The following is a 56907-nucleotide window of genomic DNA, read 5'->3' as shown; positions in this document are numbered from 1 at the left end:
ACCGCGGCGACCGGGTAGCCGCCCGTGACGGGGTGGTCGGCGAGGAAGAGCACCGGCTCACCGCCGGGCGGCACCTGGATCGACCCCCGGACGACCCCCTCCGAGGGCAGCTCGGCACCCTCGTGCGCGGCGTCACGACGCACCGCGTCCCCCTCGAGGCGCACGCCGATGCGGTCGCTGCGCGACGACACCCGCCAGAGCGGGTCGACGAGGGCGCCCGGCGAGGCGATCCAGTCCCGTCGCGGGCCGGGCGCGACGCGGAGGACGACCTCGCCGCCGGAGTCGCGGGGCTCGACGACCGGGACGGCGTCGAGCGTCGGCAGCGCGCGGACATCCTCCCCGACGGGGAGGACGTCCCCGACGGCGAGCGGCGCCGGGCCGAGACCGGAGAGCGTGTCCGTCGAGCGCGACCCGAGCTCGGCCGGGACGTCGAGGCCGCCCCGCACGGCGACGTAGGCCCGCAGTCCCGCGGTCGCCGTTCCGAGGGCGAGTTCGGCCCCGTCGCGGAGGTGGAGGAGTTCGCCCGGGGTGCGGGGCCGTCCGTCGACCGTGACCGGAACGGGCGCACCGGTGACGACGGCGAGGAGTGCGCCACGGGCCCGCAGACGGAGCCCGCCGAGGGTCACCTCGACCCCGGCCGCGTCGTCGGTGTTGCCGACGAGACGTTGGGCGAGCGCGTGGGAGGTGCGATCGGTCGCGCCGGACCGCCCGACGCCGAGGCGGGCGAGACCCGGTCGACCGAGGTCCTCGACGAGCGCGCGCGGACCGGTGGCGAGGATCTCTACGGCCCTCTCGCCGGTCCTCTCGGCGGCCCTCACGACCCGGCCCCCACGTCGACGAACCGGACGAGGGCGCCCGGCGAGAGGAGCGCGGGCGGTGTGCGGGTGCCGTCCCACATCGACGTCTCGGTGCGGCCGACGAGCTGCCACCCACCCGGCGACGGCCGCGGATAGACGGCGCTCGAGGTGCCGGCGAGGGCGACGGCACCGCTCGGCACGGCGGTGCGCGGCTCGTCGCGGCGGGGCACGTCGAGGCGGGGATCGCCGTCGGTGAGGTAGAAGAACCCGGGCGCGAACCCGCCGAACGCGGCCCGCCACGGCGTGCCGGTGTGGGCGGCGACGACCTCGGCCTCGCTGAGGCCGGTGTGGCGGGCGACGTCGGCGAGGTCGGGCCCGTCGTAGACGACGGGGATCTCGATCGTCGGCGCCTCGGCCCCGTCGAGGGCGTCGGGGTCGACGTCGAGACCGCGGACGGCCGCCTCGAGCGGCCCGAGGGGTGTGCCCGCCGGGACGGTGAGCATGAGCGTGCGTGCCGCCGGGAGGACGTCGACGACGGCGGCGAACCGCGCGTCCTCGTTCTCCTGGGCGGTGCGGACGGCCGCGTCGAGCGCGAGCACCGCGTCGAGGTCGTCGAGTTCGACGAGGAGGCCGGTGTCGGCGAGCCGGTGGACGGTGAGCGGTCCGGTGCTCACCGGGCGAACGCCTCGATCCCGACACCGGCGGCGACGAGGGCCTCCCGCACCGCCGCGGCCATGCGCACGGCGCCGGGGCTGTCGCCGTGGGTGCACAGCGAGTCGGCCTCGACGTGGATCGTCGACCCGTCGACGGCGGTGAGCGTGCCCGTCGTGACGAGCTGCACCATGCGCGCGGCGACGGCCTCCGCGTCGTGGAGCACCGCACCCTCGGTGCCGCGGGGGGCGAGGGTGCCGTCGGGCAGGTAGCCGCGGTCGGCGAACGCCTCGGTGGCGGTGCGCACCCCGGCCTCGGCGGCGAGGTCGAGGACGACCGCGCCGGGCAGGCCCAGGAGGACGAGCTCGGGGTCGAAGGTGCGCACGGCGTCGACGACGGCCATGGCCTGCGCCTCGTGGTGGACGATCGCGTTGTAGAGCGCGCCGTGCGGCTTGACGTACCGCAGGCGCGTGCCCGCGATACGGGCCATCGCGTCGAGCGCCCCCATCTGGTAGATGAGGTCGGCGGTGAGCTCGGCGGGTGCGACGTCGACGAACCGTCGCCCGAACCCCGCGAGGTCGCGGTAGGAGACGTGCGCCCCGATCGTCACACCGCGGGCGGCCGAGGCGGCGCACGTGCGGCGCGCGACCGAGGGATCACCCGCGTGGAATCCGCACGCGACGTTCGCGCTCGTGACGATGTCGAGCATCGCGTCGTCGTCGCCCATCGGCCAGATGCCGAAGGCCTCGCCGAGGTCGGAGTTGAGGTCGATCATGGGAGTGCTCATGCCGCCAGCTTCACCCAGAAGTCGCTCACGGCGACATACCCGAGCCACAGGGTGAGCAACCACGCGAGGATGCCCGCGACGGTGAGCCAGACCGGGTGCCGGTAGGCGCCGCCGAACAGGTCACGCCGGAAGAAGATCGCGACGAGGACGAGCGTGAACCCGAGCGGCAGGATGATGCCGTTGAAGAGGCCCGCGAAGACGAGCAGCGTCACCGGCGCCTGACCGAGCGTCACGTACGCGGCCGTGCACACGACGATGAACGCCACCGTGAGGAGGTTGCGGGTGCGCGGCGCCGTCGCCTGGGTCGTGAGGAACGACACCGACGTGTACGAGGCGCCGATGACCGACGTGATCGCCGCCGCCCAGAGGATGACACCGAAGACGCGGAGACCGATGTCACCCGCGGCGTGTTGGAACGCCGACGCGGCCGGGTTGGCCGGGTCGAGGGCGACGCCGGCGGTCGTCACACCGAGGATCGCGAAGAACAGGAGGGCCCGCATGAGGCCGGTGATGACGATGCCGGTGACGGAGCTGCGGGAGATCTGTCGGACGTTCTCCGGGCCGGTCGTTCCCGAGTCGAGGAGGCGGTGCGCGCCCGCGTAGGTGATGTATCCGCCGACGGTGCCGCCGACGAGCGTCGTGATCGCCGTGAGCATCGCGGGACCGGTGTTGCTCGGCGCGACGACGTTGCGGAGCGCCTCCCTCACGGGCGGGTTCGAGGTGGAGGCGACGAACGCGGTGAGGGCGATCATCACGAGGCCGAGGACGACGACGACGCGGTCGAGGGCGGCGCCCGCGGCGCGGGAGAGGAAGATCGCGATCGCGACGAGCGCCGAGATCACCCCACCCCGCCGGGGGTCGAGCCCGAGCAGGGCGTCGAGGCCGAGGCCGGTGCCGGCGACATTGCCGATGTTGAAGACGAGACCGCCCGCGACGACGAGCACGGTGAGCACCCATCCGGCACCGGGCAGGACGCTGTTCGCGAGTTCGTGGGCGCGCATGCCGGAGACGCCGACGACGCGCCACACGTTCATCTGGACGGCGATGTCGACGAGGATCGACACGACGATCGCGAACGCGAACGCAGCGCCGAGCTTGGCGGTGAACGTCGTCGTCTGCGTGATGAACCCGGGCCCGATGGCGCTCGTCGCCATGAGGAACATCGCGCCGAGCAGGGCGCTGCGGCGGGCGCGCCCGGCGGCGCGGGCGTCGGCCTCGCCCGCCGGGGAGGTGGAGGTGGACATCGGCGTTCTCCTCGGGGTCGTCCCGTCCCGTCGCGACGGGGCGTGGCGGTGTGGCGGGAGACGCGAGGCTACCCCCGGGAGGGGTCGTGTGGGTGTCCGGCGGCTCAGCGCGTGACGTGGGCGACGACGCGGTCGAGGGCCTCGCCGAGGGTGGGGGTGTCGCCCGCGAAGCTGAGCCGGACGAACCGGGTGCCGTCGGTGGGCCGCGGGTCGCGCGGGTCGGCGGGTGCGAAGTCGATGCCGGGGGTGAGCGCGACGCCCGTCGCGTCGAGGAGGTCCTCGCACCAGCGCGGGGAGTCGTCGGTGAGGTGGGAGACGTCGACGTAGGCGTAGAACGCGCCGTCGACGGGCGCGAGGCGGTGGACCCCCCACTCGGGTAGCCGGGCGACGACGAGGTCGCGGTTGCGGGCGTAGCGGGCGACGTGGGAGTCGAGCTCGCCGATCGCCTCGGGCGTGAACGCGGCGACGGCCGCCGCCTGCCCCACGGCGGGGGCGCAGATGTTGAGGTTGCCGAGGAGCAGTTCGACGGGCCGCACGTACACCTCGGGGAGCACCGCCCAGCCGACGCGCCACCCCGTCATCGAGAAGTACTTGCTGAACGACCCGACGACGACGGCGTCACCGCCGGACTCGAGCGCACTGTGGGCGGGTTCGTCGAACGTGATGCCGTGGTAGATCTCGTCGCTCACGAGGAGGGTGCCACGGTCGGCGCACCACCGCGTCATCGCGGCGAGCTCGTCGGCGGGTACGAGGGTGCCCGTGGGGTTGGCGGGCGAGGCGAGGATGAGCCCGGCGGGTGCGCCGTGCTCGCGGGCGTGCTCCTCGAGCATCGCCACCGTCGGCTGGAACCCCGTCTCCTCCCCGCAGTCGAGTTCGACGACCCGGCAGCCGAGGGCGCCGAGGGTGTTGCGGTAGGCCGGGTAGCCGGGGCGGGCCATGAGGACGGTGTCGCCGACCTCGAACGCGGCGAGGAACACGGCGGTGAACGCGCCGGAGGATCCCGTCGTCACGGCGACGCGGGCGGGGTCGACGGCGACGCCGTACGTGCGGGCGTAGTGCGCGGCGATCGTCTCGCGCAGCGTCGACAGGCCGAGCGCGTCGCTGTAGCCGAGGACCTCGCCCTCGATGGCGCGGGCGGCGGCCTCCCGCACGGCGCGCGGCGCGGGGGTCGAGGGCTGCCCCACGCACAGCGGGATGACGTCGCCGTGCGTCGCGGCCCGACGTCCCGCCGCCTTGAGGATCTCCATGACGTGGAACGGCTCGACCTGCCCACGGAGTGCGAGGCGGGGCGACATGCGGGGCGCGGGGATCTCCGTCATGACGCCATCCTGCCCCGAGGGACCCCCCGCCGCGGGGCCTTCGGCGGCTCCGACCCGCCGGTGGCGGGCGTCGGAGACACGGGGAGACGGCGGTGAGGCCTCGCCCGGATCCCGTGGGGGCCGGCGGGATCGGCGTCCGGGGTCGACCACCGGCCGAACGCGCAGGGCGAGGGCCGCGGAGCGTGCTGCCTCGTGGCCCCCTCCCTGCGGGATCAGAAGTTCACGTCACGGTGCCAGGACTCGGTGACGTAGGAGGTCTCCCAACCCATCGAGCGGTAGAGCCCGTCGGCGCCGGTCGGGGACTCGGCGTCGACCTCGAGGCCGACCCGGTTGCGGCCGCGCTTGGCCGTGTCGGCGACGACGGTGCGGAGCAGCCCCTTGGCGATGCCGCGGCCACGGGCGTCGCGGTGCACGCCGATGTACTCGATGTAGCTGCCGTAGGTGTGCCCCGCGTCCGGGGGGAGCATCGTGCAGACGACGGCGCCGGCGGGCCGCTCCACGCCGAACTCGTCGCGCACGGTCGCGAGCCACCACTGGTCCCAGGCGTGGCCGGGGTCCTCCATGAGGCGGTGGACGAACTCGGAGAACGTCTCGCGGTAGGCGTTGAAGTGGTCCTCGAAGGACGTCTCGAGCACCCAGTGGACGGCCTGGACGTCGACGGCGAGGGGATTGCCGTTGACGCGGCGTCGCACGCGGCGGATCGTCACGCCGTCCTGGAGTTCGGGGAAGGTCTTCTCGTCCTCCCCGACGGGGCGGGTCATGTTGAGCCAGCGGCGGGTGCAGGAGAACCCGGCGGCCTCGAGCCAGCGGCGCTGGCGGTCGTCGCCCTCGTAGGAGCCGGTGTCGAGCTGGGTCTCGTCGGCGCGGCGGAGGGTGTCGAACGACTTCGCGGCGTCCTCGCACCAGCGGAAGAGGATCGCGGCGAGGGGGTCGGCGACGGAGTCCTCGAGCTCGGGATCGATCGTCACGTGGAGGAGCGTGCGGCCGGCGGCGCGGTCGTGCGCGGAGGCCCACGCCCGCACCCGGTCCCTCTCGTCGGCGAGGACGACCTGGCGGCGGGTCCACGACCCGACGTCGGTGATCTCCGCCTGCACGGCGTCGACGTTCGGGGCACCCGAGCCGGTCGCGGCGCGGGTGACCGCGGCGCGGAGCAGCGCGAGGTCGGCGATGTCACGCTCGTCGGGGTCTCGGGAGGCCCAGCCGGAGGGGAGGCCTGCGGTCGGGAGGTCGAAGTACATGCCTCGACGATACGAGTCGCGGCGACCCCTGGGGTCGTTCGCCCCCGCGGAAGGAGACGGGCGGGTGTCGTCTCCTTCCGCGGGGCGGGGCGGCCCGCCGGGGTCAGGCGAACTCGGCCATGCCCTCCTCGAGCGCGGTGATGATCCAGGGCCGCAGGTCGGCGGGGGCGATGATCTCCTCGACCGAGCCGACGCGCAGGGCGCGGTCGACGGAGTGGATGGCGTCGAACTCGTCGGCCATCTCGCCGAGCTTCTCGCTGCGCACCCGGGCGGTGACGTCGGCGAGGTGGGCCCTGGCCCGCGCGGACGCCGCGCCCCGCCTGGCCGCCTTGGCGGCCTCGGACGCCTCGACGACGCGGGGGTCGGCCATCGTGCGCTTCTTGACCTCGCGTGCGAACACGGTGGCCGCGGCGGGCGCGCCACCGATGACGGAGGCGCGGGATCCCTCGACGGCGGCGACCCGCATGTGGTCGTTGAGCTGCCGCGAGAACACGACGAACGCACCACCGTGGTACCGGGAGACGACGACGAAGACGATCGGCCCGTCGAAGTTCGTCACGGCACGGCCGATCTCGGCGCCGTACTCGAGCTGCCAGTTCCTCATCGACTCCGGCGATCCGTCGAAGCCCGACAGGTTGGCGAGGACGACGAGCGGCCGGTTGCCGGAGGCGGCGTTGATCGCCCGGGCGGTCTTGCGGGACGCCTGGGGGAACAGCGTGCCGGAGGTCCACGCCGGCGGGCCGTCGCTCGGCACGAACCCGGTGCGGGGCACGGCGTGGGACTCGATACCGAGGAGGCACACGGGGATTCCCCCGATCGTCGCGTCCCACACGATCGAGGTGTCCGCGTCGCGCCAGTGCCGCCAGCGCTCGAGCGGATCGTCGTCGACGTCGGCGACGGCCCGCATCACCGACCGCATGTCGAACGGCATCTTGCGCTCCGGGTTCTCGTCGAACACCTCGGCCACGGTCGTGAACGGCGAGGTCGCGGTGAGGGCGTGCGGAGACTCCCGCACGTCGCGTCCGGGCGCGTCCATCGTGCGGTGGCGGCGCGGGAACCGTTCTCCCGAGACCACGTACGTGTAGTCGTAGTGGTGGAGGAGCACCTGGCAGGCCTCCTCGAAGCTCGGCGCCCAGTACTGCGCCTGCCCGTTGGGGCCCATGATGCGGTCGTAGCCGCCGATGCCGGAGTTGTCGTCGGCGGAGACCGCGCCGGAGAAGTCGAGGGCCTGCTTGCCGGTGAGGACCATCTGGCTCGCCGGGGTCATGACGAGGATGCCCTTCGTGTGCATGAGCATCGTCGCCTCGGCGTTCCAGTAGGGCTGGCCGCCGACGTTGATGCCGGTGACGACGATGTTGATCTCCCCGCCGCCCTGGGTGAACTCGATGATGCGGCGCAGGGTGTTGCTGATCCAGTCCATGTTCTCGGTGCCGGAGTCGAGCGCGATGCGTGCACCGGAGGACACGGCGTACCACTCGACGGGCAGCCGCCCCTCCGCCGCGAGCGTGAGGGCGGCGTTGATGCGGCGGCACTCGGGTTCGGCGAGGTTGCCGAGGCCCTGGGTGGGGTCGGAGAGGATCGCGATGCGCCGCATGCCCTCGGGGACGACGTCGGTGTACGTCGTGATCTCCCCGACGACGAGGTTGGCCGTGTTGCCGCCGGGTTCGCGGTCGACGGGGACGAGGCGGGTGCCGCTGTCGTCGAGGTCGTACTCGGTGAACGACCCGTGGGGGAACGGTGAGGACTCGTCGGTGCCGGGGGTGAGCATCCGGACGATCTCGTACGGGTAGGGGGCGCCGAACCGGGCGGCGGTGAGCACCTTCTGCCCGTAGCGGGTGAGGGTGGGGACGGGCTCGGTGCCGGGGTCGGCGAGGCGTGCGGTCATGCCGCGGCGGCCGAGGCCCTCGAGGTGGACGACCCGGTCGACGAGCCTCTCCGTACCGTCGGCGCCCGTGTGCGGCATCCGGACGTGGACGACGGCCTTCTCGAGGCCGACGCCGCGGGCGAGGGGTTCGTAGTCGCGGGCGAGGTCGACCCACTCGTCGGCGGGCACGGTCCACGGGGGACGGACGACGATGACGAGCCGGTTCGCGGCGGGTCGCTGCCGCGGCGGGAACGTCGCGAGCGCGGTGCGCATCGCGGCGAGGGCCTCGAGGCCGAGGCGCTGGAGGCGCGGGTAGGAGGCGCGCCCGCCCTCGTCGACGCGGGTGAGGTCGCGGGCCTCGACGAGCGCGAACAGCCGCCGGTCGGAGGGGTTCTCGCGGGCGACGCCGAGGAAGAGGTGGACGTCCTCCGGCGAGGGGAGGCGTTCGAGGTCGAAGTTCGAGAGGCGCCACAGGTCGAGGCGCTCGGCGATCATGGGGTGGAGGTTGCGGTAGACGCCGAGCTCCATCCACGCGCCGGTGCCGTCCTGCGTGAAGGACACGTGCTGGGTGCGGGTGTGCTCCTTGCCGACGCCGGCGCGGCTCGTCACCGTGAGGTCGACGCGGGCGATGCGGCGGCCGACGTCGGTGGCCTCGAGGGCGCCGCGGGCGGTCTCGGCGAGCTCGACGAGGTCGGGGATAGGGCTGCGCCGCCAGGAGAGGACGCCGACGACGACGTCGGTCTCCTCCGCGGCGGGCCCGGTGAGGAGGTCGCACTCCTCCAGATGGGCGTGCACCGGCCCGGCGAGGGCGGGGACGTCGAGGAGCGCCGAGTACGCGGTGACGACGTGGATGCGGCGTCCCTCGTGGACGTACTCGGCGGAGGCGAGGCGGGTGCCGTCGTACTCGCCGATCGTGAGGTGCTCGAGGTCGTGACGACGGTAGTAGCGCCGCAGGATCGCCTCGAGGAGGACGTCGCGGAGCGCGGTGTCCTCGCCGGTGCTGTCGATCCACGCCTGAAGGAGCTGCGCGCGCAGCGGGTGGGGGTGGGCGACGAGGACGTCGAGTACGTCGGCCCGCTCCGCCGGGGTGAGGGCGCCGGCGGCGCGGAGGCGGTCGAGGGCCGCGTCGACGGGGCGGCGGGCCTCCTCGACCATCGCTTCCAGGGTCGGCTCCTCGTACAACGCGAACACGGTGTCGCGGGCGAGGGAGGCGACGGCGGGGGCGCGGCCCTCGCAGGCGAGGGCGAGCCGGTCGAGCCGGGCGCGCCCCTCGTCGCCGAGGACGGGGAGGACCTCGGCGGCGTGCCGGATCCTCCGGTCGAGGACGGCGGTGATCGCCCCGGAGAGGGCGGGCACGCGCGAGAACGAACGGAACATCCACAGCGTCGCGGCGTCGAGCTCCGGCCCGGGGGTGAGCCCGTCGACGCCGTAGCGGGTGAGGGCCCGGGCGAGGCGGGCGCGGAACCGCTCGGGCAGGCCGGCGCGGTCGGCGTCGAGCCACTGGAGGAACGCGAGGACGTACTCGCGGGTGTCGGCGGCCTCGACGAGATCCGCGCCCGGGGCGTCGAGGGTGGGCACGACCTCCCCCTCGGAGCGGGGCCGGTAGAGGGCGGCGAGGTCGGCGTAGAGGTCGAGGAGGGCGTCCTCCGCGGCGGCGAGGCGCGCATCCCCCGGCTCGACGGACTCGACGCACGCCCGCTGCTCGGCGAGGAGACGCGCGAGTGCGGCGGCGGAGAGGTCGTGGCCGAGGAGGTAGTCGCGGAGGCGGGCGTAGACGTCACCCGGCTCGGGCGCCGCGGCGGCGTCCGTGGCGGCGGGGACGAGGGAGAAGAGGTCGAGCGTCTCCCCGACAGGGGCGGCGGCGCGGCCCACGTCGTCGGCGCGGACCCGCAGGAGGGTCGCACCCCGTTCGATCTGCGTGTTCGGCAGGGCGTCGACGACCGTGACGACCCCGTCGTAGGGCGAGGTGATCGCCGAGAGCATCTTCATCGACTCGAGCGTCGCGACGGGGTCACCGGCACGCACCCGGTCGCCGACGGCGACGTGGAGGTCGGCGACGAGCGCCGGGCGGGGGGTGCGCACGGCCATCCCGTCGGCGCGGGTGACGACGTGGGCGACGCCGTCGACGTCGAGGTGGATCGCGGCGCCGTGCTCGGTGGCGACGACACGGTGGGTGCGTCCGGCGCACTCGAGGCGTCGCTCGTAGCGGCCGAGGACGTCGACGACGGCGTCGACCTCGACGCTCGACGCACCGGCCGGGGTGAGGGCGACGTGGTAGGTGCGGGGGCCGCGACGTTCGACGACGACCCCGATGTCGTGGCCGCCGTGGTCGAGCGTGAGGCGCGTGCCGACGACCGCAGGGTTCTCGGGACGGCCGCGGGCGGCGCTCGCGAGGAACTCGGCCCGCGCCGAGGCGAGATCGGCCTCGTAGGCCTCGATCGCCGCGGCGACGAGCGCGACCGGGTCGGCGGGCGGGACGAGGGCGTCGGCGCGGCGGCCGACCCACGTCGCGTCGACGGGCCCGGCGGCGAGGTCGGGGTGGCCCGTGAGGGCGAGGAGGCGCGGCCGGTCGGTGACGGCCCCGTCGAGGACGACGACCGTGCGGGCGAGGGCACGACGCAGCCGCGCGAGGGCCTCCCCGCGATCGACACCATGCGCACGGAGGGTCGCGATCGTCCCGTCGGCTGCGGTCGTCTCCCCGGCACGTGGGGCGGGTCCGACGTGGACGCCGGCGCCGCCGGGCAGGTCGACGTGCCGGAGCCGGGGGCCCTCGGCTCGGCGGGATCCACCGCCCTCGTCGTCGCGGGCGAGGAGGAGTGCGGTGAACGTGTGGCCGTCGGGGGTCGGCAGGGAATCGAGGGGTCGGTCGACCCCCGCGACGGAGGGGTCGAGCACGAGCCCGAGACGGGAGGCGGCGAGCGCGAGTGCCGTGGTCTCGTCGAGGCCCGGGTCGGGGCGGCCGAGGGGGTCGATGCCGGCCAGGGCGACGTCGCCGCCGTCGCGACCGTCACCGACGAGGAACCGGACGGTGGCGAGACCGCGGAACCCGGTGAGCTCGGCGACGCGGCGGGTGAGGTCGGCGAGACGCGACGCCGTCTCCTGCGAGGCCCCGACCGCGGGGTACTCGGTGAGGACGGCACGCCGCAGGTCACGGCCCTCGGCGTGAGGGGTGTGAGGGGTGTCGGCATCCGTGAGGGGAGCAGCGTCACGGTCGCCGGCTCGCGCGTCGTCGAGGAGGACGACGTCGCGCGGCGGGAGGGTTCGGATCTCGTCGGTGGAGACGAGGTCGACCTCGAGGAGACGGGCCCGCCCGACGAGCTCCGACGGAGCGGGCAGCCCGAGGTCGGCGGCGAGGGTGGGGCCGTCGAGGCGCCCCAGCGTGGCGGACGAGGGCCCGGCGAGCGGGAGCCCCGCCTCCTCGCACGCCCGGGTGAGGTCGGCGAGGGCGATCCCTGCGGGGGGCTGCCCGAGCCACACGCCGTCGATGCGGATGCGACGCAGAGACGTGACGACGTCACCGGCGGTGAGCGCCTCCCCCGCGTCGGGCCCGGGAGTGAGGCGCAGCGTCTCGTCGGCCTCGCGCCGGAACCACGGCGTCTCCCCCTCGTGGGCGAGAACGGTGACCAGCCCCGCCCCCGCGCCGTCCCGCGCGAGGTCGGCGAGGTGGCCGAGGACGCGGGCCGCGGGCTCACCGACGTCGAGGACGGCGAGTCGGAACGGGGCAGCAGCGGGGGGCGTCTGGGTCATGCGCCCGACACTATGAGCGGCCTCTCGGACCCGATAAGTGTCGATTCCTACGAAGACCGGGCGGATTCGTCGTGGGACATCGACGCCCGCCCGGCGCGCAGCGGTCACCACCTCCGCGAGCCGCCCCTCTCCCCGCCGACCGGACCCGACCGGACCCGAGCGGAGGGTGCAGGCCCGGGAATGACGACGCCCCGCCGCGCCACCGGAGATCCGGGGCGGGCGGGGCGTCGGGTGAGGCCCTGCGCGTCGGTCAGACGCGGGCGCGGCCGCGGCCGAAGACGAGCTTGAGGATGAAGAGGAGCACACAAGCGCCGACGAGCGCCGTGAGGAAGCTCATGATATAACCGGCGTTGCCGTCGGACATGCCCGGAGCAAGCTTGAGCAGCCAGCCGCCGATAACAGCACCGATGATGCCGACGATGATGTTCGCGGGCACACCCATCTGCGCGTCGGTGCCCATGAACTTGCTGGCGATCCAACCGGCGAGCCCGCCGATGATGATCCACGCGATCCAACCGAGGCTTGAGAATGCCATATCGTTCTCCTTCGTGTGTTTCTCTGGGGAGGGTCGGGAGTCGCCCGGCCGCTTCCCGCGTTCATAGGGCCCTTTACCCCTGAATTCACTATGTCATGCGTCCAATGGCGTTCGACGTCTGCACCGCTCACGCGGCGTGTGGGGGTTCCTGCGCGAGATCGTTCGGAGCGGTGGCAGGGTCGATGCGCGCACCCGAGAGGACGGCGGCCCGCGCGAGGGCGTTGCTCGCCATCGAGGAGACGACGAGCAGCGCGACGAGCGTGATGAGCAGCCGCACGAGGCCCCACGCCGAGAACCCTTGGTGGGCAGCGGTGCTCACGTACTCACCGAGGACGACGAGCGGCAGCCCGAACACGGTCACGGGCGAGAGGGCGTTGATGCGGGAGACGGCGTCGCGTACCCGCACCATCGTCACGGCGGTGAGGAGCACGGAGAGCGACCCGACGACGAGGAGGATCCCGGCGACGGTGTCGGCGACGAGGGTGAGGGTCATCAGCGTCGTCCTCTCGTGATGATGCGGGCCAGGGAGACGGTCGCGAGGACCCCGAGGAGGGCGCCCGCCATGATCGCGTCCTCGACGACGGCAGAGCCGAGGAGGACGCCGAGGGCGGCGAGGATGCCGACGACGGAGAAGTAGACGAGGTCGCTCACGACGGCGCGACTCGCGTCGTCGGGGGCCGTGCGCACACCGACGAGGCCGACGAGGACGGCGCCGGTGAGGAGCGCGACGCAGACGGCGAGGGTGAGGTCGACGATCATCGGGCCACCTCCGTGTCGTGGTTCGGGCCGCGGGTGACGCGCAGGAGGCGGGTCTCCATGTCGCGGAGGTCGTCGAGGATCTCCTCGCGGGTGCCGCCGAAGAGGGCGTGGACGAAGAGGGTGGGCGGGGTGTCGGCGGTGCCCGCGGCCGTGCCGACGACGAGGGTGCCGGGGGTGATCGTGATGGAACTCGCCATCGCGACGATCTCCCCGTCGGTGCGGCACCGCAGCGGGAGTTCGACGACGGCGGGCAGGGGGGCGGGGTCGCGGCGGAACGCGGCGAGGCACACCTGCCACGCGCCCTGGGCGACGGCGACGAGGATGTAGACGACGTAGGAGATCGTCGCGAGGATCCGGCCGATCATCGGAGCACCACCTGGACGTAGGGGGCGAGGTCGGTGAGTCCGGCCGCGGCGCGGGCCGTGACGGCGAGGAGGGGCTCGGCGGCGGCGAACATCGCGAGCGACAGCCCGACGAGGACGAGGCCCGGAAGGGCGACGGCGAGGCGGATGCGCACGTCACCGACGGGGGTGAGCTCGCCGCGACCGGTCTCGGGGTGGGGCGGGCGGTACCGGTCGAGCGGGCGGCCCCAGAACACCTCGTTCCACAGTCGCTGCAGGGCGAGCAGCGACACGACGGAGGCGAGGATCACGGCGGCGACGAACGCCCACCCGATTCCGGGGTGCTGCCCCGCGTTCGTCGAGGCGACGACGAGGCCGACCTTGCCCCACAGACCGGAGGTGGGCGGGAGGCCGACGAGGGAGAACAGGCCGAGGACGAACCCGGCGGCGACGAGCGGGTCGCGACGCGCGAGGCCTGAGAGTCGGTCGATGCGTCCGGTGCCGTAGGTGTGCTCGATCGCACCGGCGAGGAGGAGCAGCGCACCCATCGTGATGATGTGGTGGACGAGGTAGAAGAGGCCCGCCGAGAGCGACGCCGCGGTGAAGAGGACGAGGCCGACGAGGATGTGGCCGACGCCCGTGACCATCTGCCAGGCGAGGATGCCCCGCACGTGCGACTCCCCGAACGTCGCGAACGCGCCGAGGAGGATCGTCACGACGACGAGCACGGCGGCGATGCCGAGCCACGGCGCCTCGTGGATCCCGAACGTCGTGCCGTAGATGCGGTAGAGGGCGTAGAGGCCGACCTTCGTGTGGAGCGCGGAGAAGAGGGCCATGACCCCGGCGGAGGTCTCGGGGTAGGTCTGCGGGAGCCACCCGTGGACGGGGGCGAGGCCGGCCTTGACCGAGAGGGCGAGGAGGACGAGCGCGAGCGCGAGTCCGGCGCGTGGGTCGGCGGCGCCCGCCCCGGCGAGGGCGGCGAGGGTGACGGTGCCGGTCGTCGCGTACACGAACCCGACGCCGACGACGAGGATCGTGCTCGTGAGGAGGTTGACGAGGACGAACGTGCGGGCCGCCCCGAGGCGGCGCCACGAGCCGGCGCCGGCGAGGAGCGCGTACGACGGCAGGAGCATGACTTCGACCCACACGAAGAGGTTGAAGAGGTCGCCGGTGAGGAGGGCGCCGCTCACGCCCGCGAGGAGCATGAGGACGAGCGGGGGCAGGAGCCGCCGCCGGTCGACGCCGGCGATCGAAAGGAACACCGCGCACACCGTCGTCGTGAGCGAGGTGATCGTCACCATGAGCGCCGAGAGCGTGTCGGAGACGAACGGGATCGCGACGCCGGGGACGTAGCCGCCGATGCGGTCGGAGATCACGGGCGTGACGGTGTGGGTGGCGAGGAGGGCGAGGCCGCCGAGGGTGGAGAGGGCGGGGACCCCGATCATCACGGCCCGGCCGACGGCGCGGCTGCGGACGAGGACGAGGAGCCCGGCGCACAGCAGCGGGCCGGCGACGAAGAGCGGAAGGAACCGCGGGTCGAACGCCGGGACGGGCGCGGCGGCGGAGAAGAGGGTGGGGGTCATCGGTCGTGGTTCTCCCCCGTGGCGGGCATGCGATGGGTGTCGTCGTTGTGGCCGAGGACGGCGAGCATGAGCATGAACACCGTGACGGCCATCGAGATGACGATGGCGGTGAGCACGAACGCCTGCGGCAGCGGGTCGGCCGCGGTCGCGGGATCCATGCGGTCTGTGAGCGGCTCGCCGCGCCAGGCGCTCACGCCGCCGGTGAGGAGCATGAGGTTGGCGGCGTGGCTGACGAGGGTCATGCCGAAGACGGCCCGCACCATGCTGCGGGACAGCAGGAGGTAGGCGCCTCCGGCGACGAGGACGGCGACGGTCGCGGCGATGATCACGAGGTCCTCCCGGACGGGTCGGTCGTGGGTGTGCCGGTGGCGGCGGCGGTGGCGCGGGTGGCCGCCCGGGCGGGGTGGGCGCGGGCGGGTCGGCCGGCGTCGGCGGGTCGGTCGCCGTCGGCGATGAACGTCGTCCGGGCGCGGGCGCGGGACTCCTTGTGGCCGCCGCCGGAGCGGCGGGCCTCGGCGACCTCGGCGGCCTCGGCGTCGCTGACGATCTCACCCTCGGTCATCTCCTCGGCGCGCTCGTGGGTGCGTTCGGTGTCGGTGGACTCACCGGTGCCGAGGAGGTTGAACGCGGCCATGACGAGTCCGAGGACGGCCATGTAGACGCCCGCGTCGAAGATCATCGACGTCGTGAGGTGCACGCTGCCGACGTGCCCGTAGGAGGGCTGGAGGAAGCTGCCCGAGGCGAGGAGGTTGCCGATGCCGGTGGACACGGCGGTGACGATCCCGCCGCCGATGAGCGCGACGGGCAGGCGGGGCGGGCCGATCTGGCGGTCGCGGGACGTCGACAGGTAGACGAGGCCGACGATCGAGGAGCCGACGAGGGCCGCGATGAAGCCGCCGCCCGGCGCGCTGTGGCCGCGCCAGAAGAGCCCGAGGGAGGCGATCGCGAGGATCGGCACCATGATCCGCAGCATGAGCTGCAGCCCGATCGTGTTGGGCCACGCCTCGGTGATGGCGCGGTGGGCGGTGCTGCCGGGCTCGCGCAGGTCGAGCTCCGGGCGGGGCGCGTGACGCGTGTCGTACGTCGTGTCGGCGCTCGCCTCGGGGGCGCCGACGGCGGTGGCCGAGGTGACGGGGTGGGGGTCGAGCGCACGGTCACGCACGGTGGAGAGCACGGCGACGAGCGCGATGCCCGTCATGCCGAGGACGGAGAGTTCGCCGAGGGTGTCGAGCGCGCGGAACTCCACGAGGATGACGTTGACGACGTTGTGGCCGCCGCTGATCTCCGTCGTGTGGGAGAGGTAGTACTCCGCGAGGTCGGAGCGGCCGCGCCGCCCGGAGAACACCCAGGTGGCGACGCCCGCGGCGAGACCGACGGCGAGCGCGAAGATGCCCTTCGAGACCCGCGCCCGCGTCGTGATCGCGCCGAAGGTGAGGGGCAGCTTCTGCAGCACGAGCATGATGACGACGATCGTCAGCGCCTCGACGAGGAGCTGCGTGAGGGCGACGTCGGGAGCGCCGAGCCGCACCATCTGCAGCGTGATGAGGATGCCGACGGCCGAGAGGCCGATGACGGCGGCGAGCCGGGAGCGGGCGCTCACGACGAGGAGCACGCTCGCGGTGGCGAGGAGCAGGACGACCGCGTCGTAGGGCTGGGAGAGGCCGGGGGTCGACGGCGGCAACGGCGGGAGCGTGAGGGCGCCGCCGAGGACGAGGACCGCGAACGCGGCGAGGACCGGCGTGAGCTGACGCGCGGGGTGGTGACCGGCGACGGTGCGCGCGGTGAGGAGACCGACGCGACGCAGGCCACCGGTGATCGCGGCGATGGCCCCGGCGCCGTCGAACGGGAGGAGGGGACGCTCGAGCCGCGGCCACAGGCGGTGCCGCACGGCGATGACGAGGAGGCCGAGCGCGAAGACGACGAGCGTCGCGACGAGCGGGGCGGTGAGCCCGTGCCACAGCGCGAGGTGGACGTGGTGGTGCCCACCGGGCCGGGCGGCCTCCGCGGCGCGGAGCACGGGAGTGTCGAGGATCCACACGGCGAGGCCGAGGGGGATGCCGAGGAGGATCGGCAGCGACGCCGCGCCGAGGAAGATCGGGCCGGGGGTGTGGAGGTGGCGGTCCTCGCCGTCGTGGTCACGGGCGACGACGGCGAGGCCGGACTCGTCGCCGGGCCCGAGGTCACGGGTGCCGTCGACGAATCCGCCGAAGACGATCTTCACGCAGTAGCCGAAGGTGAGGACGCTCGCCGCGGCGCCCGCGACGAGGGCGGTCCACCCGGCGAGCTGCCCGCCGGGGGCGCCGTGGAGGGCGGTGAGGAGGCCCTCCTTGCTCACGAAACCGAGGAGCGGGGGCACACCCGCCATCGACGCCGCACCGATGACGGTGACGGTGAAGCTCAGCGGCATCGCGCGCCACAGGGAGGGCAGGCGGCGCATGTCGCGGGTACCGGCCGCGTGGTCGACGACGCCGACCATCATGAACAACCCCGACTTGAAGAGGGCGTGGGCGATGACGTGGAGCACGGCGGCGGCCACGGCGATCTCGGTGCCCACACCGATCGCGGCGACGACGAGCCCGAGCTGACTCACGGTCGAGTACGCCATGAGCTTCTTGAGGTCGGTCTGCTGAAGGGCGAAGAACGCCGCGAGCGCCGCGGTGAAGAGGCCGGTGACGATGAGGAGGACGTTCCACACGGGCGTCGCGTGGAACGCCGGGGAGAACCGGAGGAGCAGGAAGATGCCGGCCTTGACGACGGCCGCGGCGTGCAGATAGGCGCTCACGGGGGTCGAGGCGGACATCGCGTCGGGCAGCCACACGTGGAACGGGAACTGGGCCGACTTCGTGAACCCGGCGACGAGGACGAGCACGGCGACGGCGGCGGTGGAGGCGGGGTCGGTCGTCCACACCGGGTCGGCAAGGGCGGTGCTCATCGTCGTCGTGCCGGTGCGGGCGACGATCGTGCCGACGGCGACGAGCAGGGTGAGCCCGCCGACGAACGTGAGGAACATCGTGCGCAGCGAGGCGAGCTGACCGCCGCGGCCACCCTGCCCGACGAGGAGGAACGACGCGATCGACGTCGCCTCCCAGCACACGAAGAACCACACGAGGTCGTCGGCGAGGACGAGGCCCGTCATCGCGAGGGTGAACGTCGCCATGACGACGTAGAACGCCGTGTGCCGCAGGGGACGCCCGTCGGCGTCGGCGACGTCGAGGTAGCGCGTCGCATAGATGAGGACGACGGCGCCGACGAGGAGCGCGATCGCGGCGAAGACGATGCCGAGACCGTCGGCGCGCAGCGACATCGACGCGCCGAGCGAGGGTACCCACGGCACCGACCAGGCGGGCCGACCACCGGCGAGCACCTCACGCGCCGTGGGCACGAGCACCGCAGCGGCGGCGACGTAGATCGCCGCGAGGACGAACCCGGCATTGCGGTGAAGCACCCGGCACAGCAGCGGGGTGGCGGCGACCGCGAACAGCAGCAGCGCCAGAGAGAACGGCATCGAGGTCGTCGCGGTCATTCACGCACTCCCGGGGGTGGACGAGGGGGCGGGCTCGACCGGCACCGCCGGAGGCCGTCGTCGCCCCGGGAGAACCGCACCCGCACTGCTTCGCCGACCAGACTTCCCGGCACACCGGGAGTCCACGGTATCCGAGAGGGGGCCGCCGCCCTAACCCTACGGACCCACCCGTCGTGGCCGTGCGGCGGCCGATCCTGAGCGACTTGACCCGATCCGAACCGAGTCGAGTCCGCTTCGTGACCGCGTCGTCACGGGCCCGTGGTGCGGGTCGTCGAGACTCGACGTGTGCCTGACTCCCCCCGTCGTGCCGTCCTGCTGGCACTTCTCACCGTCGTCCTCGGACTCCTCGCCGTCGTCGCCGCCGGAGCGAGCGACGGACGCGTCCTCACGCCGTGGTGGATCCTCTGCACCGTGCTGTGCCTGATCGTGCCGCTCGGCGCGTGGAGCGCCCACGGCGCCCGCAGTCGCCTCGCCGCCCTCGGCGGGATCGCCCTCTCCTCGGCCCTGCTCGTCGGCGGGTTCGCGACCGCCCGGGGGAGCGCGTTCCTCGTCCTCGTCCTCGCGACGTTCGCGATCACCCCCGCCATGATGCTCACCCCCCGCCTGCGCGGCCACCGCGTCGTCGGCCTCGCGCTCTTCGGCGTCCCGCTCCTCCTCGTCGGCGCCGCCGGCCCCGCGACCCTCGGCGTCGTCGACCTCGACCTCGGCCTCGACGCCGCCGGGCCCGCCTCCGCACTCCTGCCCGTCGTCGGACCGGCCGCCCTCCTCGGCGGCGCGGCGACCCTCGTCGGCTGCGTCGTCGACCTCGCTTCCCGCCTGCGCACCTCCGTCTCCCCCGATACCGTCCGCGGCATCGCCGCCGTCATCGGTGGTCTCGCCCTCGTCCTCGTCGCCGCGGCGGGCGCCGTCGCCTCCGGCACGGTCTCGGGCACGGCCTCCCGCGTCGGCGCCGCCGTCGTCGTCCTCGCCATCGCGGCCGCCGCGGCCCTCACCCACGGCCTGCGCACCCTCGCGAGCACGCGGGAGGTGTCGGACGTCGGCGGTATCCTCACGGTGCTCGCCGTCCTCGCCGTGCTCGTCGGCGCGCTGCTCACCCCGGCCGGAGCCCTCGCCACCACCGTCACGCTCGTGGCGCTCCTCGCCCTCGCCGCGGTGCTCGGCGCCGTCGCCGGCCTCTGCGGAGCGGCTGCCCTCGTGCGCGCCCCGCGCACCCTCTCCCTGCCGCGTCTCGTCCGACCCGGCGCGTGGGCCGGGGTGCGGGCCCACCTCGTCCAGTCCTGACCGGACGCGAGCCCAGGACCCCGCACCGCGGGGCACGCAGCACCGCACCGCACCGCACCGCACCGCACCGCACCGCACCGCACCGCACCGCACGCGAAACACGAGGAGCACCACCCCAGTTCCCGTACCGAGACCACGTCACCGACACCGGAGCCCCCCATGAGCGTCCCCCACCCGCCCCGTCAGCGGCCCACCTCCACGTGGATCGACCCCCGCCACCTGCCGTATCCCCTCGTCGTCGCCGGGGCCTGGTCGGGGCGCCTCGTCCTCGTCCTCGCCGCGGCCGCGCTGCTCCTCTACGGCCTCGCCAAGATCAGCTTCATCGTCGTCCCGCTCGCGATCGCCCTGCTCTTCGCCGTGCTCCTCCACCCCCTGCACCGGTTCCTCCGCACGAAGGCCCACCTCCCCGACGGCCTCTCGGCAGGGCTCTCGCTCATCCTCCTCATCGCGCTCGTCACCGGCTCGGTGAGCCTCGCCGGCACCCAGATCGCCACCGGCGTCGAGGACATGCGCAGCAGCGTCTCCCAGGGCATCGACAGCTTCATCGCGTGGCTGTCCACGGGCCCGCTCCACCTCACGACGACCCAGCTGCAGGATTACGTCGACCGGGCCCGCGAGGCGCTGCAGAAGAACTCCTCGAACCTCACCTCGGGCGCCCTCGCCGCGAGCTCCTCCGCCGTCGACTTCCTCGCCGGCACCCTCATCGCCCTCTTCACGACGTTCTTCTTCCTCTACCAGGGCGAGAAGATCTACCGCTTCGTCCTCCACCTGCTCCCCGAGGCCGCCCAGGACCCGACCTTCCAGGCCCTCCGCCGCGGCTGGGTCAGCCTCGGCGCCTACGCCCGCACCCAGGTCATCGTCGCCGGCGTCGACGCCCTCGGCATCAGCCTCGGTGCGCTCGTCCTCGGCCTGCCGTTCGTCGTGCCCCTGTTCCTCCTCGTGTTCATCGCCTCGTTCGTGCCGATCGTCGGCGCGTTCGTCTCCGGCGCCGTCGCCGTCCTCATCGCGTTCGTCGTCAAGGGCCCCGTCGTCGCGCTCGTCATGCTCGGCGTCGTCCTCGTCGTCCAGCAGCTCGAGTCGCACGTCCTCCAGCCGTTCCTCATGGGCAAGGCCGTCGCGCTCCACCCGCTCGCGGTCGTCCTCGCCGTCGCCGTCGGCTCCTACCTCCTCGGCATCGTCGGCGCTCTGTTCGCCGTGCCGGTCCTCGCCGTCGTCAACTCCGCGACGCGCTACCTCGTCGGCGACGACCCGTTCCCCGAACTCGGCGACGGCCCCCTGCCCCCCACCGCCGGACAGGACGTCGACCACGAGCTCCCCGCCACCGTCGACGACGCGGACGCGCGGACCGACGCGCACACGAGCACGGGAACGGCCGCGACCGATCGCGAGGTCGGCGGCTCCCACACCGTCACGGACTGACACCGACCGACTTTCTCCCCCTCCACGTCGGGGCTCCTCCACCGCCCGGAGGGGCCCCGACGTGCGCAACCGGTTCGGCCGGCGGGTCTTTCGCCCCTAGCATGGTCGTCGTGGACTGGACCGACTACGACGCAGCTCTGTTCGACCTCGACGGCGTCCTCACGCCCACGGCCGTGGTGCACATGGCGGCGTGGGAGGAGATGTTCTCGACGTTCCTCTCCGCGCGGGGAGCCACCCCCTACACCGCGCACGACTACTTCGATCACGTCGACGGCAAGCCCCGCTACGACGGCGTGCGCGACCTCCTCGCCTCCCGCGGCATCACCCTCCCCGAGGGTGACCCGTCCGACACGGCCGACGCCGACACCGTGTGCGGGCTCGGCAACCGCAAGAACGACGCGTTCAACGCCGTCCTCGCGCGTGACGGCGTGCAGCCCTACCCGGGCTCGGTCGCGCTCGTGGAGGCCCTCGCGGCCCGCGGCACGAAGCTCGCCGTCGTCTCCTCCTCCAAGAACGCCCCCTCCGTGCTCGCCGCGGCGGGCCTCGACCGGTTCTTCCCCGTCGTCGTCGACGGCCGCGTCGCCGCCGCCGAGGGGCTCCCCGGCAAGCCCGCCCCCGACACCTTCCTCGCCGCCGCCGAGCGCGTCGGCGTCACCAAGGAGCGCGCCGTCGTCCTCGAGGACGCCACCTCCGGCGTCGCCGCCGGACACGCGGGCCGCTTCGGCCTCGTCGTCGGCGTCGACCGCGGCGCCGGTGCGGACGCCCTCACCGCTGCAGGTGCCGACGTCGTCGTCGCGGACCTGCAGGAGATCGTCCCGTGAAGCAGACCTACGACGGGATCGACCCTCTCGACCGCAACCGGTTCCCCATCGACCCCTGGCGGTTCGTCGAGCGCTTCCCCGACTTCTCCGACCTGGGCACCACCGAGACCCTCTTCGCCGTCGGCAACGGCTACCTCGGCATGCGGGCCAACCCCTCCGAGGGGCGCGAGGCGCACACGCACGGCACGTTCATCAACGGCTTCCACGAGACGTGGCCCATCCACCACGCCGAGCAGGCGTACGGGTTCGCCACCACCGGGCAGACGATGGTCAACGTCCCCGACAGCAAGGTGATGAAGCTCTACGTCGACGACGAGCCGCTCCTGCTCGCCATCGACGACCTCGAGGAGTACGAGCGCAGCATCGACTTCCGCGAGGGCGTCCTCCGCCGCGACGTCGTCTGGCGCACCCCCGCCGGCAAGCGCGTCCGCGTCCAGACGACCCGCATGGTGTCGTTCACGCAGCGTCACCTCGCCGTCTACACGATCAACGTGACGATGCTCGACGGCGACGCCCCCGTCGTCGTCTCCAGCCAGATCCTCAACCGCCAGGACGGGTTCGACGAGTACCACTCGAAGAGCGAGGCGATGGGCGAGGGGTTCGACCCGCGCCGCACGACCGCGTTCACCGAGCGCGTCCTCGAGCCGCAGGGGCACTGGAACTCCGAACGTCGGATGATCCTCGGCTACCGGTGCGCCTCCTCGGCGATGACCCTCGCCGTCGGCGCCGATCACGAGATCTTCACCGACAACGACTACGAGACCCTCATCGACACCCAGGCCGACCTGGGCAAGAGGGTCTTCCGCATCGACGCCAAACAGGGCAAGCCGATCTTCATCACGAAGGCCGTCGCCTACCACACCTCCCGACGCGTGCCCGTCCGCGAGCTCTTCGACCGCGTCCGCCGCACCCTCGACCGCGTCCGCCAGGACGGCGTGCAGCACTACCACGAGGAACAGGCCCGCTGGCTCGCCGACTACTGGAACCGCTGCGACGTCGAGATCGAGGGCCACGGCGACGTGCAGCAGGCCGTCCGCTGGAACCTCTTCCAACTCGCCCAGGCCACGGCCCGCACCGACCAGCTCGGCATCCCCGCCAAGGGCGTCACGGGCTCCGGGTACGAGGGCCACTACTTCTGGGACTCCGAGATCTACGTCGTCCCGTTCCTCGCCTACACCTCGCCGATCACGGCCCGCAACGTCCTCCGGTTCCGCGTCAACCTCCTCGACGCCGCCCGCGAACGCGCCCGCGTCCTCGCCCAGTCGGGAGCCCTCTTCCCGTGGCGCACGATCAACGGCGAGGAGGCGTCGGCCTACTACGCGGCCGGCACGGCGCAGTACCACATCGACGCCGACGTCGCGTTCGCCGTGGCCAAGTACATCGACGCCACCGGCGACACCTCGTTCCTCTCCCGGGACGGCATCGAGGTCCTCGTCGAGACGGCCCGCATGTGGGCCGACCTCGGGTTCTGGCAGACGAACGGCCACCCGTCGTTCAACATCCACGGCGTCACCGGACCCGACGAGTACACGACGGTCGTCAACAACAACCTCTTCACGAACGTCATGGCCCGGTTCAACCTCGAGCGGGCCGCCACCGTCCTCCGCGACTACGCCGAAAACGACCCGGACACGTACTCCCGCGTGTGCGCCCGGCTCCACCTCAACCCCACCGAGATCGACGAGTGGGAACGCTGCGCCGCCGGGATGGCGATCCCGTTCGACGACGAACTCGGCATCCACCCGCAGGACGAGCACTTCCTCGAGCGGGAGCTGTGGGACCTCGAGAACACCCCGCCGGAGAACTACCCGCTGCTCCTCCACTACCACCCGCTCGTCATCTACCGGTTCCAGGTGCTCAAGCAGGCCGACGTCGTCCTCGCCCTGTTCCTTCAGGGCGACCGGTTCACGGCCGAGGAGAAGCTCGCGAACTTCGAGTACTACGACCCGATCACGACGGGCGATTCCTCCCTGTCGGCGGTCGTGCAGTCGATCATCGCGGCCGAGGTCGGTCACAAGCAGGCGGCGCTCAAGTACTTCCGCGAGGGCCTCTACGTCGACCTCGCCGACCTCCACGGCAACACCCGCGACGGCGTCCACATCGCCTCCGCCGGCGGCGTGTGGAACGCGCTCGTCGACGGGTTCGCCGGCATGCGCGACTTCCACGGCGACCTCGTGTTCGACCCGCGCCTGCCCGACAGCTGGCCGCAGCTCCGCTTCCGCATCACGGTGCGCGGCACGCACCTGCTCGTCACCGTGCGGCAGGACGCGATCTCGTTCGAGGTCCTCGACGGCCCCGAGCGCGAGCTGTCGGTGCGGGGCACCTCCTACGTCGTGCGTTCCGGCGTGCCGCTCACCGTGCCCCTCGACGGGCAGGGCCCGCGCCTCACCTACGGGCTCTCGCAGCGCCGACCCGCCGAGCTGCGCCGCGGCGAGGGCGCCGTGCCCGACGTCTCCGGGCTCGGGATCCTCAACCCGCAGCTCGTCGCCGAGGACTGAGCCGACCCGTCCCGCCCCCGGTCGCCCGCGCGACGCCGGGCGGGTGCACGCGCCCGGCCGGGGTCGACGACACCGCTTCGTCACCCTGCCGTCGGCGAGGTGGGGTTGCGGGGTGAGGTCGCGGGGGCCCGGGGGCGCCCCCGTCACGTCATCGCGAGGCTCGCCGCCATCACACCCATGCCCGCGACGAGGCTGTAGACCGTCGCGTGGTGGTGCCCGAAGTCGTGGGCGGCGGGCAGGAGCTCGTCGAGCGAGACGAACACCATGATCCCCGCGACCGCCGCGAACGCGAACGCCATCGTCACCGGCCCGAGGAACGCGCTGAGCACGAGCAGGCCGACGAGCGCCCCCACCGGCTCCGCGAGACCCGCGACGAGCGAGTACCGGAACCCCACCCAGCGCGACCCCGTCGCGTAGGCGACCGGCACGGCCACGGCGATCCCCTCGGGGATGTTGTGGATCGCGACCGCCATGACGACGGGCACCGCGATCGACGACTCCTGCGTCGCGGCGAGGAACACAGCGAATCCCTCGGGGAAGTTGTGCAGGGCGATCGCGCCGGTGGTGAGGACGCCCGTGCGCATCATCCGCGCCCGCACCCGGTCGCCGCGTTCGTCGCCGCCGCCGTGCTCGTGCGGGTTGATCGACGACGGCACGAGCCGGTCGATGAGCGCGATGAGGCCGATGCCGCCGAAGAACCCGAGGATCGTCCACCACGATCCCGCGCCGCCGAAGTGCTCGACGAGGGTGTCCTGCGCGATCCCGAGCAGCTCGACGAACGACACGTAGAGCATCACCCCGGCGGAGAACCCGAGCGCCGCGGCGAGGAACCCCGGCGTCGGGCGACGCCGCGCGAACACGACCGCCCCACCCACCGCGGTCGCGAGACCGGCGAGCAGGGAAAGGACGAGGGCCGTGGGGATCCCGTGCATCGCTCAGATGAACTCGAGCGGGTCGAACTCCTCGATGGGGATGATGCGGATGCGTGGCAGCCTCGCGTCGAACGCCTCGACGTCGTACTCGAGGTCGAAGAACTCGAGCCCCTTCTCGACGAGCTCGCGGTAGCCGATGCTGCGGAACTCCTGGAAGGCGACGACCCCCGTGCGTCGGCCGTCGCAGAGGGCGCCGAGGTCGGGGAGGAAGTCTCCGTCGTGGCTCGCGAGCATGACGTCGGCCGGGCGGTCCTTGAGCGCCTGCAACGTGCGGGAGATCGCGATGTCGACGATCTTCTCGTCGGGCCGACCCGTGAGCGGCACCGGCCGGAACCCGATGCTCGTGAGCGCCTGGACGAACGCCATCGGCAGGTCGTGACGGGCGGCGAGGAAGAACAGGCCCACGACGGGCTGCCCCCACTCCTCACGCGCGAAGTTGAGTACCCGTTCCCACCTCGGACGCTCCTCCGGGCGGGGCCGCCGTTCGAGGATGCTCACGCCCAGCGTCGCGTCGAGGTTCTCCCCGTCGACGAGGAGATAGGTCGTGCGGTCGGCCTCGGTCATCTCTCATCCTTCCGTGACGCCCACGGTGGCGCCGACGTCAGCCTAGGACAGCAGGGGATGCGGGAGCCGTCGCCCTGCCGGGGTCCCGACCCGCGCGTCGCCGAGGGTTGCGTCACCGCACCCCGCCTCGATGCGCGACGATGTCGGACGACGAAAGGGAGGACATGACGCTCACACCTCGCGGCCTGGAAAAGGTCGAGACGCTCATCGCCAAGGGGACCTGTGTCCCCAACCCGTGGACGGTGACCATCGACGACGACGTGGACACCGACCGCATCAGCGGTGACGGCGTGACGATCCACCCCGGTTGCCGTATCCGCGGCGCGAAGACCGTGATCTCGGCCGGCGTCGAGCTCGGCCGGGAGGGCCCCGTGGCGGTCGAGGACTGCCGTCTCGGCCCGGGCGTCGCCCTCAAGGGCGGGTACGCCGCCAAGGCGACGTTCCTCGACGGCGCGAACCTCGGCCTCGGGCACCACGTGCGCGAGGGCTGCCTCCTCGAGGAGCAGTCGGGCGGCGCGCACACCGTCGGCCTCAAGCAGACGATCCTCTTCCCCTACGTGACGCTCGGGAGCATCATCAACTTCTGCGACGCGTTCATGGCGGGTGGCACGAGCCGCTCCGACCACAGCGAGGTCGGCTCGTCCTACATCCACTTCAACTTCACGCCCACCGGCGACAAGACGACCCCGTCGCTCTTCGGCGACGTGCCACGCGGAGTCACGCTGCGGGAGAAGCCGATCTTCCTCGGCGGGCAGGGCGGCTCCGTCGGGCCGGTGCAGGTCGGGTACGGCAGCGTCGTCGGTGCCGGGTCGGTGCTCCGCGGCGACGTCCCCGAGGAGGGCCATCTCGTCCTCGACGGCGCGCTCCGGCCGATGCGACGCCCCTACCAGGGCGAGTCGTACCGCCACCTCGCCCCCATGGTGCGCAAGAACCTCGGCTATCTCGCCCAGCTCGACGCCCTCGAGGCCTGGTATCGCCACGCCCGCGCCCCGTTCTTCGAGGCGCAGGAGCTCGGCACGCTCGTCCTCGAGGGGGCGCTCGAGACGATCGCGTCGGCCCGCAAGGAGCGGGCCTCGCGGCTCACGAAGCTCGCGGGCAAGCTCTCCGGCGCCTCCACCCTGCAGACGCGACTCACGGAGAAGGTGGGCGAGGTCGTCGCAGCCTTCGGGCAGGAGACCCCCGCCCCCGAGGCCTCCGTCCTGCGTCCGCTCACCGACGCCGCCTCCGCGGGCACCGGGTACCTCGCGGCCGTCCACGGTCTCGACGACGCGGCCGTCACCGGCGTGCAGCAGTGGCTCACCGGCGTCGTCGAGGGTTCCCTCGGGCGCGCGCACGACCTCCTGCCCGAGCTCACCGACTGACCCGCCACCGGTCCACCCCGCACGGGTGGTCCGAACGACGACCGAAACTCCACCGCCTGCTCGAGACCGGGCCGTTGACCTGCAGCGAGGCGTCCCCACTCCGGGGGCGGGTGAGTTCTGGTTGTCGTTCGAGGAGGTCGGGCCGACCCCACTCGGCAGCGGCTCTCCGCCGACGCCCCGTGCGTCACCTGGACATGTACGGAGCCCGGCAGGCGTGGGAACGCCTGCCGGGGACGCACGACGAACCCGGGTGCCTCACGCGGCGCCCGGGTTCGTGCGTCGTCGGGTCAGGCGCCGCTGAAGGCGGCGTCGCGGGTGCCGACCTTGCGGCCTACGGCGAGGTGACCGCCGAGGAAGCCGCCGACACCGGCGAGGGTCATGCCCCCCGAGGCCGAGGAGGCGGCCGAGCCCGTCTCGGCCGGAGCGGCGTGCCGCCCACGAGCCGAGCTGGAGGAGGGCGGCGCCGCCGTTGACGCCGGCGTGGACGACGCCGACTCGCTTCTCGCGGCGGGGAATCCCGGCGTACTCGGCCCATCCCGTGAGGGCGGCGGGCACGGCGCTCGCGACGCCGAGACCGGTGAGGAGTCGGGCCGCGTCGCGGGAGTCCTCGCCGCCGACGAGATCGAGGGCGAGTGCGCTCATCCACGTCCCCATGGGCATCTCGACGAGCAGCGGGTGTACGGCGTGACCGAGCCACCGGCCGGTGAGCAGACCCGCGACACCGTCGTTCGCGGTGAGCGTGCCGGCCAGGCCGTCGCCGAGGCGGGTGGCGCCGTCGAGGGCAGTGGCGTCCTCGAGGGCGAGCACCGCCGGGGAGAGCGGGCTCTCCGGCGAGGCCGCCGGGCGGGGCAGGGAGGTGGGGGAGATCGGGTCGGTCATCGTCGCGCCTTCCATGAGGACTTGGGGGATCTTCGCCACCCTGACACCGCGGGCCGGGCACCGCCACCGCTGAGGCACGGACCCGCCGCGAGCACCGGTCGTGACGGCCGACGTGACAGCGGTGGCGCGCCGGACCCGACACGGACGTGACCTCGGGGGCCACGACGGTGCTCGCGGCGGCAGGCGGCGCGGGCGGGGCGCCGGCCGTGACGACGGCCGTGACGACGGCCGTGACGACCGTGGCGGCTCCGGCGGCCGCATCGGAGGCGACGTCGGCGACCGCTCCGGCCGCGACGTCGTACGTGAGGGACTGGCACGTGATCCCGGAGACGGCTCCGGCCGCAGCGACGCACGCGACGTCGGACACGTCCGTCGTCCTCGTCCTCGGACGCCTGTCGCGTGCGGGATACGACGATCGGGCACCCGAGGGCGACACGTGTTCAGAACGGTCGTCCTGTTTTCCGGTTCGGAGGGGGATCATGGGCAAGAATGCGAGGTGTCGTGGAGGGACGGCATTCATGAACGCAACTGGGGAACAGGGGAATCACATGAACACGGGGACATCCATGCGTCGGGTCGGGGCCGTGACGCTCGCGGCGGCCACCGCCGCCACGACGTTCGCGGCGGCGCCTGCGCAGGCCGCGACGCAGACCCACCGGGGACACGGACCGAAGGTCGTCTCGCACCACCAGCACAAGCGCCCGTCGCACCGCCCGGCCGCGGGGTTCCGGCCGGTCCACCGCGCCGTGGCGGAGGTCGTCGCCATGACGTCGCCGGCGCGGGGTCAGGTGTGGTTTGTCGAGCGTGCCGGCAACGGCCGGGTCATGCTCGAGCGCAAGGCCGGCAACCGCTGGTCGACGACGCGACTGCCGATCCGCCTCGAGTCCGACGGCAGCGTCAAGATCCACGGCTCCGCCGCGAACGACGTGTGGCTCACCGCCGCCGGTCAGCTGTGGCACTTCGACGGCCGCCGCTGGTCGCGTACGGGCCTCCCGGGTGGGGCCCGCGCCACGACGGTGCACGACGTGCCCGGCCCCGACGTCTACGTCGGCCTCTCGGGCGGTCACGACACGACCGGCATCTTCCGCATGCGCCGCGGCCGCTGGACGTCCCTCGGGCGCCCGGCCGACCTCGACATCGACGCCAAGATCGGCCCGACCTACCGGCCGACCGACCTCACGCAGGCGGGGGGCCGCTGGTTCGCGACGTGGAACCCGATCGCCCACAACGCCACCTACAGCGAGGTCTCGTTCGTTCTCGAGCGGGGTGGCTGGGTCCAGCCGTTCCAGACGCTGTTCAAGGGTGCGGGCGAGTACAACGAGCTGGGAGCCTGGCTCGTCCCGTCCCGCGACGTGCAGGTCTCGCTGGGCAGATCCGCCCGCAGCCTCGGGTCGACTCGCGGCGGACTCTGCAAGGTGTGGATCAAGGGCACCGGTGAGCAGCAGTGCACCACGCGGTGGGCCGTCGGTTCTGCGGCGCTCTTGGCCAACGGCAACATCGTCGTCGGAGGCGACGATTACACGCCGACCGGCAAGCCCGTCGTGCAGGGCACCTTCGGCATCCGCACGAAGGCGGGTGCGGAGAAGCTCGTCGCGGGTGACCCCGGCGACAAGACCCTCGCCATGGCCGTCGAGCCCGGCACGTCGATGGTGTGGGCGGCGACGAAGAAGGGTGGCACGACGACCATTCAGGCTTGGAAGGGCTGACACCCCGCGCCTCGTCACGACGTCGACCGAGGGCCCGCATCCCACCGGGGGTGCGGGCCCTCGCCCGTCTCCCGCCGTTCCCGCCCGTCCCGGGCCGCTCCCACCCGGATGACGTCATCGATGACGTCGTCCGAGGGAGGTGGGGGCGGTCAGTAGGTGGGGGCGTCGGGGTCGACGTCGTGGATCCATTCGAGGATGCCGCCAGGGATGTGGGCGACACGCTCGTACCCGGCGTCGAGGAGGGCGTGCGCGGCGCGTTCGGAGCGCGCGCCGGCCTTGCAGAAGAGGACGATGTCGCGGTCGCGGGGCAGGTGGACCTCCCCGGCGAGGAGCGAACCGAGCGGGACGAGTTCGGCCCCCTCGACGACGACGATCGCGTGTTCGAGGGGTTCGCGCACGTCGACGACGAGGAGATCCTCCTCGCCACGACCGACGGCACGAGCCGCGAGACGCTCGGCGAGGACGCGCGCAGGGACCTCGGGGACGCGGGGGGCGACGTCCGCCTCCTCCGGCGCGGTCGGGGGCAGGCCGCACGAGGCGGCGTAGTCACGGGCGTGGGTGTGCAGGTCGGTGACGGGCACCCGGTCGGGGTCGGGGCGGATCGTGAGCTCCCGCCACGTCGCCGCGAGCGCGTCGTGGACGAGCAGACGTCCCACGAGGGTGCGGCCCGTGCCGGTGATCAGCTTGAGCGCCTCGGTGCCCATCGCGGCGCCGACCGCCGCGCACAGCACCCCCATGACCCCGGCCTCCGCGCACGAGGGCACGAGACGCGGGTCGGGCGGCTCGGGGAAGACGTCGCGGTACACGGGCCCGTGCCCCGCCCAGAACACCGACACCTGCCCGTCGAAGCGGAGGATCGATCCCCACACGCAGGGCTTGCCGGCGATCTCGCACGCGTCGGCGACGAGGTAGCGGGTGGCGAAGTTGTCGGCGCCGTCGAGGACGAGGTCGTAGTCGGCGACGAGGTCGAGGGCGTTCTCGGGGGTGAGACGCACCCGGTGCGGCACGACGGTGACGAGCGGGTTGACCTCCGCGACGGCGTCCCTCGCGGACTCGACCTTGGGACGGCCGACGTCGTCGGTGCCGTGGACGACCTGGCGTTGGAGGTTGGACTCCTCGACGACGTCGTCGTCGACGACCCCGATGGTGCCGACCCCGGCCGCGGCGAGGTAGAGCAGCGCGGGCGAGCCGAGACCACCGGCGCCGAGGACGAGCACGCGGGCGTTCTTGATGCGCCGTTGGCCGAGCTCTCCGATCTGCGGTAGGAGGAGGTGTCGGGCGTACCGACGCTTCTCGGCCTGGGTGAGCTCGAGTGCGGGGGCGACGAGCGGCGGCAGGGCCGCGGACTGCGCGCCGGACGCCGCCGTGGCTCCCGGCGAGGGGGCGGCGCTCACAGGTCGGCCCGGTCGGTCATCGGGGAGGAGGCGAGGGCGTGCTCGCGGCGCGGGATGCGTCCGGCGCGGCGGGCGAGGTACCCGGCCTCGACGGCGTGGGCGAACGCGGCGGCCATCGTCGCCGGGTCCTGCGCCCGGGTGACGGCGCTCGCGAGGAGCACGGCGTCGCAGCCGAGTTCCATCGCGAGCGCGGCCTCCGAGGCGGTGCCGATGCCCGCGTCGAGGACGATGGGCACGCCCGCACGCGACACGATGAGCTCGATGTTGTGCGGGTTGAGGATCCCCAGCCCGGTGCCGATGGGTGCGCCGAGCGGCATGACGGCCGCGGCGCCGAGCTCCTCGAGGCGGAGCGCGGTGACGGGGTCGTCGTTCGTGTACGCGAACACGGTGAAGCCGGCGGCGACGAGCTGCTCGGTGGCGTCGAGGAGTTCGACGACGTCGGGCAGGAGGGTGCGGTCGTCGGCGATGACCTCGAGCTTGACCCAGTTCGTCTCGAGGGCCTCCCGGCCGAGTTCGGCGGTGAGCACGGCCTCGCGAGCCGTGTAACACCCGGCGGTGTTGGGGAGGATCGCGATGTCGAGGCGGCGAAGCATCTCGAAGAGCGACCCCTGCGCCTGAGGGCTGTACCGCCGCAGCGCCACCGTGGTGAGCGCGGTGCGGGAGGCGACGAGGGCCTCCTGGAGACGGTCGAGGCTCGAGAGGCCGCCGGTGCCCATGAGGAGGCGCGACGACAGGCTCACCCCGTCGACGGCGAGGGGCGCGACGAGCGGGTCGGTGGTCGTGCCGGTCATGGCGGTCATCCTCCCTGCACCGCGGTGACGAGTTCGAAGGTGTCTCCGTCGGCGACCTCGGCGTAGGCCCACGCGCCGCGGGGGACGACGACGCCGTCCCGGGCGAGGGCGACGCCGAGACCCTGTCCGGTGGGGCCGCGGCCGTCGTCGCCGATCTCCTTGCCGGTCTCGAGCGCGACGAGGTCACGGCACGTCGCCCCCGCGGGGAGCGAGCGTGGCCGGTCGTTGACGGTGAGGGAGACCTCGCCGAGGTCGGTCATGGCGTGTCCTTTCCGGCGGTGGAGCGGGAGAAGCGGTGGGGGTCGGTGGGCGCGGCGAGCGCGAGGAGGTCGGCGTCGTCGGGCCGGTCCGCCCCCGCGAGGCGACGCAGGTGCGCGGCGACGAGGTCGGCGGTGAGCGGGGCGAGGAGGATCCCGTGGCGGAACAGGCCGGTCGCGACGAGCACCCCCGGCGCGACGGGCCCGACGAGCGGTGCGTTGTCCGGCGTGCCGGGGCGGGCGCGGGCGAGGACCTCCTCGACGGCGAACTCCCGCACGGCGGGCACGAGACGCACCGCGTCGACGAGGAGGTCGTGCACCCCACCGGCGAGGACGCGGCGTTCGTCGTCCTCCCGGGCGGTCGCGCCGAGGAGCACGCGGCCGTCGCCGCGAGGGATGAGGTAGACGGGGCGCCCCTCGACGAGGCCGCGCACGGTGTGGGTGAGGTGGGACGCGAGGTGCGGCGGGGCGATGAGTCGGATCACCTCGCCGTGGACCGGGCGGAGGACGCCGCGCAGGTCGGGGCCCCCAAGGTCATGTGTGAGGTCGTGCGTGAGATCGGCCGCGCCGAGCCCGGCCGCGACGACGACGGCGTCCCCGTCGAGGGTCTCCCCCGAGGCGGTGACGACGTGCGGGCGGCCACCGGCACGCACACGTGTGGCGGCGTCCTCGACGATCCTCACGCCTGCGCCGCGGAGTGCGGTGAGGAGGGCGGCGGCGAGGAGTCGGGGGTCGACCTGGTGGTCGTCGGGGGCGAGGAACGCGCAGGTGAGGCGGGGTCCGAGGAGCGGTTCGAGGCGGCGGGCCTCGCGGGTGGTGAGGGCCTCGATGCGCAGGCCGAGGCGGAGGCAGAGGGCGTGGAGGTCGGCCAGGTGACCGCGGTCGGCGGCGTCGGCGCCGCAGATGAGGGTGCCGGAGGTGACGTACCCCGTCGGGGTGCCCTCGGGCAGGTGGGCGGCGACGTCGGCGACGAACTCCGGGTAGCGCTGCGAGGAGGCGAGGAGGAGGGCGGTGAGGTCGTCCTCGCCGTGGAAGGCCTCGCCGACGGGGGTGAGCATGCCGCCCGCGGCGTGGGTGGCGCCGCCGGCGGGCGCCGGGTCGAGGAGCGTGACCTCGTGCCCGTCGCGGTGCAGCCGCCACGCGGTGGCGAGCCCGATGATGCCCGCGCCGACGACGATGATGCGCATCGTCCCTCCCTCCGACGGTGTGACGCGTATCGGGTTCGGGCGGTCGACGTCGACTCGTCCTCTCAGCCTCGGCGTGAGGCTCCCGCGGAACGCGACTAGCGTACCGAGGCATGACGACGACTTCGCAGGCCGTGCGTGAACGCCTCGCCGCCTCCCGCCTCTACCTCTGCACCGACACCCGCGCGGAGCGGGGCGACCTGCGCGGGTTCGTACGGGCCGCGTTCGCGGGCGGGGTGGACATCGTGCAGATCCGCGAGAAGGGCATCGAGGCCGCGCAGGAGCTCGCCGCGCTCGAGATCGTCGCCGAGGAGGCCCGCGCCGCAGAGGCGCTCGTCGCGGCGAACGACCGGGCCGACGTCGCCGCCCTCGCCGGGGTGGACGTGCTCCACGTCGGGCAGGACGACCTCACGCCCGCGCAGGTGCGGCGGTTCTGCCCGGACGCCGTAGTCGGGCTCTCGACGCACTCACCGGAGCAGCTCGCCGCGGCCCTCGCCGAGCCGGACGTCGACTACTTCTGCACGGGGCCGATCTGGGCGACGCCGACGAAGCCGGGCCGTCCGGGTGTCGGCCTCGACCTCGTCCGCGCCGCAGCAGAATCCGGCACGGAGACGCCGTGGTTCGCGATCGGTGGGGTCTCCCACGAGACGATCGGGGAGGTCGTCGACGCGGGCGCGACTCGTGTCGTCGTCGTCCGCGAGATCACCGAGTCCCACGACCCCGAGGCCGCCGCCCGCCGCCTCCGTCACGTCCTGCCGGACTGACGCGGCGCACGCCGACCGCGTCGTTCGCCGGTGCGGGCCATGCCGCCTCGGTGGTGCGGCCGCCCGGGCGAGGAGCAGCGCGAGGGCGAACGCGAGCAGCGTGACACCGCTGACGAGCACGACGCCGAGGGCCAGGAGGAGGAACGACGAGGGCGCGTCGACCGCGGCGGTCCCGCCGGTCACGGCCGGGGCGAGCGTGACGAGCGCAGCCGTGAGGCACAGCGACACCGCGCTCGCCGCGACGGGTGGAGCACACAAGGGGTCGACCTTCCCCGGTACGCCCAGGCCGCGGCCCGTGGAGCGGGCCGGGGCGTCGGCGCATCGATGGCCGAAGGACGCTCGGCGGTCGACCGGGATCGTTCGACGGGTCGGGGGTCGATTCAGTGGTCGATGTTCTTCTCGAGGACCTCGCCCGTAGCAGCGTCGACGACGACCTCGTGCTCCTTGTCGTTCGCGTCGACGATCTTGATGTCCCAGCCGACGACGTCGGAGCGGACGGCCTTGTGGTCGCGGTCGAGCTCGGCCGACTTCGGCACGCCGGGGACCGCCTTGAGCGCGGCCTCCATCGCCTGCTTCATGTCGACGGTCGCGGCGGCGATGTCCGCCTTGTCGTCCTTGTCGACGCTCTCGTCCTTCGTCTTCTCGACGGTCGTGCCGTCGGTGGCGAGCGTGATCTTCTGGGCCTTCTGGCCGTCGCTCACCGTGACCTCGGGGCTCGTGTCCTCGAAGTCGTACTCGACCGCCTTGCCACCCGCGAGGCTGCCCGTCGCGGTGGCGAGCGCGGTGTAGACGAGGTCGGTCGAGCCCGCGACGTCCTTCTTCACGGGGTTGTTCGTGCCCTGCGCGGACGCGGACTGCGACGGTGCGGGCTCGTTCGTCGCCGTGACGGTCGTCGTCTCGACCGGGGCCGGCTGCTGCTGCGCGGGCTGCTCGTCGTTCGAGCCACACCCGACGAGGGTGGCGCCGAGGACGGTGGCAGCGGCAGCGGCACGGAACGCGCGCCGACGGCCGAGGAACGGGGTCGCCGTGTCGGTACTCATGTCACGCCCTTTCCCCCGGCCTGCCCCCGACAAACTCGTCGATGCCGATGTCACAGGTGCTCTCACGCCGACGCCGCAGGTCAGCGCCCCGAACGCACGAGCCGGGCGATCGCGTCGGAGACCTCCCGGAGCTTGACCTCCTGCTCCTCCCCGCCCTCGCGGGCGGCGGCGACGACGCAGTGCGCCATGTGGTCCTCGAGCAGGCCGAGGGCGACGGACTGCAGCGCGCTCGTCGCCGCCGACACCTGCGTGAGGACGTCGATGCAGTACCGGTCGTCCTCGATCATCTTCGCGATGCCCCGCACCTGACCCTCGATGCGCTTGAGCCGGGCGAGATGGGCCGCCCTGTTCTCGTCGTAGCCGTGCGGGCCCGCGGGTTCGTTCTCGGCGGCCCCGGCGGCGGGCACCTCTGCCGACGCCTCGGGGGCACCGGGCACGTCGCTGGGCACGGCGAAAGGCACGGCGGGGGTGTCGTCGTCAGTGCTCATCGAGGGCTTCGTCCGCCGAGGGCGTGAGGGGGGAGAACGACCGTAGCCGGAGGCTGTTCGCGACGACGAACACCGAGCTGAACGCCATGGCCGCGCCCGCGATCATGGGGTTGAGCAGCCCGAACGCCGCGAGCGGCAGGGCGAGGACGTTGTAGGCGAACGCCCAGAAGAGGTTGACCTTGATCGTGCGGAGCGTCGCGCGGGAGAGGCGGATCGCGTCGGCGACGAGCCGGAGGTCGCCGCGGACGAGCGTGAGGTCGGCGGCCGCGATGGCCGCATCCGTGCCCGTGCCCATCGCGAGGCCGAGGTCGGCCTGCGCGAGCGCCGCGGCGTCGTTGACGCCGTCGCCGACCATCGCGACGACCCGGCCGTGCTCCTGGAGATCGCGGACGACGTCGACCTTGCCCTCGGGGAGGACACCGGCGACGACCTCGTCGATGCCGACCTCGGCGGCGACGGTGCGCGCGACGGTCTCGTTGTCGCCGGTGAGGAGCACGGGCGTGAGGCCGAGGTCGCGGACCATCGCCACCGCCTCCGCGCTCGTCTCCTTGACGGTGTCGGTGACGGTGAGCACCCCGCGGGCGCGGCCGTCCCAGCCGACGACGATCGCCGTGGCCCCGTCGTCGCGGGCACGGCGGAGGGCGGCGTCGACGTCGTCCGGCAGCACGTACCGCGCGTCGAAGAGGAGCTCGGATCGACCGGCGAGGACGTCAAGCTCACGCCCGTCGCGGACGATCCGGCCGCGCACCCCCTGACCGGGGACGTTCTCGAAGCCGTCGACGGGGAGGAGCCCCGAGGGGGAGGCCTCGAGCGCGGCGTCGGCGACGGCGCGGGCGATGGGGTGCTCCGAGGCGTGCTCGAGGCTGCCGGCGACGTGGAGGACGACGTCGGGACCCTCCCCCGCCACCGCGGAGACGCCCGCGAGCGCCATGCGGCCCGTCGTCACCGTGCCGGTCTTGTCGAGGACGACGGTGTCGACGCGGCGGGTCGACTCGAGCACCTCGGGGCCCTTGATGAGGATGCCGAGCTGGGCGCCACGGCCGGTGCCGACGAGCAGCGCCATCGGCGTGGCGAGGCCGAGCGCGCACGGGCACGCGATGATGAGGACGGCGACCGCGGAGGTGAACGCCGCCGCCGCGCCTCCGCCGGTGAGGAGCCAGGCGAGGAGCGTGACGAGCGCGAGGACGAGGACGATCGGCACGAACACGCCGGAGATGCGGTCGGCGAGCCGTTGCACGTCGGCCTTGCCCGACTGGGCGTCCTCGACCATCTTCGCCATGCGGGCGAGCTGGGTGTCGGCGCCGACGCGGGTCGCCCGGACGACGAGACGCCCACCGACGTTGACGGTCGCCCCCGTCACGGCGTCACCCTCGGTGACGTCGACGGGCACGGACTCCCCCGTGAGCATCGAGGCGTCGACGGCGGAAGCGCCGGACTCGACCACACCGTCGGTCGCGATCGTCTCGCCGGGGCGGACGACGAACCGGTCGTCGACGACGAGCGCCGAGACGGGGACGCGCTGCTCGCGTCCGTCACGGAGGACGACGGCCTCCTTGGCACCCATGTCGAAGAGGGCCCGCAGGGCGGCACCCGCGGCGCGACGCGACCGCGCCTCGAAGTAACGACCGCCGAGGAGGAACGTCGTCACCGCGACGGCCGCCTCGAGGTAGATGTTCGACGCGCCGCCGTGGCCGGGGTGGACGGTCATCTCGAAGCCGTGCCGCATGCCCGGCACCCCGGCGTCGCCGAGGAACAGGGCGTACAGCGACCAGCCGAACGCGGCGAGGGTGCCCATCGAGATGAGCGTGTCCATCGTCGTCGCGCCGTGACGCAGGTTGGTGAACGCGGCGCGGTGGAACGGCCACGCCCCCCACACGACGACGGGGGCGGCGAGGGTGAGCGAGAGCCACTGCCAGTACGTGAACTGCCACGCCGGCACCATCGCGAGGACGACGACGGGGATCGACAGCGCGGCGGACACCCACAACCGCTGCCGCAGTGAGGCGAGGTGGGCGTCCTCGGGGGCGGCCGAGTCCGCGGCCGGGTCCGCGGCCGCGGGCGTGTCCGCCGCCGGCGGCGGCGGCAGCGTGGCGCCGTACCCGGCGGCCTCGATCGTCTCGACGAGCGTCTCCGGCGTCACCGTCTCGGCCGGGTAGCTCACCTTCGCCTTCTCGGTGGCGTAGTTGACGCTCGCGGTGACCCCGTCGAGCTTGTTGAGCTTGCGCTGGATGCGGTTGGCGCACGAGGCACACGTCATGCCCGCGACGGCCAGCTCGATGTCCTGGAGCTCGGTCGGCGCACCGTCACCGGGGCGCGTCCCGGCCGTGGTGTCCGTCGTCATACGTCACGTCCTTGCCGGTCGAGAGGGAGCCCGCGAGAGCGGGCGGGGTGCGCCCGGGCCACGTCACAGGAGACGGGCCGGGCACGTGGGACGACGAGGCCCGGCCGTGACGACGGCCGGGCTCGACGGGCCACCCGGGGGTGGCGGGGAGATCCGATTCGGCGGGAGCGCCGCAGAGGCGGGGATGCGCGGGATCCCCGCGCGGCTCAGGAGAGCTGGTAGCCCGCCTCGGTGACCGCGGACTCGACGGCGGAGCGGTCGACGTCGCCCTCGCTCGTCACGTCGAGGCGGCCGCTCGCGAGGTCGACGTCGACGCCGGTGACGCCGGGAATCTCGCCGACCTCCTCCTTGACGGAGGCGACGCAGTGCTCGCAGGTCATGCCGGTGACGGTGTAGGTGGCGGTGGCCATCTCGACTCCTCGGGTGCTGGGGCGGTGGTCCGGGGGCGGATGCGCGACCGCGTCCGCCCCCGCCTTCTGCAACAGACTACCCCCCAGGGGTATTCCCTCCGGGGCCGGGAGCGGACTCCCGGATGACCCCAGGGCGCCCCTGCGGGGTGACCCCTCGGAGACGCCGACGGGCCCGCACACCGGTCGTGTGCGGGCCCGTCCGTCGATATGGTGCGCTCGGCGTCGATGGTGTCGTCGCCACAACCCCCGGGACGTCCTCGTGAGACGAGCGAAGGGCGCCGGCTCGGGCGCCTCGTGAGCGCCGTCCCCGTCTTTCTGATCACCAGAGAAGCACCTTTCCGCACACCGTGCAAACACTCCTGCGATAATTGATCAGAATGACCACGACGGCCCGATGACGACCGTCATCCGTGATCCATCTGACGGAGGAACCCCGTGCCCGACGACGTCACCCCCCACGGCGCTCGCCTCGACGAGATCGACCGGCGCCTCCTCGCCACCCTCGACGACGACCCCCGCGCGACCGTCCTCACCCTCGCCGACCGGGCGGGCCTCGCCCGCGGCACCGTGCAGTCCCGCCTCGAGCGGTATCAACGCGACGGGCTGCTCCGCGCGCACAGCACGCGCATCGATCCCGCCGCCCTCGGCCGCCCCCTCAGCGCGATGGTCTCCGCCGAGCTCGATCAGCACCACATCGACGACGCCTGCGCGGCCCTCGCCCGCATCCCCGAGGTCCTCGAGTGCTTCGCCCCGGCCGGCGAGACCGACCTCCTCTGCCGGGTCGTCGCCCGCGACCCCGACGACCTCTACCGGGTGAGCGAGGAGATCCGCCTCTGCCCCGGCATCCTCCGCACCCGCACGAGCGTCTACCTGCGGCGGGTCATCCCCTACCGCACCCGCCTCCTCCTCGAGGAGGGCCTCACGACGACGGCCCCCGCACCACGCCCTCGTCGAGGGGGCGCGGCGGCGGGGGCCGTGAGGAGCAGAGGTCAGCGCTCGTAGAACTCCTCGGTGTCGTCCTCGAACTCGACGACCTGCGGCACGACTGTGCTGCGGCGACGCGACGAGCCATGACGCTCGGGCTCGGGCTCGGGGGCGTCCTCGGGGTCGATGACGACGATCTCCTCGGTGTCGCCCGAGCGGCCGCGCCGTGGACGGGCGGGGGCGTCGTCGTCACCGTGGGAGCCGAATCGGTGCTGCACGCCGACGGGGTCGACGGTGCGGGTCACCGAGCGCGCGACGTAGAGCCACGTGAGAGCGAACCCCAGGACGAACGAGAGAACCATGAACCAGCCGATCATCGCCGCCCTCCCAGAGCCGTGGCGCCGCGGCGGAGGGAGGCGAAGCGCCCACCCCGCGCGCGAGGCGCGTCGTCGTCGAACTGCCCGTCCTCGTCGGAGGCGTGTCGGCCCCGGGCGGTGCGGGAACGGTCGTCATCGTCGTCGTGCTCGTCACGACGGCCGGCGCGATCGCGACCGCCGTGGTCGTCTCGCTCGTCATGATCCCCGGAGCGGGCGTCGAGGGCCTCCTCGATCGCCTCCTCCGGGCTCTCGGCGCGGATGAACTGGCGGGCGACGAGCCAGGCCACGAGTGCTCCCGCGGCGAAGGCCATCACGTACCAGAACCAGGTACTGAGAAAGGCGAAGAAGTCCACGGCGGTCCTCTCAGGAGGCGTTGATGTCGACGCGGCGGTTGGTGGCGCGGCCCTCGGGCGTCGTGTTGTCGGCGACGGGGTGGCTGGAGCCGTACCCCTTGGCGCTCACGAGGTCGGAGGAGAGCCCGGCCTGGACGAGCACCGAGCGCACGGAGTCGGCGCGGCGCTGCGAGAGCGTCGCGTTCGTCTCGGCCGAGCCGGTGTCGTCGGTGTGGCCCGCGACCTCGATGTGCGAGAACGGGCACTGCCCGAGCTTCTGCGAGATCGTCGTGAGCTGCTGCATCGAGGAGGGGTCGACCTCCGACCCGTTCACCCGGAACTTGACGGGCGTGGCCTTGAGCTCCTCGACGACCTGACTGCGCACCTGCTCGCACTCGGGGGAGAGCGGGGTGGTGGAGACGGGGCGGGAGCCCGGCAGGGTGAGGTGGTCGACGAGACGCACCCCGGGATAGGACTGGCCCGCGGCGAAGACGGTGTCCGTGCCGGTCTGCTGGTCGGGCGCCTCGCCGGTGAGGGTGAGGGAGCCGCGGTCGACGACGACGCCGAGGTCACCGATGCCCCGCCCGGCGGCGAGGATCGTGCCGATGCCGGCGACCGGCGGGGTGTCGGCCTTGTCGTCGACGGAGACCTTGTCGACGACCCGGTAGCCGTCGGACGCGGCGCGGACGCCGTCGAGGAGGGCCCGCTTGCTCGCGGAGTCGGGCACGGCGGCCTCGACGATGCGGCGCTTCTTCTCCGTCGTCACCGTGATGGGGTCGCCGACGGCGGCGACGGGTGAGGAGGTCGCGCCGGGAGCGGGCCGGGCGTCGTCGTGCCTCTTCGCCGAGGGCGCACCCCCGAGCCAGAGCCCGACGAGGGCGAGGAGCAGCGGGATGAGCAGCGCGGCGGGGATGAGCCACCCTCCCGGCCGACGCCGATACCTCCCCGTGACGGTGAGGGGACCCTCCGCCTCGTGCGATCCCGTGCGTGATCCCGTGTTCGCCGGAGGTCGTCCTTCGGAACTGGACACCCGTACTCCTTTCCTCTGCTCCCCGCACCCTATGTGGTGTCGACGCCGACGGTCGCCTCGAACGACGAGCCGGGCGGACGCCGGGGCGGGGCCCGGGGACGCGGGGTCGGCGGCGCCCGGACGCCTCCGGGGCGAGCGGCGTGGGGCAGGCGGGGTCACGGCCGTGCCGGGGGCTCACGCCGCGGGCCGTGGACACTACCGCGAGGTAGGGGGTTCCGCCCTGACGTGACCTGGGTCACTCTGGGGAGATGTTCACTCTCGACGACCTCGACCTCACCGACGACCTCGCCTTCTTCCGTGAGCACGGTTCGCGCTTCCTCCCCGGCGACCCCCTCGAGGCCGCCCGGGACGCCCGACCCGGAGACCACGCCGACGACGTCCCCGGCGACGGCGTGACGCTCCCGGAGGCGGACGCACGGTCCCGACCCGAGGACTACCTCATCGTCGGCTTCGGCTGACCCGCCCCCACCCCCTCCCGCGGGGCGGCGTGACCGACACCGGCCGCCACCCGACCCGGCATGGTGGCCGGTGTCGGACCCACGCCGCACCCGGGGCACGGCCGCACGTCTCGCGGCGGTGAGGCGTGGCCGCGCCTCACCGTGGAATTCGCCCGTCGCGTGAGGTCCGCCCGCCCGAGAAGCGGAGGGCACATGCGTACACGCGGCCGCGTCGCACTCCCCTCATGAAACTTTCGAAAAGTACCGTAAGAGCATGATTCGATCCCCTCTGTCCGCCCGTCCCCTCCTCGACACCGAGGGCGACGCCGCGCTCTTCGTCCCTCTCGGCCGAGCCCTGGACGACCTCGTCCGCGCGACCGACCGTGGACACACCGCACTTCTCCACGGCGCCCGGGGATCGGGGCGCACGACGATGCTCCGCGCCCTCCTGCGCCACCGGCGCACGCAGGAGGCCGGCCCGACGGTGTTCGTCCAGGCGGCGCGGGCCCGTGACCCCCTCGACGCCCTCACCGCCTGCCTCGACGCGGCACGAGAGACCCTCGACGAGCACGATGCGACGGACGTCGGATCCACCGAGGCACCTCCTGAGGCGCCCACCGTGACCTCGACGCTCCACGCGCTCGGTCGAGTCTGCGCGGGGCGGGCGGTGACCTTCCTCGTCGACAACCTCGACCCCCACGTCGCCCACCGCCTCTTCGGGCTCGGTCGCGACGAGCTGTGGGAACTCGAGGCGACCTTCGTCGTCACCGCGCTCGACGAGGACCTCCCCCTCGCTCTCGCGCCACCCGCCGACGCGTTCTTCGAGGTCCGGGTCGCGATCCCCGCCCCGACGCGGGAGGAGGCCGAGGCACTGCTCGCCCGTCGCCTCGGTCGGCCCGTCCCTCTCCCCTCCCCACCGTCGACGCCGCGCGCCGCGATCGACGCCGCCCGCCGCGACCCGGAGGATCCCGCCTCGGCCGACGCGCTGCGCCGACGACGGCTCGACGACGCCGCGGCGATCGGCCCCACGGCCCTCGGCATCGCCCATCTCCTCGACGAGGTCGGCGGAGTGAGCGCCGCCGACGCGATCGCCCGGGATCGCCTGGGGGTCAGCGCCGCTCGAGTGTCGCAAGTTCTCGCACAGATGTACGATGGAGGCATCGTCACCTTCGAGGACGTCCGCGACGGGGGGCCGGGACGTCCGAGGCGCCGATACCGCTGGGCCGAGCCCGACACCCCCGTCCCGTCCCAGGGGTGAGGGCATCCGGCGCCCCGCCCGGCCACCTCCGCACGACCACACCCACGCCCCACCGAACCACCGGCGCCGCACCCGCGACGTCGGCGGCGACACACCCGCGCCCGACGCCCCGAGGGGAGGATCCGTGAGCTACTCGCAACTGCGCCGTCTCGACCTGCGACGCGCCTTCAACCCCGCCCCCCGCCTCCACGAGCTCCACACGGTGTTCGTGCCGTTCGACAGCCTCACGGGCGAGCGCACCGTCGAGCACGCGACGCGGGTCGCCCTCACGCACCGTCGTCGCGTCGCCCTCATGGGCGCCACGGGCTCGGGCAAGTCGTCGATCATCGGCCACGTCCTCGCGACCGCGGGCGAGGGGGTCGTCGGACTGCGGGTGCCGGTGTCGCTCGAGGAGCCCGAGGTGGCCGTCGAGCCGGAGGCGTTCCTCGCCCACCTCCTCCGCCATGTGCGGGAGGAGGTCCTCGGCGCCCGCCCCGGCAGCCGCCGCGCCGTCGAGGCCACCCTCCCCTCCCCCGGTCGCGAGACGACCCGCACCTACACCGCCGAGGCGGGGTTCGCGGGCGTCAAGGGCGGACTGTCGTATGCCGTCCGGCAGGCCCTCGAGGAGCAGGTGGCGACGCAGACGCGGGCCGTGGAGGCGGTCGGCGAGCTCCTCGCGATCGTCGAGGACTACGGCGTCGTGCCGGTCGTCGTCCTCGACGACACCGACAAGTGGGTCCCCACGCCACTCGCCCCGCAGAACGCGCAGCTCCGCGGCCAGTTCTTCACGCGGATCCTCCGGGTGCTCGCGGAGCAGATCGACGCGACGGTCCTCCTCGCCGTGCACCCGAGCTACGTCGACGACGACGCGTTCCAGGCGGCGCGGGGGTTCCTCGAGCGGGTCGTCGAGCTGCCCACGCTGCCCGACGTCGACGCCGCGGGCCGTCTCGTCGCCCGACGGGTCGCGACGGCGCTCGACGTCCCGGAGCCCGACCTCGACCTCGGGCAGGTGGTCACCGACGAGGCGCTGCGGCTGCTCTTCGAGTACTACGCACCGTCGGCGAACATCCGACAGGGCCTCCTCACCCCGCTCAACGGGGCCCTCATCGAGGCCCTCGACGCCGACGCCGAGGTCGTCGACGCCCTCCACGTCCGTGCGGGCCTCGCCGCCCTCGCCGGAGCGACGTGGCCGTCGTGACCCCCGTGGCACCGGCCCCGCCTCCCGCATCGCGTGCAGGATGACGGCGTATCCGGCTATCTTGCACGCGCCTCAGAGACGGGAAGAGAGGGTGATCGGACGCTGCTGCGGCGACCCCACGGCGACCCCGAGTGGGCCGGGCCGGGACCCGTCCGGTGTCTCCCGTGGCGCTCTCGTGGACCTCGCAACCCCCGCCTACCGGACGATGCTCTCGTCTCAACCCGTATCACCTAGGTCATAGAAAGGGGTAGAAGACCGTCTCGACATGGCCGGCGACCCGTTCCACCCCCTTTCCGACCCGGCGGCCGTGCGTGGCAGGGCGACCCGGGGCGTCCTACGATGGTCGGATGGGTGGACCGAGCACAGCGCACTGGGTGAGTCGTCTGCCCGAGGGCCAGATCGAGCGCGTCGCCGGTGGCCCGACGACCGCCCGGGGCCTGCAGTACCACCGCCGTGGCCACGTCGACCGCATCGAGTGGCTCGACGACGACTCCCTCCGTGGGCACCTCCGCATCGTCGACCACACGACCTCGGAGGTGCGCGAGTTCCGCACGACGGTGACGCCCGCGACCGACGACTCCGGCACCCCGTCGTGGAACTCGACGTGCACGTGCCGCGTGAAGAACCACTGTGCCCACGCCGTCGGGGTGCTCGCCGGGGCCCGCGAGATGCTCCGTGGCCTGCCCGAGGAGGAGGACGACGACGGCTCACCCGAGTGGGAGCGGCGTCTCGCTCCCGTGACGGCGGCGGTCGTCACCCGCGACGAGGAGGCGCCGCAGTCGCCCGTCGTCGACCAGTCCGGCGTCAAGGACGCCCTCGCCCTCGAGTTCACCGCCCGCTCCGGCGCCCCCGTGACCATGCGGGTGCGGCGCCGCACCCCCGACGGCATCTGGACGGGCCAGGGCGCCAACTGGACCGACCTCCGCGAGCCCCATCGCCGCCTCTCGGAGCCGCAGCGTCTCGCGCTCGTCGCCCTCGATCGGGCCAACCCCGTCCGGCAGTCCCGCTTCGACACCCCGCAGGCGAGCCTCTCCCTCGAGAGCATGGGCGTCGAGGTGTGGTCGCTGCTCCAACGGATCGTCGCGAGCGGTGTCACCCTCCTCATGGCCGACGGGCGTGACCTCGTCCTCGCCGACGAGCTCATCGCCGCGATGCACCTCGACACGACGGAGTCCTCCGGGCTCGTCCTCCGCCCCGCGGCCTACCGTCTCGGCGCGGCCGACGAGGACGTCGAGGTGCCGGTGCCGGGCATCGTGCGTCCGGTCGGCGACCCCACGCACGGCATCACCGTCTCCGACGCGGGAACCGTGACGATGGGCCCGCTCGTCAGCGAACTCTCCCCGGGTGCACGGCAACTCCTTCTCGACCCGCGGCCCGTCCGCATCCCCGAGGGCGACCGGATCCGGTTCTTCACCACCCACCTGCCCGCCCTGCGCCGCACGATGCCGGTGCGCACGTCCGACACGGTGGTCGTCCCCGAGGTCGAGCCGCCCCGACTGCGGATGGTCGCGACGTACCGGGAGGGCCACACGACGTGGATCGACTGGTCGTGGCTCTACCCCGCAGGCGACGAGGTGCGCGTCGTGTCGCTCGCCGACCACGGCATCCCCGGGTTCCGGCAGCTCGAGGCGGAGCAGCGGGTCCTCGACCGACTCGCCCGCGGCCCCCTCGGCGAACGCCCCGGCCTCCTGCCGACGATCGCCGGACGACCGCGTCTCGCCTCGCCCGTCTCCCTCGTCGGCATGGGCGCGGCGACGTTCACGGAACACTGCCTGCCGTGGCTCGAACGCTGCGAGGACGTCGACGTCGTCGTCCACGGCGAGATCCCCGAGTACGGGCCGGCGATCGGCGACCCCGTCGTCCACGTCGCCCTCGACGAACGCACCGAGGAACGTGACTGGTTCGATCTCGACGTGGCGATCACCGTCGACGGGGAGAACGTGCCGTTGTCGGAGGTCGTCCGTGGCCTCGCGCGCGGGGACGAACGGCTCCTCCTCGCCTCGGGCACGTACTTCTCGCTCAAGACCCCGGCGCTCGACCGGCTCCGTGAGCTCGTCGAGGAGTCCCGCGCACTCGTCGACCGCGAGACGGGCAAGCTCCGCGTGTCCGTCTACCACGTCGCCCTCTTCGACCAGCTCGCCTCGCTCGGCGTCATCGACCGGCAGGCCGCCCGTTTCGCCGAGCGCGTCGGCGCCCTTCGGGCCGCCCTCACCCCGGACGCCGTCGCGTCCGCGGCCGTCGTCCCGTCGGGCCTGCAGGCCGAGCTCCGCCCCTACCAGGCGGAGGGTCTGCGCTGGGCCTCGACCCTGTGGGACGCCAAGCTGGGCGGGATCCTCGCCGACGACATGGGTCTCGGCAAGACGGTGCAGGTCATCGCCCTCCTCGAACGGGCGCGGGAGCGTGGCGACCTCGACGGGCCCGTTCTCGTCGTCGCCCCCACGAGCGTCGTCGGGGCCTGGGCCGAGCAGCTCGAACAGTTCGCGCCGCAGCTCCGCGCCGTCACCGTGAGCGAGACCGAGTCGCGGCGTCTTCGCGAGGGCGGCGACTCCCTCCCCGCCCTCGTCGCCGACGCCGACGTCGTCCTCACGAGCTACACCCTCCTGCGGCTCGGCGAGGAGTCCTACACCGACATCGCGTGGCGGGCGCTCATCCTCGACGAGGCGCAGTTCGTCAAGAACCATCGCGCGAAGACGTACCAGGTCGTGCGGCGCATGGAGCGTGACTTCACCCTCGCGATGACGGGCACCCCGCTCGAGAACTCGCTCATGGACCTGTGGTCACTGCTGTCGCTCACCGCGCCGATGCTGTACCCGCTGCCGCAGGACTTCTCCGTCGACTTCCGCACCCCCATCGAGGTGGGCGGCGACCGGGTGCGCCTCGCGGGGCTGCGGCGCACGATCACGCCGTTCGTGCTCCGGCGCACGAAGGAGGCCGTCGCCTCCGACCTGCCGCCCAAGCAGGAGCAGACCCTCGTCGTGCCGATGAACCCGGCCCATCGGCGGGTCTACGACCGGCACCTCCAACGCGAGCGGATGCGCGTCATGGGGCTCCTCGACGACCTGCCGAACAACCAGGTCGCGGTGCTGTCGGCCCTCACGACCCTGCGGCAGATGGCGCTCTCCCCCGCGATGCTCGACGATCAGTACGCCCAGATCGAGCCGAGCAAGGTCGAGGTCGTCGTCGAACATCTCACCGAACTCGCGAGCGGCGGCCACCGGGCGCTGGTGTTCAGCCAGTTCACCCGGTACCTCAAGCAGGTGCGCGACGCCCTCGAGAAGGCCGGTATCGCGACGGAGTACCTCGACGGCAGCACGCGCGACCGGCAGGAGCGGCTCCAGCGGTTCCGCTCGGGGGGCACGACGGCGTTCTGCATCTCCCTCAAGGCGGGCGGGTTCGGCATCACGCTCACCGAGGCCGACTACGTCTACGTCCTCGACCCGTGGTGGAACCCCGCCGCGGAGGCCCAGGCCATCGACCGCACCCACCGCATCGGGCAGGAGCGCCCGGTCATGGTGTACCGGCTCGTCGCGGCCGACTCCATCGAGGAGAAGGTCCGCGACCTGCAGCAACGCAAGCGCGACCTGTTCGCCCGCGTCGTCGACGACGGGGAGGCGTTCGGCTCGGCGCTCACCGCCGACGACCTGCGAGCGCTGCTGTCGTAGGGTTTCGCGATCCCTGTCGAGACCACCATCGCATTTCTGCTAGATCACCCTAGAGAACGTCATCGTCGGGTGCGGGACGCCCGGCACGGCCCGACGATGACACCGTCTCGGCCCGTCTTGCCGATCGGCGAGACGGGCCGAGACGAGGTGATCGAGGTGTCGATCAGGCGCCGTGCTCGGGGTCGTCCGCCTTGGTGGGGTGGACGGTGCCGTGCTCGTGCTCCGGCGGGGCGTAGATCGAGTACACCTTGAGCGGCTCGTCACCGATGTTCGTGACGTTGTGCCAGGAGCCTGCGGGGATGAAGATCGCGTCGTCGTCACCGGCGATCTGCTCGAAGCTCAGGTCGTCCTCGGCGGGGCCCATCTGGACCTTGCCGCGACCCTCCTCGACACGGAGGAACTGGTCGTGGTCGTCGTGGACCTCGAGGCCGATGTCGTCACCGGGCGCGATGGCCATGACGGTGAGCTGCAGGTTCTTGCCGGTCCACAGCGTCGTGCGGTAGTTCCTGTTGTCGAGGGTGGCCCTCTCGATGTTGACGACGTACGGCTTCGGGCCGTGGTCGGTCATGTCGACGGACATGCGTTCTCCTCCTCGGTGGGTCGACTCCGCGGTCGGGTGGCCGCGGGACGTGCGGGCGGGGGTGTCAGACGGTGTGCCCGGTGCTGCCACCGGCGACCTCATACCCCCACAGTTCGGCACTGAGGCCGACGGGCTTGCGGTGCCCCTCCCCGGCACCGTGGCCGTGACCTGCGGGCGCCTCGCCGCCGTGGGCGTGGCCCTCGGCGAAGTTCTTGGAGTTCACCCAGGCCTGGAACGACTCCTCATCCTTCCAGCGGGTGACGACGAGCCACACGCGGCGGCCCTCGTCGGTGGGCTTGAGGAGTTCGAACCCCTCGAACCCGGGCTGACCGTCGACGGCGCCGGCGCGGGCGGCGAACCGGTGCGCGAGCTCGTCACCGGAGTCGGCCGGGACGGTGATGGCGTTGATCTTGATGACGGACATGCCCTCATCCTCCCCCAGCGCACCCGCCCGGGGGAGGGGGGCACGCCGGGAAGGCGTAGTCGACGACGACGGGGGCGTGGTCGGAGAGGCGTTCCTCGTAGCTTGCCTCGCGGTCGACGACGGCGGAGGTGGCGGTGCGGGCGAGGCGAGGCGAGGCGAGGTGGTAGTCGATGCGCCATCCCACGTTCTTCGCGAACGACTGCCCCATCCAGCTCCACCACGAGTACGGGCCGTCCTCGTCGGGGTGGACGTGCCGGACGACGTCGACGAGGGACCGCGGGGAGAGGATCGAGGAGAACCACTCCCGCTCCTCCGGCAGGAACCCCTCCGACCGGCCGTTCGTGCGCCAGTTCTTGAGGTCCTGGCGGGTGTGGGCGACGTTGAAGTCGCCGACGACGAGGTACTCCCGGCCGCGGGACGCGGACGCCCGCCGCGCCGCCGTGAGGTGCCGCGCGAATCCGGCGAGGAAACGCATCTTGCGGTCGTACTTGGCCCCACCGTCGGGTTCGCCCCGCATGCGCCCGGGCACCTGCAGCTCGGCCGGCAGACCGCCCTTCGGCAGATAGAGCGACGCGATCGTCACCGGGGCGTCGGCGAGGTCGACCTCGACGTAGCGGCCCTCGGCCGCGAACCGACGCAGGTCACGCGACAACGGCCACGCGAGGTCGTGCCCCTCCTCCTCGAGGTGCGTCTCCCCCGACGCGCGCACGAGCACACCGGATCCCCATGCCCGTACGGCCGCCGGCCGCTCCCGCGTGAGGACGGCGACGCCGTTGCGGCCGTTGATCGTGCCCTGGTCGTAGGCGAGGTGGTAGTCGCCGAAGACCCCCTCGGGCAGCATCGGCGCCGGGCACCGCACCTCCTGCAGGGCGACGACGTCGCACCCCCGCCCCGCGAGCCACTCCTCGAACCCCCGCCGCTGCGCCGCCCGGATGCCGTTGACGTTGAAGCTCGCGACTCGCATGAGCCGCATCGTATCGGCGGCCCACACCGCTTCCGACCCCGCTCGATGTCTCGATAGCAATATCTGGCAACTTCACAAGACAGGCCGAGACGACGACATCGACACCTCGTCCGCCGGCGTTCCCCTCTCCCCTCTCCGGCCGATTCCCCAGACGGGGCGAGAGACGCCGGACGAACCGGCCCGGAAGCGTGCACGTCCGTCCGACCCCGGGAGACCGCTTGCGGCCGTAGGGTCACCCGCATGATGAGCCGTGCCGGTGCGATCGCCTCCGCGCTCGCCCTCCCCCTCGCCCTCCTCCCCGCGGTGGCCCAGGCCTCCCCCACCTCGCCGGACCACACCACCCCCAGTGGCGTCGTCGACGGCCGCACCCGCCCCGGTCACACCGCCCCCGAGCGCGGCCCCGTCGGCCATCGACTCCCCAAGACGGCGACGATGACCGGGTCGGGAGGCGCAGTCGCATCGGTCGACCCCGTCGCCAGCCAGGTCGCGATCGACGTGCTCGCCAAGGGCGGCACGGCCGCCGACGCCGCCGTCGCCGCCACCGCGGCCCTCAACGTCGTCGAGCCCTACGCCACGGGCATGGGCGGCGGCGGGTTCTTCGTCCACTACGACGCGCACACGAAGAAGGTCGAGACCCTCGACGGCCGCGAGACCGCACCCCGTTCGGTCACCCCCACGACGTTCGTCGAACCGGACGGCACCCCGATGGACTTCGACAAGGCCGTCAACTCGGGCCTGTCCGTCGGCGTCCCCGGCACCCCCGCCATGTGGCAGGAGATCCTCGACCGGTGGGGCCGCCGATCCCTCTCGGAGATGCTCGCCCCCGCCCAGCGCATCGCCGACCGGGGATTCGTCGTCGACGAGGCGTTCAGCACGGCCACCACCGAGAACGCCGAACGGTTCTCGAAGTTCCCCGCCACGGCGGCCGTCTTCCTCCCCGGCGGCAAGCCGGTGCAGCCGGGCCACGTGCTGCGCCAGCCCGACCTCGCGAGGACGTTCGGCATGCTGCGTCACGACGGCGTCGACGCGTTCTACCGCGGCCCCATCGGGAAGGCCGTCGTCGAGACGGTGCGCCGACCTGCCACCGCGCCCGGTGTGGCGGTGCCGCGCGGAGGGATGACGATGCGCGATCTGCGCACCTACCGGGTGCTGCCGAAGAAGCCCGTCGTCAGCTCCTACCGGGGCCTCGACGTGTACGGCATGCCCGCCCCGAGCGGAGGCGGGATCGCCGTCGCCGAGATCCTCGAACTCGTGGAGCAGAGCGAGAAGCGGACCGGTGTCCCCCTCTCACGCACCGACGACGTGCAGTACCTCCACCGGTTCGCGGAGGCGAGCGCGGCGGCCTTCGCCGACCGCAACCGGTGGGTCGCGGACGTCGTGGGCGTCCCCACGGACGAACTCGTGTCCGAGGCGTACGCTGCCGAGCGGGCCTGCGGGTTCGACGCGTCGAAGGCGGCCCCCCGTCCCGTCGCGGTCGGACAGCCGGACGGCACGTACGCCCCTTGCGGACCCATCGCCGCAGGGCGGCCGGGCACGGTCCACGACGGCGCGTCGACGACGCATCTCACCGTCGCCGACAAATGGGGCGACGTCGTCTCCTACACCTCGACGATCGAGCAGTTCGGCGGATCGGGGATGGTCGTCCCCGGCTACGGGTTCCTTCTCAACAACCAGCTCACGGACTTCGAGTTCGTCCCCCCGACGAAGGGCGTGCCGCACCCCAACCTGCCCGGCCCGGGCAAGCGCCCCCGGTCGTCGATCTCCCCGACGATCGTCCTGAAGGACGGCCGCCCGGTGCTCGCCGTCGGCGCGGCCGGCGGGGCCACGATCATCACGACGACCTCCCAGATCCTCCTCGGCTACCTCGACCGCGACCTCACCCTGGTCGGCGCCGTGAATGCGCCCCGACTGTCGTCGCGGAACACCGACGCCGGGGCCGAACCCCGGCTGTACGACTCTTCGACCGGTGAGGCCCTCCGGGGGATGGGTCAGCCGATGACGTCGGTCCCCGCCCTCGGGCGCGCCACGGCCATCGCGATGCCCGCGCGTGGCGTGTTCGTCGCCGCCGCCGAACGCACGCGCGGCGGCGGGGGCTCCGCGATGGTCGTCCGACCCCGGCACTGACGTCCCCTCTCCGTCCTCGCGGACGGACGCTCACCTCGACGCCCCGCCCCCGCCACCGGGGGCGGGGGCGGGGGCGTCGCCGTGTCTCCCCCCGGTGACCGCCATGCCACCGGTCGGTGACGTGACGTCGGGGGGGTACGAGCGAATCCTCGGGGGCATTGCCCTCGCTCCCCGCGGTCTTCCTGTCGATGAGTGGGGCGGCAACGGTGCCGCTCGAACGCCACCCCCTGATCGAAGGAATCCGCCATGCCCGGCACCCCCGTGTACGCAGTCACCGCCAAGGTGCACCCCGCCGTCGCCGACGCCCTCGGTGACGCCGAGGCCACACGCGCCCGCCTCGTCGTCGCCGCGAACAGCCAGGCCGAGGCCCTGTCCGCCCTCCAGGTCGCCGGCACGAACGTGTTCACGTCGACGTTCCGCCGCTACGGCGGCCCCGCCGTCGACGCCCGCGAGATCGAGACCGCCACCGCCGCACCGGGGTCGGTGTTCGCCTTCTCCGTCGACCACCCGGACGCGACGCCGGTGCGACTCGTGCGCCTCTGACATCATCCGCATCCAGCGCTCGGCCCTGCGCTGCGCGCCGTCACACCGTGCGGCGGGCAAGGGTGCCCTGCACCGCATCGAACGACGACCACAACCTTGGCCGACGTCACGAACCCCCGAGGTGAGGGGGCCGTGCATGTGTACCGAGACGCGTTCTGATCGTCGTTCGCGGCGGTCGCGACACCGCACCGCGAAGGCGCCTCGGCCGCCATGCCGAGCGGCGCGCCGAGCATCCGAGGGGCGGCACGCGCCCCCGCCGAGGGGCGGTGCCCGTTTCGTCCGCCGTCCGGCCGGGTAGCGGAGAGGCATGACGCACCCCGCAGTTGTCCAGACCGCAGAGAAGCTCGTCAACGACAAGGGTGGTTTCCCCGCCCAGCGGCAGACCCCTCCCGGACTCACCTCCGAGATGACCCCGCTGCCCGACCACGGCGAGGAGAGCTACGTCGGCTCCGGCAAGCTCGAGGGGTTCAAGGCGCTCATCACCGGCGGTGACTCCGGCATCGGTCGCGCCGTCGCCATCGCATACGCCCGCGAGGGCGCCGACGTCGCGATCTCCTACATGGCCGAGGAGCAGTCCGACGCCGAGGAGACGAAGAAGTGGATCGAGAAGGCCGGCCGCAAGGCGCTGCTCCTCCCCGGTGACATCCGCGAGGAGTCCGTCTGCACCGAGATCGTCGAGAAGACCGTCGAGGAGCTCGGCGGCCTCGACATTCTCGTCAACAACGCCGGATTCCAGATGGCGCGTCGTGACTCGATGCTCGACATCACGACCGAGGAGCTCGACCGCACGTTCAAGACGAACCTCTACGCCCTCTTCTGGATCACGAAGGCCGCGGTGCCGCACCTCAAGAGGGGCGCGAGCATCATCAACAGCGCCTCGGTGCAGGCCTACCAGCCGAGCCCTGGCCTCATGGACTACGCCGCGACGAAGGCCGCGATCACGAACTTCACCGTCAACCTCGCCGACGAGCTCGGCGAGAAGGGCGTCCGCGTCAACGCCGTCGCCCCCGGCCCGATCTGGACGCCGCTGCAGCCGTCGACGCAGCCGGAGGAGAAGATCGAGCAGTTCGGCGGCGAGACCGCCCTCGGGCGCGCCGGTCAGCCCGCCGAGTGCGCGGGCGCCTACGTGTTCCTCGCCTCCCCCGCCGACGCGAGCTACGTCTCCGCGTCGGTGCTCGGCGTCACGGGCGGCAAGGCCGTCTTCTGAGCCGACCCCGGCCCTCTCGCGACGGAGGCCGCACCCCTCGTCGGGGTGCGGCCTCCGTCGTCGTTCGTGCGTGCGTGCTTCCTGCACAGGTCAGAGGGTGTGCGCCTCGGACTTGGGGGCGTTGTAGTAGCGGTAGATGACCCACTGGTACATGCCGACCATGAGGCCACCACCGACGATGTTGCCGAGCGTGACGGGGATGAGGTTGGCGGTGAAGAACTGACTCCACGACAGGCCGGCGAACGTGGCCGGGTCGAGGTGCGCGGCCGACCAGAACGCGGCGTCGGCGCCGCTGTTGACCAAGAGGCCGAGCGGGATCATGAACATGTTCGCCACGGAGTGCTCGAACCCGGTCGCGACGAACAGGGCGATGGGCAGCGTGATGGCCGCGAGCTTGTCGACGGCCGTGCGGCCCGAGTAGGCGGCCCACACGGCGAGGCAGACGAGCAGGTTGCAGAGGATGCCGAGGACGAACGCCTCGACCCACCCGTGGTGCAGCTTGGCCGCGGTGGTCTTGAGCACGACCGCACCCCAACCACCGTCGGCGTTGCGCCACGTACCGGCGGCGTAGATGAGGCCGGCCATGAGCAGCGAGCCGAGGAAGTTCGCGACGTAGACGACACCCCAGTTGCGCAGGAGCTGCCCCCACGTGATGCGGCCCGACGCCTTCGCCATGAGCGTGAGCGTCGACGACGTGAACAGCTCGGCGCCGGTGAGGACGACGAGGCCGAGGCCCGTGGAGAACACGAGACCACCGAGGACCTTGGCAACGCCCCACGGCATCACCTGCGAGCCGACCTGACTCGTCACGAAGAACACGAACCCGAGCGCGATGTAGGCGCCGGCGGTGATGCCGAGGAGGAACGACTTGCCGGGGCGGCTCGTCGCCTTGGCGTAGGCCGCGTCCTCGGCGGCCTGGCACATCTGCGCCGGGTTGAGCAGTGAGAACGACGCCGCGGGCGCGGCGGGGGCGGGCGCCGGTGCGGCGGGGGACGTGGACGCCGACGAGGGCGTGGTCCTGCGGGCGTGGTCGGACGTCGACATGGGCAGACCTCGGGAGTCAGTCCGGAGCGAGCCGGGAGCGGATGGGGAAGACGGGCCGCTCCCCGCGCCCCCGCGCGGAGGTCGAACGACCTCGCCGCATCCCAGTATCACCGAACAGCAGGGCCCCCGACGATCGCCGAGCCGCGCGGGCCAGGCGCGACGCCCACCCGCCACCTCGGCATCCGGCGAACGCCGGCGCCGCGCCGCCGGGTTCGCCGAACGTGCGCGGCCGACACGGGGCCTGGATACGGTCGAAGCGGGGGCCGGAGGGCGGCTCCCGCGCACGCACGGACTTTCGAGCACTCCGTACACAAGGGGGTCGACGATGGCAGACACGACGTTCTCGGCGACGGTGGAACGGGTCGAGGGCCTGCACATGTAGGCGACGGTTCGCGGCATAAGCGTCACCTTCGACGAACCGCCGGAGATCGCGGCATCGACACGGGCATGAACTCGAGCGCACCTGCCCCGTGCACGACACGCTCACGAACCCGGCGGATCCTTCCTACGAGATCACCTGAACAGCGCGGGGTGACCTGAGCACCCTCGTCCCGGGTCGGGGCCCCGTGGCGACCCGTCCGCGCAGGGCCCGGACGCCCTTCTGCATCGTGCCGGACCACATTTTTCAGGCTGCGGTGCACGTCGGAGCGACGGATCTCGAATTTCTTTTCCTCCGGTAAAGCCGCAGGCCACAGGGGGTAGACCAGTCGCACGAGAGGCGTGGGGACGACCCCTGCGCGACGATGCGGTCGCCGATCCACCGAAACTCGCGTAGTGTGGGGCTCGTTGTTGAACGTGGTAGTGCAAAGCATGTCGGCAGTGACCTGAAAAGGTTGATTTCGTCTTCTGAGCCGTGACACGCATCTTCAGCACCCGCAGCCGCTCGAATCCGGGTGGCGCCACCTCAGAAAGAGAGATTTCGACATGGCTACTGGCACCGTGAAGTGGTTCAACGCCGACAAGGGCTTCGGCTTCATCGCCCCCGACGACGGCTCCGCCGACGTCTTCGCCCACTTCTCCGCGATCAACTCCTCGGGCTACCGCTCGCTGGACGAGGGCGCCAAGGTCGAGTTCGAGACCACGCAGGGCCAGAAGGGCCCGCAGGCGTCGAACATCACCGTCATCGGCTGATCGTCCGTCACACTTCCAGGCTCTGACGCCTGCTCAACAGTGGGCCGTACACCTTCGGGTGTGCGGCCCACTGTCATGCCTCCACCCGTCACGCCCCACCGCGCGGCGTGACGACGCACTTCGGCCCGGCCGGGGCCGTCGGAGTGCACCGAGGGGCACCCGCCGCTCTCTTGTACCGTGGGCCGCCCCGATGCCGATGTCACGCGCCGCCCGCCTGTGGGGGTGATGCCCTGCTTGCGTGTCGTCCCGAACAGTCGCCCCCACGAGGGGATGACTTTCGACGGCAGAGTGCCCCGGGCATGACGAAGGCCCCGACTCGATGAGTCAGGGCCTTCGTCGTGGTGTCGCCACCGGTGCGCGAGGGGGGAGTTGAACCCCCACGCCCTTTCGGGCACACGGACCTGAACCGTGCGCGTCTGCCTATTCCGCCACTCGCGCGCTGACCGATCCTCCCAGACGACGGGCCCAACCACCAAACCCGGATCCCGACCGGCCGGGGCGGGGCCGTATCGGAGGACGCTGCGACACTGTCCTCATGGCCCGATTCACGGTGCGTCTCACCGTCCCGATCGCCTCCCCGGAGGCGTGGCGGCGCGTGTGGGACCTCGACGCGCACACCCGGTTCATCCCCCTCACGACCCTGCGCGGCGACGGCACCGGCGACCGGGACCTGCGTGCCGGTTCGCGGTTCGTCGCCCGCACCGCGCTCGGCCCCCTCCATGTCGACGACGTCATGGAGGTCCGCCGCTTCGACGCGCCCGCCTCCCCGGCCTCGACCGGACGTGCCGCCCTCGTGAAGACCGGGCGCGTCGTCGGCGGCGACATCGACGTCACGGTCGCCCCCGCCCCGTCCTCGGCCGGACGCGCCTCTCGCACGCACGTCGAATGGCGGCAGGACATCACCCTGCGCGGAGTCCCCGCCGTCGCCGATCCCGTCGTCGCCGCCGTCGCGCGACTCGCCTACGGAACCGTCCTCCGCCGGCTCCTCCGCACCGCGCCCTGACCCCCGCCGCAGGGGCCCGGCCACGACCCCGGCAGCGATGTCCACACCCCTTCGGGGCAGCCGAAGACCGTGCGCGACACCGGATCCGCGCGTGCAAGAGGCTCACGTCCCGGCGACTTCCAGGCACGACCTATACCCTGGAACGGATCTGGGTGAGGAGGGGAGACGTCAT

General features: G+C 72.9%; 49 protein-coding genes and 1 tRNA gene (1 of these 50 only partly in view). 17 read left to right on the top strand and 33 right to left on the bottom strand.

Translation table 11 applies throughout. The features are described 5' to 3' along the window. The 14 genes from MOPEL_RS09440 to MOPEL_RS09375 all read right to left on the bottom strand — a co-directional run. A protein-coding gene (locus MOPEL_RS09440) for a 5-oxoprolinase subunit C family protein (RefSeq protein WP_009482668.1) crosses the window boundary here: on the bottom strand, positions 1-818 show its 5' portion. The gene continues 100 nt to the left of window position 1, outside the view; the window shows 818 of its 918 coding nt (coding positions 1-818); it begins with the start codon at positions 816-818; its stop codon lies beyond the left edge, outside the window. Beyond that, positions 815-1471: a 5-oxoprolinase subunit B family protein gene (locus MOPEL_RS09435; RefSeq protein ID WP_009482667.1), complete on the bottom strand. Its 657-nt coding sequence runs from the start codon at positions 1469-1471 to the stop codon at positions 815-817. The genes MOPEL_RS09440 and MOPEL_RS09435 overlap by 4 nt, the downstream gene beginning before the upstream one ends. Next, on the bottom strand, positions 1468-2235 hold the full coding sequence (locus MOPEL_RS09430) for a LamB/YcsF family protein (protein ID WP_040633806.1): 768 nt from the start codon (positions 2233-2235) through the stop codon (positions 1468-1470). Before MOPEL_RS09430 ends, MOPEL_RS09435 begins: the two co-directional genes overlap by 4 nt. After that, positions 2232-3479, bottom strand: a complete 1248-nt coding sequence (locus MOPEL_RS09425) for an NRAMP family divalent metal transporter (RefSeq protein WP_009482665.1) — start codon at positions 3477-3479, stop codon at positions 2232-2234. The genes MOPEL_RS09430 and MOPEL_RS09425 overlap by 4 nt, the downstream gene beginning before the upstream one ends. A gap of 104 nt (positions 3480-3583) precedes the next feature. Beyond that, complete coding sequence (locus tag MOPEL_RS09420) at positions 3584-4798, bottom strand: pyridoxal phosphate-dependent aminotransferase (protein WP_009482664.1); 1215 nt, start codon at positions 4796-4798, stop codon at positions 3584-3586. 212 nt (positions 4799-5010) lie between these two features. Further along, positions 5011-6036 carry a GNAT family N-acetyltransferase gene (locus tag MOPEL_RS09415; protein WP_009482663.1) on the bottom strand — a complete coding sequence of 342 codons (1026 nt, stop codon included), beginning with the start codon at positions 6034-6036 and terminating at the stop codon, positions 5011-5013. A 103-nt stretch (positions 6037-6139) separates the two neighbouring features. Next, complete coding sequence (locus MOPEL_RS09410) at positions 6140-11647, bottom strand: carboxyl transferase domain-containing protein (protein ID WP_009482662.1); 5508 nt, start codon at positions 11645-11647, stop codon at positions 6140-6142. Positions 11648-11897: 250 nt separating this feature from the next. Beyond that, complete coding sequence (locus tag MOPEL_RS09405) at positions 11898-12182, bottom strand: GlsB/YeaQ/YmgE family stress response membrane protein (RefSeq protein WP_009482661.1); 285 nt, start codon at positions 12180-12182, stop codon at positions 11898-11900. A gap of 127 nt (positions 12183-12309) precedes the next feature. Then, positions 12310-12675 carry a cation:proton antiporter gene (locus MOPEL_RS09400; protein WP_009482660.1) on the bottom strand — a complete coding sequence of 122 codons (366 nt, stop codon included), beginning with the start codon at positions 12673-12675 and terminating at the stop codon, positions 12310-12312. After that, positions 12675-12941, bottom strand: a complete 267-nt coding sequence (locus MOPEL_RS09395; protein ID WP_009482659.1) for a monovalent cation/H+ antiporter complex subunit F — start codon at positions 12939-12941, stop codon at positions 12675-12677. Before MOPEL_RS09395 ends, MOPEL_RS09400 begins: the two co-directional genes overlap by 1 nt. Continuing rightward, positions 12938-13306 (bottom strand): Na+/H+ antiporter subunit E, encoded by a 369-nt coding sequence (locus MOPEL_RS09390; RefSeq protein ID WP_009482658.1) that lies wholly within the window; start codon positions 13304-13306, stop codon positions 12938-12940. The genes MOPEL_RS09395 and MOPEL_RS09390 overlap by 4 nt, the downstream gene beginning before the upstream one ends. Further along, on the bottom strand, positions 13303-14865 hold the full coding sequence (locus tag MOPEL_RS09385) for a monovalent cation/H+ antiporter subunit D family protein (protein WP_009482657.1): 1563 nt from the start codon (positions 14863-14865) through the stop codon (positions 13303-13305). Before MOPEL_RS09385 ends, MOPEL_RS09390 begins: the two co-directional genes overlap by 4 nt. Then, positions 14862-15194 carry a Na+/H+ antiporter subunit C gene (locus MOPEL_RS09380; RefSeq protein ID WP_009482656.1) on the bottom strand — a complete coding sequence of 111 codons (333 nt, stop codon included), beginning with the start codon at positions 15192-15194 and terminating at the stop codon, positions 14862-14864. Before MOPEL_RS09380 ends, MOPEL_RS09385 begins: the two co-directional genes overlap by 4 nt. Continuing rightward, a complete protein-coding gene (locus tag MOPEL_RS09375) occupies positions 15191-18388 on the bottom strand; it encodes a DUF4040 family protein (RefSeq protein WP_009482655.1) in 3198 nt (1065 codons plus the stop codon). Before MOPEL_RS09375 ends, MOPEL_RS09380 begins: the two co-directional genes overlap by 4 nt. 285 nt (positions 18389-18673) lie before the next feature. Here MOPEL_RS09375 and MOPEL_RS09370 point away from each other — a divergent pair, with 285 nt between their 5' ends. From MOPEL_RS09370 to MOPEL_RS09355, 4 genes are all read left to right on the top strand, one after another. Beyond that, complete coding sequence (locus tag MOPEL_RS09370; RefSeq protein WP_009482654.1) at positions 18674-19669, top strand: hypothetical protein; 996 nt, start codon at positions 18674-18676, stop codon at positions 19667-19669. Between the two features lie 159 nt (positions 19670-19828). Continuing rightward, the gene (locus MOPEL_RS09365; RefSeq protein ID WP_009482653.1) at positions 19829-21088 is read left to right on the top strand and encodes an AI-2E family transporter; all 1260 of its coding nucleotides are present in this window, start codon (positions 19829-19831) and stop codon (positions 21086-21088) included. 101 nt (positions 21089-21189) lie between these two features. Further along, entirely contained in the window at positions 21190-21909 is a 720-nt protein-coding gene (locus MOPEL_RS09360) for an HAD family hydrolase (RefSeq protein ID WP_009482652.1), read from the top strand. Continuing rightward, positions 21906-24407, top strand: coding sequence for a glycoside hydrolase family 65 protein (locus MOPEL_RS09355; protein WP_009482651.1), 2502 nt, complete (start codon positions 21906-21908; stop codon positions 24405-24407). The genes MOPEL_RS09360 and MOPEL_RS09355 overlap by 4 nt, the downstream gene beginning before the upstream one ends. A gap of 143 nt (positions 24408-24550) precedes the next feature. Here the strand turns inward: MOPEL_RS09355 and zupT are convergent, their stop codons facing one another. Then, positions 24551-25339, bottom strand: a complete 789-nt coding sequence (gene zupT, locus MOPEL_RS09350; RefSeq protein ID WP_009482650.1) for a zinc transporter ZupT — start codon at positions 25337-25339, stop codon at positions 24551-24553. A 3-nt stretch (positions 25340-25342) separates the two neighbouring features. Next, the gene (locus MOPEL_RS09345) at positions 25343-25903 is read right to left on the bottom strand and encodes an NYN domain-containing protein (RefSeq protein WP_009482649.1); all 561 of its coding nucleotides are present in this window, start codon (positions 25901-25903) and stop codon (positions 25343-25345) included. Between the two features lie 164 nt (positions 25904-26067). Between MOPEL_RS09345 and MOPEL_RS09340 the strand changes: the two genes are divergently transcribed. Continuing rightward, entirely contained in the window at positions 26068-27264 is a 1197-nt protein-coding gene (locus MOPEL_RS09340) for a UDP-N-acetylglucosamine pyrophosphorylase (RefSeq protein ID WP_009482648.1), read from the top strand. 255 nt (positions 27265-27519) lie between these two features. Here the strand turns inward: MOPEL_RS09340 and MOPEL_RS09335 are convergent, their stop codons facing one another. After that, complete coding sequence (locus tag MOPEL_RS09335) at positions 27520-28143, bottom strand: DUF2231 domain-containing protein (RefSeq protein ID WP_009482647.1); 624 nt, start codon at positions 28141-28143, stop codon at positions 27520-27522. A 548-nt stretch (positions 28144-28691) separates the two neighbouring features. On the opposite strand from MOPEL_RS09335, the gene MOPEL_RS09330 reads away from it, so the two are divergent. Further along, positions 28692-29849, top strand: coding sequence for a hypothetical protein (locus MOPEL_RS09330; protein WP_141631277.1), 1158 nt, complete (start codon positions 28692-28694; stop codon positions 29847-29849). Positions 29850-29998: 149 nt separating this feature from the next. On the opposite strand, the gene moeB is transcribed toward MOPEL_RS09330, so the two are convergent. The 4 genes from moeB to thiO are packed head-to-tail and all read right to left on the bottom strand — an operon-like array spanning position 29999 to position 33478. After that, a complete protein-coding gene (gene moeB / locus MOPEL_RS09325; protein ID WP_009482645.1) occupies positions 29999-31243 on the bottom strand; it encodes a molybdopterin-synthase adenylyltransferase MoeB in 1245 nt (414 codons plus the stop codon). Then, positions 31240-32034 (bottom strand): thiazole synthase, encoded by a 795-nt coding sequence (locus MOPEL_RS09320; protein WP_009482644.1) that lies wholly within the window; start codon positions 32032-32034, stop codon positions 31240-31242. The genes moeB and MOPEL_RS09320 overlap by 4 nt, the downstream gene beginning before the upstream one ends. 5 nt (positions 32035-32039) lie before the next feature. After that, positions 32040-32294, bottom strand: a complete 255-nt coding sequence (thiS, locus tag MOPEL_RS09315; protein ID WP_009482643.1) for a sulfur carrier protein ThiS — start codon at positions 32292-32294, stop codon at positions 32040-32042. Then, positions 32291-33478, bottom strand: coding sequence for a glycine oxidase ThiO (gene thiO, locus MOPEL_RS09310; protein WP_009482642.1), 1188 nt, complete (start codon positions 33476-33478; stop codon positions 32291-32293). Before thiO ends, thiS begins: the two co-directional genes overlap by 4 nt. Positions 33479-33588: 110 nt before the next feature. On the opposite strand from thiO, the gene thiE reads away from it, so the two are divergent. Then, a complete protein-coding gene (gene thiE, locus MOPEL_RS09305; protein WP_009482641.1) occupies positions 33589-34239 on the top strand; it encodes a thiamine phosphate synthase in 651 nt (216 codons plus the stop codon). 380 nt (positions 34240-34619) lie between these two features. Here thiE and MOPEL_RS16005 read toward each other — a convergent pair whose 3' ends face one another. The 4 genes from MOPEL_RS16005 to MOPEL_RS09285 all read right to left on the bottom strand — a co-directional run bounded on the left by MOPEL_RS16005 (position 34620) and on the right by MOPEL_RS09285 (position 38518). Continuing rightward, positions 34620-35279: a PepSY domain-containing protein gene (locus MOPEL_RS16005; RefSeq protein WP_009482640.1), complete on the bottom strand. Its 660-nt coding sequence runs from the start codon at positions 35277-35279 to the stop codon at positions 34620-34622. An 80-nt stretch (positions 35280-35359) separates the two neighbouring features. Beyond that, on the bottom strand, positions 35360-35767 hold the full coding sequence (locus MOPEL_RS18750) for a metal-sensitive transcriptional regulator (RefSeq protein ID WP_009482639.1): 408 nt from the start codon (positions 35765-35767) through the stop codon (positions 35360-35362). Next, positions 35757-38108 (bottom strand): heavy metal translocating P-type ATPase, encoded by a 2352-nt coding sequence (locus MOPEL_RS09290; RefSeq protein ID WP_009482638.1) that lies wholly within the window; start codon positions 38106-38108, stop codon positions 35757-35759. Before MOPEL_RS09290 ends, MOPEL_RS18750 begins: the two co-directional genes overlap by 11 nt. Before the next feature lie 206 nt (positions 38109-38314). Continuing rightward, the gene (locus tag MOPEL_RS09285) at positions 38315-38518 is read right to left on the bottom strand and encodes a heavy-metal-associated domain-containing protein (RefSeq protein ID WP_040633798.1); all 204 of its coding nucleotides are present in this window, start codon (positions 38516-38518) and stop codon (positions 38315-38317) included. Positions 38519-38953: 435 nt separating this feature from the next. Between MOPEL_RS09285 and MOPEL_RS09280 the strand changes: the two genes are divergently transcribed. Further along, positions 38954-39520, top strand: coding sequence for an Lrp/AsnC family transcriptional regulator (locus tag MOPEL_RS09280; protein ID WP_009482636.1), 567 nt, complete (start codon positions 38954-38956; stop codon positions 39518-39520). Here MOPEL_RS09280 and arfC read toward each other — a convergent pair. Genes arfC through arfA form a run of 3 tightly spaced genes read right to left on the bottom strand, consistent with a single transcriptional unit; the run spans position 39508 to position 41181 of the window. Continuing rightward, positions 39508-39819 (bottom strand): channel accessory protein ArfC, encoded by a 312-nt coding sequence (gene arfC, locus MOPEL_RS09275; RefSeq protein ID WP_009482635.1) that lies wholly within the window; start codon positions 39817-39819, stop codon positions 39508-39510. The genes MOPEL_RS09280 and arfC overlap by 13 nt on opposite strands. Beyond that, complete coding sequence (arfB, locus tag MOPEL_RS09270; RefSeq protein WP_009482634.1) at positions 39816-40172, bottom strand: channel accessory protein ArfB; 357 nt, start codon at positions 40170-40172, stop codon at positions 39816-39818. The genes arfC and arfB overlap by 4 nt, the downstream gene beginning before the upstream one ends. 10 nt (positions 40173-40182) lie before the next feature. After that, positions 40183-41181: a channel-forming protein ArfA/OmpATb gene (gene arfA / locus MOPEL_RS16000; RefSeq protein ID WP_009482633.1), complete on the bottom strand. Its 999-nt coding sequence runs from the start codon at positions 41179-41181 to the stop codon at positions 40183-40185. Between the two features lie 248 nt (positions 41182-41429). Between arfA and MOPEL_RS09260 the strand changes: the two genes are divergently transcribed. The 4 genes from MOPEL_RS09260 to MOPEL_RS09245 all read left to right on the top strand — a co-directional run bounded on the left by MOPEL_RS09260 (position 41430) and on the right by MOPEL_RS09245 (position 47715). Further along, the gene (locus MOPEL_RS09260) at positions 41430-41639 is read left to right on the top strand and encodes a hypothetical protein (protein ID WP_009482632.1); all 210 of its coding nucleotides are present in this window, start codon (positions 41430-41432) and stop codon (positions 41637-41639) included. A gap of 253 nt (positions 41640-41892) precedes the next feature. Next, positions 41893-42876, top strand: coding sequence for a hypothetical protein (locus MOPEL_RS09255; protein ID WP_009482631.1), 984 nt, complete (start codon positions 41893-41895; stop codon positions 42874-42876). A gap of 124 nt (positions 42877-43000) precedes the next feature. Continuing rightward, a complete protein-coding gene (locus tag MOPEL_RS09250) occupies positions 43001-44053 on the top strand; it encodes a hypothetical protein (RefSeq protein WP_009482630.1) in 1053 nt (350 codons plus the stop codon). 347 nt (positions 44054-44400) lie between these two features. Beyond that, positions 44401-47715 (top strand): DEAD/DEAH box helicase, encoded by a 3315-nt coding sequence (locus MOPEL_RS09245; protein WP_009482629.1) that lies wholly within the window; start codon positions 44401-44403, stop codon positions 47713-47715. A 163-nt stretch (positions 47716-47878) separates the two neighbouring features. On the opposite strand, the gene MOPEL_RS09240 is transcribed toward MOPEL_RS09245, so the two are convergent. The 3 genes from MOPEL_RS09240 to MOPEL_RS09230 all read right to left on the bottom strand — a co-directional run bounded on the left by MOPEL_RS09240 (position 47879) and on the right by MOPEL_RS09230 (position 49683). Further along, positions 47879-48295: a cupin domain-containing protein gene (locus MOPEL_RS09240; protein WP_009482628.1), complete on the bottom strand. Its 417-nt coding sequence runs from the start codon at positions 48293-48295 to the stop codon at positions 47879-47881. Between the two features lie 64 nt (positions 48296-48359). Beyond that, entirely contained in the window at positions 48360-48719 is a 360-nt protein-coding gene (locus MOPEL_RS09235; protein ID WP_009482627.1) for an antibiotic biosynthesis monooxygenase family protein, read from the bottom strand. A 4-nt stretch (positions 48720-48723) separates the two neighbouring features. After that, on the bottom strand, positions 48724-49683 hold the full coding sequence (locus tag MOPEL_RS09230) for an exodeoxyribonuclease III (protein ID WP_009482626.1): 960 nt from the start codon (positions 49681-49683) through the stop codon (positions 48724-48726). A 240-nt stretch (positions 49684-49923) separates the two neighbouring features. Here MOPEL_RS09230 and ggt point away from each other — a divergent pair, with 240 nt between their 5' ends. The 3 genes from ggt to MOPEL_RS09215 all read left to right on the top strand — a co-directional run bounded on the left by ggt (position 49924) and on the right by MOPEL_RS09215 (position 53557). Continuing rightward, positions 49924-51807, top strand: coding sequence for a gamma-glutamyltransferase (gene ggt / locus MOPEL_RS09225; protein ID WP_009482625.1), 1884 nt, complete (start codon positions 49924-49926; stop codon positions 51805-51807). A gap of 246 nt (positions 51808-52053) precedes the next feature. Continuing rightward, the gene (locus tag MOPEL_RS09220; RefSeq protein ID WP_009482624.1) at positions 52054-52350 is read left to right on the top strand and encodes a hypothetical protein; all 297 of its coding nucleotides are present in this window, start codon (positions 52054-52056) and stop codon (positions 52348-52350) included. 307 nt (positions 52351-52657) lie between these two features. After that, complete coding sequence (locus MOPEL_RS09215; protein WP_009482623.1) at positions 52658-53557, top strand: SDR family oxidoreductase; 900 nt, start codon at positions 52658-52660, stop codon at positions 53555-53557. A 90-nt stretch (positions 53558-53647) separates the two neighbouring features. On the opposite strand, the gene focA is transcribed toward MOPEL_RS09215, so the two are convergent. Beyond that, entirely contained in the window at positions 53648-54601 is a 954-nt protein-coding gene (gene focA, locus MOPEL_RS09210) for a formate transporter FocA (protein ID WP_009482622.1), read from the bottom strand. A gap of 924 nt (positions 54602-55525) precedes the next feature. On the opposite strand from focA, the gene cspE reads away from it, so the two are divergent. Then, on the top strand, positions 55526-55732 hold the full coding sequence (gene cspE / locus MOPEL_RS09205) for a transcription antiterminator/RNA stability regulator CspE (protein ID WP_009482621.1): 207 nt from the start codon (positions 55526-55528) through the stop codon (positions 55730-55732). A 354-nt stretch (positions 55733-56086) separates the two neighbouring features. On the opposite strand, the gene MOPEL_RS09200 is transcribed toward cspE, so the two are convergent. Then, positions 56087-56170, bottom strand: a tRNA-Leu gene (locus tag MOPEL_RS09200). Positions 56171-56267: 97 nt separating this feature from the next. On the opposite strand from MOPEL_RS09200, the gene MOPEL_RS09195 reads away from it, so the two are divergent. Continuing rightward, entirely contained in the window at positions 56268-56735 is a 468-nt protein-coding gene (locus tag MOPEL_RS09195) for a hypothetical protein (RefSeq protein ID WP_009482620.1), read from the top strand. Positions 56736-56907 lie beyond the last annotated feature (172 nt).

Source organism: Mobilicoccus pelagius NBRC 104925, assembly GCF_000247995.1.
GTDB lineage: Bacteria > Actinomycetota > Actinomycetes > Actinomycetales > Dermatophilaceae > Mobilicoccus > Mobilicoccus pelagius.
Note: the sequence above shows the minus strand (reverse complement) of the source record. Positions and strands in the feature narration are given on the sequence as shown.

What these genes read in the sequence shown, in the direction of transcription:
- MOPEL_RS09430 (WP_040633806.1), bottom strand. Translation starts at nt 2,235, where the DNA reads ATGAGCACTCCCATGATCGACCTCAACTCCGACCTCGGCGAGGCCTTC.
- MOPEL_RS09425 (WP_009482665.1), bottom strand. Translation starts at nt 3,479, where the DNA reads ATGTCCACCTCCACCTCCCCGGCGGGCGAGGCCGACGCCCGCGCCGCC.
- MOPEL_RS09420 (WP_009482664.1), bottom strand. Translation starts at nt 4,798, where the DNA reads ATGACGGAGATCCCCGCGCCCCGCATGTCGCCCCGCCTCGCACTCCGT.
- MOPEL_RS09415 (WP_009482663.1), bottom strand. Translation starts at nt 6,036, where the DNA reads ATGTACTTCGACCTCCCGACCGCAGGCCTCCCCTCCGGCTGGGCCTCC.
- MOPEL_RS09410 (WP_009482662.1), bottom strand. Translation starts at nt 11,647, where the DNA reads ATGACCCAGACGCCCCCCGCTGCTGCCCCGTTCCGACTCGCCGTCCTC.
- MOPEL_RS09405 (WP_009482661.1), bottom strand. Translation starts at nt 12,182, where the DNA reads ATGGCATTCTCAAGCCTCGGTTGGATCGCGTGGATCATCATCGGCGGG.
- MOPEL_RS09400 (WP_009482660.1), bottom strand. Translation starts at nt 12,675, where the DNA reads ATGACCCTCACCCTCGTCGCCGACACCGTCGCCGGGATCCTCCTCGTC.
- MOPEL_RS09395 (WP_009482659.1), bottom strand. Translation starts at nt 12,941, where the DNA reads ATGATCGTCGACCTCACCCTCGCCGTCTGCGTCGCGCTCCTCACCGGC.
- MOPEL_RS09390 (WP_009482658.1), bottom strand. Translation starts at nt 13,306, where the DNA reads ATGATCGGCCGGATCCTCGCGACGATCTCCTACGTCGTCTACATCCTC.
- MOPEL_RS09385 (WP_009482657.1), bottom strand. Translation starts at nt 14,865, where the DNA reads ATGACCCCCACCCTCTTCTCCGCCGCCGCGCCCGTCCCGGCGTTCGAC.
- MOPEL_RS09375 (WP_009482655.1), bottom strand. Translation starts at nt 18,388, where the DNA reads ATGACCGCGACGACCTCGATGCCGTTCTCTCTGGCGCTGCTGCTGTTC.
- MOPEL_RS09365 (WP_009482653.1), top strand. Translation starts at nt 19,829, where the DNA reads ATGAGCGTCCCCCACCCGCCCCGTCAGCGGCCCACCTCCACGTGGATC.
- MOPEL_RS09360 (WP_009482652.1), top strand. Translation starts at nt 21,190, where the DNA reads ATGGTCGTCGTGGACTGGACCGACTACGACGCAGCTCTGTTCGACCTC.
- zupT (WP_009482650.1), bottom strand. Translation starts at nt 25,339, where the DNA reads ATGCACGGGATCCCCACGGCCCTCGTCCTTTCCCTGCTCGCCGGTCTC.
- MOPEL_RS09345 (WP_009482649.1), bottom strand. Translation starts at nt 25,903, where the DNA reads ATGACCGAGGCCGACCGCACGACCTATCTCCTCGTCGACGGGGAGAAC.
- MOPEL_RS09340 (WP_009482648.1), top strand. Translation starts at nt 26,068, where the DNA reads ATGACGCTCACACCTCGCGGCCTGGAAAAGGTCGAGACGCTCATCGCC.
- MOPEL_RS09335 (WP_009482647.1), bottom strand. Translation starts at nt 28,143, where the DNA reads ATGACCGACCCGATCTCCCCCACCTCCCTGCCCCGCCCGGCGGCCTCG.
- MOPEL_RS09330 (WP_141631277.1), top strand. Translation starts at nt 28,692, where the DNA reads ATGAACACGGGGACATCCATGCGTCGGGTCGGGGCCGTGACGCTCGCG.
- MOPEL_RS09320 (WP_009482644.1), bottom strand. Translation starts at nt 32,034, where the DNA reads ATGACCGGCACGACCACCGACCCGCTCGTCGCGCCCCTCGCCGTCGAC.
- thiS (WP_009482643.1), bottom strand. Translation starts at nt 32,294, where the DNA reads ATGACCGACCTCGGCGAGGTCTCCCTCACCGTCAACGACCGGCCACGC.
- thiO (WP_009482642.1), bottom strand. Translation starts at nt 33,478, where the DNA reads ATGCGCATCATCGTCGTCGGCGCGGGCATCATCGGGCTCGCCACCGCG.
- thiE (WP_009482641.1), top strand. Translation starts at nt 33,589, where the DNA reads ATGACGACGACTTCGCAGGCCGTGCGTGAACGCCTCGCCGCCTCCCGC.
- MOPEL_RS16005 (WP_009482640.1), bottom strand. Translation starts at nt 35,279, where the DNA reads ATGAGTACCGACACGGCGACCCCGTTCCTCGGCCGTCGGCGCGCGTTC.
- MOPEL_RS18750 (WP_009482639.1), bottom strand. Translation starts at nt 35,767, where the DNA reads ATGAGCACTGACGACGACACCCCCGCCGTGCCTTTCGCCGTGCCCAGC.
- MOPEL_RS09290 (WP_009482638.1), bottom strand. Translation starts at nt 38,108, where the DNA reads ATGACGACGGACACCACGGCCGGGACGCGCCCCGGTGACGGTGCGCCG.
- MOPEL_RS09285 (WP_040633798.1), bottom strand. Translation starts at nt 38,518, where the DNA reads ATGGCCACCGCCACCTACACCGTCACCGGCATGACCTGCGAGCACTGC.
- arfC (WP_009482635.1), bottom strand. Translation starts at nt 39,819, where the DNA reads ATGATCGGCTGGTTCATGGTTCTCTCGTTCGTCCTGGGGTTCGCTCTC.
- MOPEL_RS09260 (WP_009482632.1), top strand. Translation starts at nt 41,430, where the DNA reads ATGTTCACTCTCGACGACCTCGACCTCACCGACGACCTCGCCTTCTTC.
- MOPEL_RS09255 (WP_009482631.1), top strand. Translation starts at nt 41,893, where the DNA reads ATGATTCGATCCCCTCTGTCCGCCCGTCCCCTCCTCGACACCGAGGGC.
- MOPEL_RS09245 (WP_009482629.1), top strand. Translation starts at nt 44,401, where the DNA reads ATGGGTGGACCGAGCACAGCGCACTGGGTGAGTCGTCTGCCCGAGGGC.
- MOPEL_RS09240 (WP_009482628.1), bottom strand. Translation starts at nt 48,295, where the DNA reads ATGTCCGTCGACATGACCGACCACGGCCCGAAGCCGTACGTCGTCAAC.
- MOPEL_RS09235 (WP_009482627.1), bottom strand. Translation starts at nt 48,719, where the DNA reads ATGTCCGTCATCAAGATCAACGCCATCACCGTCCCGGCCGACTCCGGT.
- MOPEL_RS09230 (WP_009482626.1), bottom strand. Translation starts at nt 49,683, where the DNA reads ATGCGAGTCGCGAGCTTCAACGTCAACGGCATCCGGGCGGCGCAGCGG.
- ggt (WP_009482625.1), top strand. Translation starts at nt 49,924, where the DNA reads ATGATGAGCCGTGCCGGTGCGATCGCCTCCGCGCTCGCCCTCCCCCTC.
- MOPEL_RS09220 (WP_009482624.1), top strand. Translation starts at nt 52,054, where the DNA reads ATGCCCGGCACCCCCGTGTACGCAGTCACCGCCAAGGTGCACCCCGCC.
- MOPEL_RS09215 (WP_009482623.1), top strand. Translation starts at nt 52,658, where the DNA reads ATGACGCACCCCGCAGTTGTCCAGACCGCAGAGAAGCTCGTCAACGAC.
- focA (WP_009482622.1), bottom strand. Translation starts at nt 54,601, where the DNA reads ATGTCGACGTCCGACCACGCCCGCAGGACCACGCCCTCGTCGGCGTCC.
- cspE (WP_009482621.1), top strand. Translation starts at nt 55,526, where the DNA reads ATGGCTACTGGCACCGTGAAGTGGTTCAACGCCGACAAGGGCTTCGGC.
- MOPEL_RS09195 (WP_009482620.1), top strand. Translation starts at nt 56,268, where the DNA reads ATGGCCCGATTCACGGTGCGTCTCACCGTCCCGATCGCCTCCCCGGAG.